The sequence below is a fragment of the Streptomyces sp. NPDC057271 genome (assembly GCF_042668715.1).
Taxonomy (GTDB): Bacteria; Actinomycetota; Actinomycetes; order Streptomycetales; family Streptomycetaceae; genus Streptomyces.
The window spans coordinates 1-55526 of record NZ_JBHUYJ010000003.1 but is presented as its reverse complement, the minus strand read 5'-3'; the positions used below and the strand labels follow the sequence as shown (position 1 = coordinate 55526).

General features: G+C 72.3%; 48 protein-coding genes, 1 tRNA gene and 2 pseudogenes (1 of these 51 running past the window's edge). 35 read left to right on the top strand and 16 right to left on the bottom strand.

The features are described from left to right. Positions 1 to 2533, top strand: the 3' portion of a protein-coding gene (locus tag ACFUJR_RS02085) for a sacsin N-terminal ATP-binding-like domain-containing protein (RefSeq protein ID WP_383174759.1). The gene continues 623 nt to the left of window position 1, outside the view; 2533 of the gene's 3156 nt are visible here — the last part of the coding sequence; its start codon lies beyond the left edge, outside the window; the stop codon is at positions 2531 to 2533. Positions 2534 to 2584: 51 nt separating this feature from the next. On the opposite strand, the gene ACFUJR_RS02080 is transcribed toward ACFUJR_RS02085, so the two are convergent. Next, positions 2585 to 4993: an HAD-IC family P-type ATPase gene (locus ACFUJR_RS02080; RefSeq protein ID WP_383174762.1), complete on the bottom strand. Its 2409-nt coding sequence runs from the start codon at positions 4991 to 4993 to the stop codon at positions 2585 to 2587. 133 nt (positions 4994 to 5126) lie between these two features. After that, positions 5127 to 5405: a DUF2530 domain-containing protein gene (locus tag ACFUJR_RS02075; protein ID WP_383174764.1), complete on the bottom strand. Its 279-nt coding sequence runs from the start codon at positions 5403 to 5405 to the stop codon at positions 5127 to 5129. Positions 5406 to 5606: 201 nt separating this feature from the next. On the opposite strand from ACFUJR_RS02075, the gene ACFUJR_RS02070 reads away from it, so the two are divergent. Next, complete coding sequence (locus tag ACFUJR_RS02070; protein WP_383174781.1) at positions 5607 to 7028, top strand: NCS2 family permease; 1422 nt, start codon at positions 5607 to 5609, stop codon at positions 7026 to 7028. On the opposite strand, the gene ACFUJR_RS02065 is transcribed toward ACFUJR_RS02070, so the two are convergent. Beyond that, positions 7021 to 7230: a ribbon-helix-helix protein, CopG family gene (locus ACFUJR_RS02065; protein WP_383174767.1), complete on the bottom strand. Its 210-nt coding sequence runs from the start codon at positions 7228 to 7230 to the stop codon at positions 7021 to 7023. The genes ACFUJR_RS02070 and ACFUJR_RS02065 overlap by 8 nt on opposite strands. 132 nt (positions 7231 to 7362) lie before the next feature. On the opposite strand from ACFUJR_RS02065, the gene ACFUJR_RS02060 reads away from it, so the two are divergent. From ACFUJR_RS02060 to thpR, 3 genes are all read left to right on the top strand, one after another. After that, positions 7363 to 7806 carry a MarR family transcriptional regulator gene (locus ACFUJR_RS02060; protein WP_352190862.1) on the top strand — a complete coding sequence of 148 codons (444 nt, stop codon included), beginning with the start codon at positions 7363 to 7365 and terminating at the stop codon, positions 7804 to 7806. Positions 7807 to 7859: 53 nt separating this feature from the next. After that, positions 7860 to 9197 (top strand): MFS transporter, encoded by a 1338-nt coding sequence (locus ACFUJR_RS02055; RefSeq protein ID WP_383174771.1) that lies wholly within the window; start codon positions 7860 to 7862, stop codon positions 9195 to 9197. 73 nt (positions 9198 to 9270) lie between these two features. After that, positions 9271 to 9843, top strand: coding sequence for an RNA 2',3'-cyclic phosphodiesterase (thpR, locus tag ACFUJR_RS02050; protein ID WP_383174774.1), 573 nt, complete (start codon positions 9271 to 9273; stop codon positions 9841 to 9843). 99 nt (positions 9844 to 9942) lie between these two features. Here thpR and ACFUJR_RS02045 read toward each other — a convergent pair whose 3' ends face one another. From ACFUJR_RS02045 to ACFUJR_RS02035, 3 genes and pseudogenes are all read right to left on the bottom strand, one after another. After that, complete coding sequence (locus ACFUJR_RS02045) at positions 9943 to 10539, bottom strand: HD domain-containing protein (protein WP_383174777.1); 597 nt, start codon at positions 10537 to 10539, stop codon at positions 9943 to 9945. Positions 10540 to 10803: 264 nt separating this feature from the next. Next, positions 10804 to 11793 (bottom strand): aldo/keto reductase, encoded by a 990-nt coding sequence (locus tag ACFUJR_RS02040; protein WP_383179499.1) that lies wholly within the window; start codon positions 11791 to 11793, stop codon positions 10804 to 10806. Between the two features lie 74 nt (positions 11794 to 11867). After that, positions 11868 to 12140: pseudogene (locus tag ACFUJR_RS02035) on the bottom strand (MarR family winged helix-turn-helix transcriptional regulator); the annotation flags it as partial. Between ACFUJR_RS02035 and ACFUJR_RS02030 the strand changes: the two are divergent. Further along, positions 12141 to 12560: a carboxymuconolactone decarboxylase family protein gene (locus tag ACFUJR_RS02030; protein WP_383179496.1), complete on the top strand. Its 420-nt coding sequence runs from the start codon at positions 12141 to 12143 to the stop codon at positions 12558 to 12560. A gap of 59 nt (positions 12561 to 12619) precedes the next feature. On the opposite strand, the gene ACFUJR_RS02025 is transcribed toward ACFUJR_RS02030, so the two are convergent. Next, positions 12620 to 13315, bottom strand: a complete 696-nt coding sequence (locus ACFUJR_RS02025) for a GDSL-type esterase/lipase family protein (RefSeq protein WP_383179493.1) — start codon at positions 13313 to 13315, stop codon at positions 12620 to 12622. A gap of 204 nt (positions 13316 to 13519) precedes the next feature. On the opposite strand from ACFUJR_RS02025, the gene ACFUJR_RS02020 reads away from it, so the two are divergent. Continuing rightward, positions 13520 to 14512 carry a WD40 repeat domain-containing protein gene (locus tag ACFUJR_RS02020; protein ID WP_383179490.1) on the top strand — a complete coding sequence of 331 codons (993 nt, stop codon included), beginning with the start codon at positions 13520 to 13522 and terminating at the stop codon, positions 14510 to 14512. Here the strand turns inward: ACFUJR_RS02020 and ACFUJR_RS02015 are convergent. Continuing rightward, positions 14478 to 15233 carry a TetR/AcrR family transcriptional regulator gene (locus ACFUJR_RS02015; RefSeq protein WP_383179487.1) on the bottom strand — a complete coding sequence of 252 codons (756 nt, stop codon included), beginning with the start codon at positions 15231 to 15233 and terminating at the stop codon, positions 14478 to 14480. The two genes, ACFUJR_RS02020 and ACFUJR_RS02015, sit on opposite strands and share 35 nt — an antisense overlap. A 77-nt stretch (positions 15234 to 15310) precedes the next feature. Here ACFUJR_RS02015 and ACFUJR_RS02010 point away from each other — a divergent pair, with 77 nt between their 5' ends. The 5 genes and pseudogenes from ACFUJR_RS02010 (at position 15311) to ACFUJR_RS01990 (ending at position 19821) form a co-directional block, all read left to right on the top strand. Further along, the gene (locus ACFUJR_RS02010) at positions 15311 to 16405 is read left to right on the top strand and encodes an ATP-binding cassette domain-containing protein (protein WP_383179483.1); all 1095 of its coding nucleotides are present in this window, start codon (positions 15311 to 15313) and stop codon (positions 16403 to 16405) included. Next, positions 16402 to 17280: an ABC transporter permease gene (locus ACFUJR_RS02005; RefSeq protein WP_383179480.1), complete on the top strand. Its 879-nt coding sequence runs from the start codon at positions 16402 to 16404 to the stop codon at positions 17278 to 17280. Before ACFUJR_RS02010 ends, ACFUJR_RS02005 begins: the two co-directional genes overlap by 4 nt. Positions 17281 to 17350: 70 nt before the next feature. Further along, a complete protein-coding gene (locus ACFUJR_RS02000) occupies positions 17351 to 17551 on the top strand; it encodes a hypothetical protein (protein WP_383179477.1) in 201 nt (66 codons plus the stop codon). A 50-nt stretch (positions 17552 to 17601) separates the two neighbouring features. Continuing rightward, on the top strand, positions 17602 to 18180 hold the full coding sequence (locus ACFUJR_RS01995; protein WP_383179474.1) for an IS607 family transposase: 579 nt from the start codon (positions 17602 to 17604) through the stop codon (positions 18178 to 18180). Beyond that, a pseudogene (locus ACFUJR_RS01990) lies at positions 18173 to 19821 on the top strand (IS200/IS605 family accessory protein TnpB-related protein). Before ACFUJR_RS01995 ends, ACFUJR_RS01990 begins: the two are co-directional and overlap by 8 nt. Before the next feature lie 267 nt (positions 19822 to 20088). Here the strand turns inward: ACFUJR_RS01990 and serC are convergent. Beyond that, positions 20089 to 21207 (bottom strand): phosphoserine transaminase, encoded by a 1119-nt coding sequence (gene serC / locus ACFUJR_RS01985; RefSeq protein WP_383171117.1) that lies wholly within the window; start codon positions 21205 to 21207, stop codon positions 20089 to 20091. Between the two features lie 49 nt (positions 21208 to 21256). On the opposite strand from serC, the gene ACFUJR_RS01980 reads away from it, so the two are divergent. The 3 genes from ACFUJR_RS01980 to ACFUJR_RS01970 are packed head-to-tail and all read left to right on the top strand — an operon-like array spanning position 21257 to position 25319. Further along, positions 21257 to 24019: an FAD-binding and (Fe-S)-binding domain-containing protein gene (locus ACFUJR_RS01980; RefSeq protein ID WP_383171114.1), complete on the top strand. Its 2763-nt coding sequence runs from the start codon at positions 21257 to 21259 to the stop codon at positions 24017 to 24019. 9 nt (positions 24020 to 24028) lie between these two features. Next, positions 24029 to 24793, top strand: a complete 765-nt coding sequence (locus tag ACFUJR_RS01975; protein ID WP_383171111.1) for a TetR family transcriptional regulator — start codon at positions 24029 to 24031, stop codon at positions 24791 to 24793. Further along, on the top strand, positions 24732 to 25319 hold the full coding sequence (locus ACFUJR_RS01970) for a DUF2867 domain-containing protein (RefSeq protein WP_383171108.1): 588 nt from the start codon (positions 24732 to 24734) through the stop codon (positions 25317 to 25319). Before ACFUJR_RS01975 ends, ACFUJR_RS01970 begins: the two co-directional genes overlap by 62 nt. 137 nt (positions 25320 to 25456) lie before the next feature. Here ACFUJR_RS01970 and ACFUJR_RS01965 read toward each other — a convergent pair whose 3' ends face one another. Then, on the bottom strand, positions 25457 to 26314 hold the full coding sequence (locus ACFUJR_RS01965; RefSeq protein ID WP_383171106.1) for a LysR family transcriptional regulator: 858 nt from the start codon (positions 26312 to 26314) through the stop codon (positions 25457 to 25459). Positions 26315 to 26575: 261 nt separating this feature from the next. Between ACFUJR_RS01965 and ACFUJR_RS01960 the strand changes: the two genes are divergently transcribed. Together ACFUJR_RS01960 and ACFUJR_RS01955 are read left to right on the top strand one after the other, a co-directional pair. Then, positions 26576 to 27562 carry a DMT family transporter gene (locus tag ACFUJR_RS01960; RefSeq protein ID WP_383171126.1) on the top strand — a complete coding sequence of 329 codons (987 nt, stop codon included), beginning with the start codon at positions 26576 to 26578 and terminating at the stop codon, positions 27560 to 27562. A gap of 172 nt (positions 27563 to 27734) precedes the next feature. Next, positions 27735 to 28658, top strand: a complete 924-nt coding sequence (locus ACFUJR_RS01955) for an NAD(P)-dependent oxidoreductase (protein ID WP_383171103.1) — start codon at positions 27735 to 27737, stop codon at positions 28656 to 28658. Here ACFUJR_RS01955 and ACFUJR_RS01950 read toward each other — a convergent pair. Further along, on the bottom strand, positions 28655 to 29086 hold the full coding sequence (locus tag ACFUJR_RS01950) for a VOC family protein (protein ID WP_383171100.1): 432 nt from the start codon (positions 29084 to 29086) through the stop codon (positions 28655 to 28657). The genes ACFUJR_RS01955 and ACFUJR_RS01950 overlap by 4 nt on opposite strands. Before the next feature lie 103 nt (positions 29087 to 29189). Between ACFUJR_RS01950 and ACFUJR_RS01945 the strand changes: the two genes are divergently transcribed. The 6 genes from ACFUJR_RS01945 to ACFUJR_RS01920 all read left to right on the top strand — a co-directional run bounded on the left by ACFUJR_RS01945 (position 29190) and on the right by ACFUJR_RS01920 (position 37186). Beyond that, positions 29190 to 29798 carry a TetR/AcrR family transcriptional regulator gene (locus ACFUJR_RS01945; protein ID WP_383171097.1) on the top strand — a complete coding sequence of 203 codons (609 nt, stop codon included), beginning with the start codon at positions 29190 to 29192 and terminating at the stop codon, positions 29796 to 29798. 125 nt (positions 29799 to 29923) lie between these two features. Continuing rightward, the gene (locus ACFUJR_RS01940) at positions 29924 to 30712 is read left to right on the top strand and encodes a TIGR03084 family metal-binding protein (RefSeq protein WP_383171094.1); all 789 of its coding nucleotides are present in this window, start codon (positions 29924 to 29926) and stop codon (positions 30710 to 30712) included. After that, positions 30712 to 32409, top strand: coding sequence for an acyclic terpene utilization AtuA family protein (locus ACFUJR_RS01935; RefSeq protein WP_383171091.1), 1698 nt, complete (start codon positions 30712 to 30714; stop codon positions 32407 to 32409). The genes ACFUJR_RS01940 and ACFUJR_RS01935 overlap by 1 nt, the downstream gene beginning before the upstream one ends. A gap of 87 nt (positions 32410 to 32496) precedes the next feature. Beyond that, positions 32497 to 34095 (top strand): acyl-CoA carboxylase subunit beta, encoded by a 1599-nt coding sequence (locus tag ACFUJR_RS01930; protein WP_383171088.1) that lies wholly within the window; start codon positions 32497 to 32499, stop codon positions 34093 to 34095. Positions 34096 to 34103: 8 nt separating this feature from the next. Further along, the gene (locus ACFUJR_RS01925) at positions 34104 to 36026 is read left to right on the top strand and encodes a biotin carboxylase N-terminal domain-containing protein (RefSeq protein WP_383171085.1); all 1923 of its coding nucleotides are present in this window, start codon (positions 34104 to 34106) and stop codon (positions 36024 to 36026) included. Next, positions 36023 to 37186, top strand: a complete 1164-nt coding sequence (locus tag ACFUJR_RS01920) for an acyl-CoA dehydrogenase family protein (RefSeq protein ID WP_383171082.1) — start codon at positions 36023 to 36025, stop codon at positions 37184 to 37186. Before ACFUJR_RS01925 ends, ACFUJR_RS01920 begins: the two co-directional genes overlap by 4 nt. 107 nt (positions 37187 to 37293) lie before the next feature. On the opposite strand, the gene ACFUJR_RS01915 is transcribed toward ACFUJR_RS01920, so the two are convergent. Next, entirely contained in the window at positions 37294 to 39006 is a 1713-nt protein-coding gene (locus ACFUJR_RS01915; RefSeq protein ID WP_383171079.1) for an FG-GAP repeat domain-containing protein, read from the bottom strand. Between the two features lie 254 nt (positions 39007 to 39260). Beyond that, positions 39261 to 40451 carry a helix-turn-helix domain-containing protein gene (locus ACFUJR_RS01910; protein WP_383171076.1) on the bottom strand — a complete coding sequence of 397 codons (1191 nt, stop codon included), beginning with the start codon at positions 40449 to 40451 and terminating at the stop codon, positions 39261 to 39263. Positions 40452 to 40612: 161 nt separating this feature from the next. On the opposite strand from ACFUJR_RS01910, the gene ACFUJR_RS01905 reads away from it, so the two are divergent. The 7 genes from ACFUJR_RS01905 (at position 40613) to ACFUJR_RS01875 (ending at position 45710) form a co-directional block, all read left to right on the top strand. Further along, a complete protein-coding gene (locus ACFUJR_RS01905; RefSeq protein WP_383171074.1) occupies positions 40613 to 40849 on the top strand; it encodes a hypothetical protein in 237 nt (78 codons plus the stop codon). A 319-nt stretch (positions 40850 to 41168) separates the two neighbouring features. Further along, a tRNA-OTHER gene (locus ACFUJR_RS01900) sits at positions 41169 to 41266 on the top strand. A gap of 65 nt (positions 41267 to 41331) precedes the next feature. After that, on the top strand, positions 41332 to 41475 hold the full coding sequence (locus tag ACFUJR_RS01895) for a hypothetical protein (RefSeq protein ID WP_383171071.1): 144 nt from the start codon (positions 41332 to 41334) through the stop codon (positions 41473 to 41475). 8 nt (positions 41476 to 41483) lie between these two features. Continuing rightward, a complete protein-coding gene (locus ACFUJR_RS01890; RefSeq protein WP_383171068.1) occupies positions 41484 to 42650 on the top strand; it encodes a methyltransferase domain-containing protein in 1167 nt (388 codons plus the stop codon). 189 nt (positions 42651 to 42839) lie between these two features. Next, a complete protein-coding gene (locus tag ACFUJR_RS01885; protein ID WP_383171065.1) occupies positions 42840 to 44417 on the top strand; it encodes a 4-coumarate--CoA ligase family protein in 1578 nt (525 codons plus the stop codon). Between the two features lie 19 nt (positions 44418 to 44436). Further along, positions 44437 to 45144 carry an enoyl-CoA hydratase family protein gene (locus ACFUJR_RS01880; protein WP_383171063.1) on the top strand — a complete coding sequence of 236 codons (708 nt, stop codon included), beginning with the start codon at positions 44437 to 44439 and terminating at the stop codon, positions 45142 to 45144. Further along, entirely contained in the window at positions 45132 to 45710 is a 579-nt protein-coding gene (locus ACFUJR_RS01875; protein ID WP_383171060.1) for a TetR/AcrR family transcriptional regulator, read from the top strand. Before ACFUJR_RS01880 ends, ACFUJR_RS01875 begins: the two co-directional genes overlap by 13 nt. A gap of 228 nt (positions 45711 to 45938) precedes the next feature. Here the strand turns inward: ACFUJR_RS01875 and ACFUJR_RS01870 are convergent, their stop codons facing one another. Beyond that, complete coding sequence (locus ACFUJR_RS01870; RefSeq protein ID WP_383171057.1) at positions 45939 to 47690, bottom strand: FAD-dependent monooxygenase; 1752 nt, start codon at positions 47688 to 47690, stop codon at positions 45939 to 45941. 398 nt (positions 47691 to 48088) lie between these two features. Here ACFUJR_RS01870 and ACFUJR_RS01865 point away from each other — a divergent pair, with 398 nt between their 5' ends. Next, positions 48089 to 49141 carry an isopenicillin N synthase family dioxygenase gene (locus ACFUJR_RS01865; protein ID WP_383171055.1) on the top strand — a complete coding sequence of 351 codons (1053 nt, stop codon included), beginning with the start codon at positions 48089 to 48091 and terminating at the stop codon, positions 49139 to 49141. A 458-nt stretch (positions 49142 to 49599) separates the two neighbouring features. Here the strand turns inward: ACFUJR_RS01865 and ACFUJR_RS01860 are convergent, their stop codons facing one another. Then, positions 49600 to 50709 (bottom strand): citrate synthase 2, encoded by a 1110-nt coding sequence (locus tag ACFUJR_RS01860; RefSeq protein WP_383171123.1) that lies wholly within the window; start codon positions 50707 to 50709, stop codon positions 49600 to 49602. Between the two features lie 284 nt (positions 50710 to 50993). Between ACFUJR_RS01860 and pdxH the strand changes: the two genes are divergently transcribed. Then, positions 50994 to 51716, top strand: a complete 723-nt coding sequence (gene pdxH / locus ACFUJR_RS01855; protein WP_383171120.1) for a pyridoxamine 5'-phosphate oxidase — start codon at positions 50994 to 50996, stop codon at positions 51714 to 51716. On the opposite strand, the gene ACFUJR_RS01850 is transcribed toward pdxH, so the two are convergent. Next, positions 51708 to 52589, bottom strand: a complete 882-nt coding sequence (locus tag ACFUJR_RS01850) for a winged helix-turn-helix transcriptional regulator (RefSeq protein WP_383171053.1) — start codon at positions 52587 to 52589, stop codon at positions 51708 to 51710. The genes pdxH and ACFUJR_RS01850 overlap by 9 nt on opposite strands. Before the next feature lie 249 nt (positions 52590 to 52838). Here ACFUJR_RS01850 and ACFUJR_RS01845 point away from each other — a divergent pair, with 249 nt between their 5' ends. Genes ACFUJR_RS01845 through ACFUJR_RS01835 form a run of 3 tightly spaced genes read left to right on the top strand, consistent with a single transcriptional unit; the run spans position 52839 to position 55436 of the window. After that, positions 52839 to 53642, top strand: a complete 804-nt coding sequence (locus ACFUJR_RS01845; protein ID WP_383171050.1) for an ABC transporter permease — start codon at positions 52839 to 52841, stop codon at positions 53640 to 53642. 1 nt (position 53643) lies between these two features. Further along, positions 53644 to 54618, top strand: coding sequence for an ABC transporter ATP-binding protein (locus tag ACFUJR_RS01840; protein WP_383171047.1), 975 nt, complete (start codon positions 53644 to 53646; stop codon positions 54616 to 54618). After that, entirely contained in the window at positions 54615 to 55436 is an 822-nt protein-coding gene (locus tag ACFUJR_RS01835) for an ABC transporter permease (protein WP_383171044.1), read from the top strand. Before ACFUJR_RS01840 ends, ACFUJR_RS01835 begins: the two co-directional genes overlap by 4 nt. The last annotated feature ends 90 nt before the right edge of the window (positions 55437 to 55526 follow it).

Below are 55526 nucleotides of genomic sequence, written 5' to 3'. Positions count from 1 at the left end.
CCCCCTCCGGGACTCCGCCGCCGTCGACCTCGCCGAGCGGCTCCTCGACTCCGTCGACGACGCCCTGCTGCTCACACTGCCCGGCCTCGCCGAGATCGTCGTCGAGACCGCGGACGGCGTACGTGTCCTCACCCGCGCCGAGCACGAGTCGTACGTCCACATCGAGGACTCCGCCACCCGCGAGACCCGCCGCTGGCGGACCGTCAGCCACGGCGGCCCCCTCGACCCCGCCCTCCTCAAGGACCGGCCGGTCGAGGAGAGGCTGCGCCCGTACTGGACGGTGACCTGGGCCGTACCCGTGGACGCCCAGGGCGCCCCGCTGTACCCCCGTACCGCCCCCGTCGTCCACGCCCCCACCCCCACCGACGAACCGCTCGGCCTGCCCGCCCTGCTGATCGCCTCCCTCCCGCTGGACACCGCCCGCCGCCACCCGGCCCCCGGGCCGCTCACCGACTTCCTCGTCGAGCGCGCGGCCGACGCGTACGCCGAACTCATCGCCGACTGGGAGCCGGTGACATCCGCGACGATCGACCTGGTGCCGGGACCGCTCGGCAAGGGCGCCCTGGACGGGGCGGTCCGCGCGGCGATCCTCCAGCGGCTGCCGCGCGTGGCGTTCCTGGCGCCCGAGTTGCCGTCGGAGGAGGTGCCCGCGCTGCGCCCGGTGGAGGCCGAGGTGGTGGAAGGCGCGGGCCGCGACACCATCGCCGTCCTGGCGGAGGTCTTCCCGGCCCTGCTGCCCGCCGGGCTCGAACGGCGCGCGGAGCTGCGCACGCTCGGCGTCGGGCGGGTCCCGCTGACCGAGGCGATCGACCGGCTCGCCGGGGTGGACCGCCCGCCGTCGTGGTGGTGGCGGCTGTACGACTCCCTCGCGGGCGTGGACCCGGACCGGCTGACCGGTCTCCCGGTGCCGCTGGCCACCCCGGCCGACGCGCCCGAGGACGCCAGGATCCGCACCACCATCGGCCCCCGGCACGTGCTCCTTCCCCAGGACGGCACCCCCGCCGACCTGACCCGGCTCGGCCTCAAGGTCGCCCACCCGGACGCCGCCCACCCGATCCTGGAGAAGCTGGGCGCCCTCTCGGCCACGCCCCGCGTGATCCTGACGACACCCCAGGTCAGGGCGGCGGTCGCCGCCTCCCTCGACGCGGGCGAGATCTGGGACGAGGACGCGGACACCCTGGACGCCGACGAGCTGGCCGAGACGGTCCTCGCGCTCGTCCGGGACGCGGAGCTGGAGCCGGGCGACGAGCCGTGGCTCGGCGCGCTGGCCCTCCCGGACGAGGACGGGGAGCTCGCGCCCGCCGGTGAACTGGTCCTGCCCGGCAGCGCCTTCGCCGCCGTGATGCGTGAGGACGAACTCGCCCTCTGCGACGCCGAACTGGCCGACCGCTGGGGCGAACAGCCGCTCGCCGCCTGCGGCGTGCTCGCGGGCTTCGCCCTGGTCCGGGCCACCGACCTCGTCCTCGACCCCGACGAACTGGAACCCCGCGAGGGGGACTTCGCCGAGACCGACGACGCCGGGTTGCTCGACGCGGTCGACGTCTGGTGCGAGGACGTCCTCGACCGGCTGCCCGAGGCTCCGGTGCCGCCGGTGGCGACCGAGATCGTCGCCGTACGGGACCTGGACCTGGTCGACGACGACGCCTGGCCGCAGGCGCTCGCCCTGCTCGCGCGCCCGCCGCTGCGGGACGCGCTCACCCAGCCCGTACGGGTCCTGATGCCGGACGGTACGACCGAGACCGTACGGTCGTACACGGCCTGGTGGCTGCGTGACCACCCCGTCCTCGACGGCCGCCGCCCCGCCGGACTGCGCGCCGCCGGTACGGATCCGCTGCTGACCGGCCTGTACGACTCCGCCGACGCGACCGGCTTCGAGGACGAGCAGGTCCTCCGGGCGCTGGGCGTGCGGACCTCGGTCTCCGCGCTCCTCGACGAGCCGGGCGGCGCGGCCGAACTGCTCGGCCGGCTCGCCGACCCGGACCGTGTGGTCTCCGGTGCCCAACTGCACGCCCTGTACACGGCGCTGGCCGACCTGGACCCCGAGCAGGTCACCCTCCCGGACGACCTGCGCGCGGTCGTGGACGGCGAACTGGTGGTGGTCGACGCCTCCGAGGCCCTGGTCGCGGACGCCCCCGACCTCCTTCCGCTCGCGGGCGGGCTTCCGCTGCTGCCGGTGGCCCCGGCGCGGGCGGCGGACCTGGCGGAGCTGTTCCAGGTGCGGCGGCTGAGCGAGTCCGTCGCGGCCGAGGTGACCACGGTGGGCGAGGAGCACGACGTCCCGCCCTCGGTCCACGCGCTCCTCGGGCCGGCGACCCCGGAGACGTACGTCGAGCACGAGGAGCTCCGCGCCGCCGGTGTCGAGCTGGACTGGCGCCAGACCCCGGACGGCGCGATCCACGCCGCGACCCTGGAGGGCGTCGCGGCCGGCCTCGCCTGGGCTGCAGGCCAGTGGCCGCGCCGCTTCGAGGTCGCGGCGCTCCTGGAGGACCCGTCGCGTACGGCGGAACTGGCCCGCGACAGGTGGTTCGACTGACCGGCCCTGTGGGCGCCCGCCTCCACTGAGCCGACGGCGGTGGGTGGCCCGTCAGGCCGGGAAGCGCCGGTCCATCTGGCGCCAGGCCAGCTCCAGCAGGCCCGCCCCTGCCGCCGCGATCGCCACCGCCGTCCAGGGCATCGTCACGCCGACCAGCTTCAGGGCGAAGAAGTCCTGGAGCCAGGGCACGACCAGGACCAGGAGGAAGGCGCCGCCCATGGCCGCGACCAGGGCGATGCGCCACCAGGTGTAGGGGCGGGCGACGATCGCCAGGACCCACATGGAGACCAGGAAGAGGGTCAGGGTCGCGGCGCTCGTCTCGGCGTCGAGGGAGCCCGGGCCGGTGTAGTACGAGCGGGCCACGAGGTACGTCGCGAAGGTGGCCGCGGCCGCGACGATCCCGCCCGGGATCGCGTACCGCATCACGCGTCTCACGAAGTTCGGCCTCGCGCGCTCCTTGTTGGGGGCGAGCGCGAGGAAGAACGCGGGGACTCCGATGGTGAGGGTGGACAGCAGGGTCAGGTGCCGGGGCAGGAAGGGGTACTCGACCTGGGAGCAGACCACCAGGATGGCCAGGAGGACGGAGTAGACCGTCTTCGTCAGGAAGAGCGTCGCGACCCGGGTGATGTTGCCGATGACCCGGCGGCCCTCGGCCACCACCGACGGGAGGGTCGCGAAGGAGTTGTTCAGGAGGACGATCTGGGCGACCGCGCGGGTCGCCTCCGAGCCCGACCCCATGGAGACGCCGATGTCGGCGTCCTTGAGGGCGAGGACGTCGTTCACGCCGTCGCCCGTCATGGCGACCGTGTGCCCGTGGGACTGGAGCGCGCCGACCATGTCCCGCTTCTGCTGCGGGGTGACCCGGCCGAAGACCGCGTTGCGGTCGAGTTCGTCGGCCATCGCGGACGGCTCGGCCGGCAGCAGCCGGGCGTCGACGGTGTTCTCGGCCCCCGGCAGGCCGAGCTTGCCGGCCACCGCGCCGACCGACACCGCGTTGTCACCGGAGATGACCTTGGCGGCGACGTTCTGGTCGGCGAAGTAGGCGAGGGTGTCGGCGGCGTCGGGCCGCAGCCGCTGTTCGAGGACGACGAGGGCGGTGGGGCGCGCGTCGTGGGCGACGTCGGGGGCGTCGAGCTCACGCGTGGTGCGGGCGAGGAGCAGGACGCGGAGCCCCTGCTCGTTGAGGTGGTCGATCTCGGCGAGGGTGGGGTCGTCGGACTTCAGGAGCACGTCGGGCGCGCCGAGCAGCCAGGAGGAGACGTCCCCGTCGCCCTCGCTGAAGGCCGCGCCGCTGTACTTGCGGGCGGAGGAGAAGGGCAGCGACTCGGTGCAGCGCCACTCCTCGGAGTCGGGGTAGGCGTCGATGATGGCCTGGAGCGAGGCGTTGGGGCGGGGGTCGGACTCGCCGAGGGCGCCGAGGACCTTCCGTACGTACGTCTCGTCGGTGCCGTCCAGGGGCCGCAGTTCGGTGACGTCCATGCCGCCCTCGGTCAGCGTGCCCGTCTTGTCGAGGCAGACGACGTCGACACGGGCCAGGCCCTCGATGGCCGGCAGCTCCTGCACGAGGCACTGTTTGCGGCCGAGGCGGATCACCCCGATCGCGAAGGCGACGGAGGTGAGCAGGACCAGGCCCTCGGGGATCATCGGGACGATGCCGCCGACGGTCCGGGCGACGGAGTCCTTGAAGTCGGTCTCCTTGACGACGAGCTGGCTGATGATGAGGCCGATCGCGGTCGGGACCATCATCCACGTCACGTACTTGAGGATCGTGGAGATGCCGGAGCGCAGCTCGGAGTGGACGAGGGTGAAGCGGGATGCCTCCTCGGCGAGCTGGGCGGCGTACGCCTCGCGCCCGACTTTGGTGGCGGTGAACGCGCCGCCGCCCGCGACCACGAACGAGCCCGACATCATCCGGTCGCCGGGCTTCTTCACGACCGGGTCGGCCTCGCCGGTGAGCAGCGACTCGTCGACCTCCAGGCTCTCGGCCTCCGCCACCTCGCCGTCGACCACGACCTTGTCGCCGGGGCCGAGTTCGATCAGGTCCCCGAGGACGATCTCGGAGGTGGAGACCTCGGCGGCGGCCCCGTCGCGGCGGACGGTGGGTTTCGCCTCGCCGATGACGGCGAGTCCGTCGAGGGTCTTCTTGGCGCGGAGCTCCTGGATGATGCCGATGCCGGTGTTGGCGATGATCACGAAGCCGAAGAGGCTGTCCTGGATCGGCGCGACGAAGAGCATGATCACCCAGAGCACGCCGATGATCGCGTTGAAGCGGGTGAAGACGTTGCCGCGGACGATGTCGACGGTGGAGCGGGAGCTGCGGACGGGTACGTCGTTGACCTCGCCGCGGGCGACGCGTTCGGCGACCTCGGCGGAGGTCAGGCCGGCGACGCTGTGGACGACGGGGGGCTCGTCCGCCGCGTTCCCGCTGCCGCCCGTGTCGATCTTCGCCCGCTGAGTCATGTTCTCGACGGTACGGCCGGAACCGGTCGTTCACCCGCCGGGAAGCACGAACATCAGACCGCGGGAGGACCGGAATCGTCCCGTGGTACTACGGGCTGTCCGGCGAGCCCCGTCCGGCGGTGCTACGGCGGTGCTACGAGGTGGGGGCGGCGCCCTCGGCGGCCTTCCTCGCCGCGTCCCTCCTGATGGCCGCGTCGCGCTTCCGTACGTACCAGATGCCGATCAGCCCGAGGCCGGCCCCGGCCAGGCACGTCCACACCCACCAGGTCAGGTCACGGTCGTCGAACCAGCCGTAGAAGGGGACCTGGACGAGGAAGAGGACGAACCAGAGGATCGTGCCGCCGGTGATGGTGGCGACGACGGGCCCCTCCAGGGGCTCGGGTGCCTCGTGCTTGGGGGTCCACTTCGCCATGCGGTCAGTCTAGGCGGCGGCACCGGCGGTCTACGCGCGGAGATGGACGCCCCTTCGTTCATGTGTTCATACTGAAACGGTTTGCCTGAGGCGGGATTCCTTCGTATGAACCGCCGAATAAACCACCCGCAAGGACTCCCCATGAGCACCACGGCCACCTCCCCCGCAGCCGAAGGCGGCGCGGGCGGTACCCCCACGGCCATGCCCCCCGCCCCGGAGAACGGCGCTCCCGCCTCCGGCGTCGACCGCTTCTTCAGGATCTCCGAGCGCGGCTCCACGGTCGCCCGTGAGGTCCGCGGCGGTTTCGCCACCTTCTTCGCGATGGCCTACATCATCGTGCTGAACCCGATCATCCTCGGCAGCGCCAAGGACATGTACGGGAACCAGCTCGACGGCGGCCAGCTGGTCACCGCGACCGTGCTCACCGCGGCCTTCTCGACGCTCCTCATGGGCGTCATCGGCAACGTCCCGATCGCCCTCGCGGCCGGCCTCGGCGTCAACACGGTCGTCGCCCTCCAGCTCGCGCCGCGGATGTCCTGGCCGGACGCGATGGGCATGGTCGTCCTCGCGGGCCTCGTCGTGATGCTGCTCGTCGCCACCGGTCTGCGCGAGCGCGTGATGAACGCGGTCCCGGTCGGTCTGCGCAAGGGCATCGCGATCGGCATCGGTCTCTTCATCATGCTCATCGGCCTCGTCGATTCGGGTTTCGTCTCCCGTATCCCCGACGCCGCGCACACCACCGTCCCGCTCCAGCTCGGCGGTGACGGTCACCTCACCGGCTGGCCGGTCCTGGTCTTCGTCCTCGGCACGCTGCTCACCCTCGCGCTCATCATCCGCAAGGTGCCGGGCGCCATCCTCATCTCCATCGTCGTCATGACGATCGTGGCGATGGTGATCAACGCGGTCGCCACCGTCCCGTCCTGGGGTCTGACCACCCCGACCTGGCCCGGCAACCCGGTGGCCTCGCCCGACTTCGGGCTGGTCGGCGAGGTGAGCCTCCTCGGCGGGTTCGAGAAGGTCGGGATGCTGACCGGCGTCCTCTTCGTCTTCACCGTGCTGCTGTCCTGCTTCTTCGACGCGATGGGCACCATCCTCGGCGTCGGCGACGAGGCCAAGCTGATGGACAAGGACGGCAACCTCCCCGGCATCAACAAGGTCCTGCTGGTGGACGGCCTGGCCGTCGCCTCCGGCGGCGCCACGTCGTCCTCCGCCACCACCTGCTTCGTGGAGTCCACGGCGGGCGTCGGCGAGGGAGCCCGTACCGGTCTCGCCTCGGTGGTCACCGGTGCTCTCTTCTCGGTGGCGCTGTTCCTCACGCCGCTCGCCACGATGGTCCCGTCCCAGGCGGCGACGCCCGCGCTGCTCGCGGTCGGCTTTCTGATCCTGGCCGGTTCGGTCAAGGAGATCGACTGGAGCGACTTCACCATCGCGGTGCCGGCGTTCCTGGCGATGGTGATGATGCCGTTCACGTACTCGATCACCAACGGCATCGGCATCGGCTTCATCGCCTTCAGCGTGCTGCGGCTCGCGGCCGGCCGGGGCCGCGAGGTCCCGGTGGCCATGTACGCCGTGTCGGCGGTCTTCGTCTTCTACTACGCGATGCCGGCCCTCGGCCTCACGTGAGCGGACCGACCTGATCGGGCTTCGTCAGCCCGTAGAACTTCTCTGTCTCGTCGACGGCCGAGCTGAACCGTTCGTCGAAGTCATCGCGGATGAGCGTCCGGACCACGTAGTCCTGGACGCTCATTCCGCGTTTGGCGGCATGTCCCTTGAGACGGTCGAACAGCTCACCGTCGATGCGCAGGCTGAGCACGGTCGATCCCATGCCAGTCAGGGTCGCGGCACAGATGGGCCCGGTGCGTCACTTTCCGGATCCTTCTCACTCGTTCGGGTGACTGATTCGGGTGCGGGCATTCCGGTTGGTATTTAGTTCTGCTAATGAGTTATGCTAACGAACATGCCTGACCTGTCCCACGGCACCGCCGACGACGTCGCCGCCGTGAACGCGCTCCGCTCCGCCGTCATGCGCCTCGGCCGACGACTCAAGCACCAGCGCGTCGACGAGTCGCTGAGCCCGACCGAGATGTCGGTCCTCGGCACTCTGGCGCTCTGCGGCTCCGCCACCCCCGGTGAGCTGGCCCGCAAGGAACACGTCCAGCCGCCGTCGATGACCCGCATCGTGGCGCTGCTCGAAGCCAAGGGGCTGGTCCGGCTGGAGCCTCACCCCGACGACCGCAGGCAGAAGGTCGTCAGCCAGACCGAGCGGGCCGAGACCATGCTCGAGGAGTCCCGCCGCAAGCGGAACGCCTGGCTGGCCGCCCTCGCCGAGGGTCTGGACGAGGACGAATGGGCCAAGCTGCGCGCGGCGGCCCCCGTCCTGGAGAAGCTCGCACACCTCTGACCCCAGGGGGACGGCCTCCGACCCCCAGCCCGACGCCGAGGAGGCGACGCACTTTGAGTACGGGACCCGGAGCAGACTCCGCACCCGTCCACAAACCCGACACCCGCACCCGCGGGCGGGGAGAAACCTTCTCCTCACTCCGCATCCGCAACTACCGGCTGTTCTTCACCGGTGCCATCGTCTCCAACACCGGCACCTGGATGGCCCGCATCACCCAGGACTGGCTGGTCCTGAGCCTCACCGGCTCCGCCGCCGCGGTCGGCATCACGACAGCGCTCCAGTTCCTCCCGATGCTGCTCTTCGGTCTGTACGGCGGCGTCATCGCCGACCGCTACCCGAAGCGGCGCATCCTCCTGATCAGCCAGGCCGCCCTCGGCCTCTGCGGACTCGCCCTCGCCGTCCTGACGCTCTCCGGCCACGTCCAGGTCTGGCACGTCTACCTGGTCGCCTTCCTGCTCGGCATGGTCACCGTCGTCGACAACCCGACCCGGCAGTCCTTCGTCTCCGAGATGGTCGGCCCGACGCAGCTGCGCAACGCCGTCTCGCTGAACTCCGCGAACTTCCAGACCGCCCGGCTCGTCGGCCCCGCCGTCGCCGGCCTGCTGATCGCCACGATCGGCAGCGGCTGGTCGTTCCTGCTCAACGGCCTGTTCTTCCTCGCCCCGCTCACCGGACTGCTGCTGATGCGCCCGAGCGAGTTCCACCCCGTGGAGCGCGCGCCGCGCGGCAAGGGCCAGCTCCGCGAGGGACTGCGGTACGTCGCAGGGCGCCCGGAGCTGATCTGGCCGATCGTCCTCGTGGGCTTCGTCGGCACCTTCGGCTTCAACTTCCCGATCTGGCTCACGGCGTTCTCCGAGGAGATCTTCCACGTCGGCGCGGGGACGTACGGCTTCCTGAACACCCTCATGGCGGCCGGCTCGCTCGCGGGCGCGCTCTTCGCCGCCCGGCGCGGCTCCACGCGGCTGCGGAAACTGGTGGGCGCGGCCGTCGTCTTCGGCGTCCTGGAGGTCGCGGCGGCGTTCTCGCCGTCGTTCTGGCTCTTCGCGCTGCTGCTCGTCCCGATCGGCATGTTCGGTCTGACGGTCAACATCACCGCGAACTCGGCGGTCCAGCTCGCGACCGACCCGGCGATGCGAGGCCGGGTCATGAGCCTCTACATGATGGTCTTCGCGGGCGGTACGCCGATCGGCGCGCCGCTGCTGGGCTGGATCACGGACACGTACGGACCGCGCGTGGGCTTCGCGACGGGCGGCCTGGTCTCGCTCGTGGCGGCCGGCGCGATCGGCCTGGTCCTGGCCAGGGTCGGCGGCCTGAGGATGTCCCTGGGCTGGCACCACGGGCACCCGCGGGTGCGGTTCGTGGAACGCGAGGCCCTCGCGACAGCGGCGTGACCGCCCCGCGGGGGCCGGGGACCGGCAGGGGCGCCGGTCCCCGGAGCGCGCCCGCCGCTGCGAGACTCTTCGCATGAGGCTTTTCGCTGCCGTGCTGCCTCCCCTGGAGCAGCTGACGGAACTCGCAGGCGTCGTCGACCGCCTGGCGCACCTGCCGGGCGCCGAGCGGCTCCGGTGGACCTCGCGGCCCGGCTGGCACTTCACGCTCGCCTTCATGGGCGAGGTCGACGACGACCTGCTCCCCGACCTCCACGCGCGGCTCGGCCGCGCCGCCCACCGCACTCCGCCGTTCGGCCTGCGGCTGCACGGCGGCGGTCACTTCGGCCGGGCGGTGCTGTGGACGGGGGCGGCCGGGGACCTCGACGAGATGCGCCTGCTCGCCGAGCGCGCCGACGCCGCCGCCCGCCGCGCGGGCGTCCCGATGGACGAGCACCGCCGCTACCAGGCCCACCTCACGGTCGCCCGCTCCCGCGCCGCCGACCTCGACCTGCGCCCCTTCGTCGACGCGCTCGCCCCCTTCGAGGGCACCCGCTGGCAGGTCCCGGAGCTGGCGCTCGTCCGCAGCAACCTGCCGGCCGGCGGGGCGCCGGGGGAGCAGCCCCGGTACGAGACGGTCGCCGCATGGCCGCTGGGCGGCGCGGGTTAACCTCTTCGAGTGGACCCGAAGACCCGTAACCGGATCATGGCCGGTGTGCTCGTACTGATGTTCGCGATCGTCGCGCTGTCGTCGGTGCTCGGCCGGTAGCTATGCGTCGAGCGGGTTCGTGAGAACCCGTCCGGCGATGCCGGCGTCGATCGCCGCCGCCGCGGAACTCGTCGGCTTGCGCTCCGCCTGGTCGCGGAAGCAGCCGAGGAACTCCTCCGCGATCCCGAGGCGTGGATGGCGCGCCAGCACCTCCGCCTTGAACGCGGCGGAGAAGTCGTCCGTGTACCGCCCGGAGATGTCCAGGCTGGTCGAACGCTCCAGCAGATGGCCCTCCGGGTCCGAGTGGACGTCGACGTCGCTCGCCATGTGCACGATGATCACGTCCGCCAGCCGCTGCCGCCTGGCCGCCGGCCACCCCGCGCCTGCGGCGAACACCCACGCCACATGGCCGCCGGCGCGCTCGAAGCCCACCGTGTGGCTGTCGAACTCCGGCGTCAGCCCGATGTCGTGGAGCAGCGCGGAGACGTACAGCAGCTCGGGATCGAAGTCGATGCCCTGCGCCGTGCCGTACGCGGCGGCCCACACATGGGCCCGTATCGAGTGGTTCAGCAGCGCCGGCGAGCAGTAGGCGGTGGCCACCTCCAGGGCGGTGGCGCAGGCCGGGGTGTCGGGCGTCTTGATCATGTCGAGTGTCATGTCCGCGAGTATCACCCGCGGGCGCGCCCTCGGCCGAGGGCACGTGCCCTGGGGGTACGCCCGGGGGCACGTGCCCCCGGGCAAGGGCGCGCCCCGCCGTGCGGGTCTCCGCCGTGCGGGTCTCCGCCCTGGCAGGGGCCCCGGCCCCGCAGGCCCCCGCCCCGCAGGCCCCCGACTCGCAGGTGGAGCGCGCCCAGGCCGGGTGGCCCGGCCGGGTGCGCTCCGGCCGCCTGTGCCCGGCCGGGGTGCGCTCCGGTCGGCTGTTCACCAGGCGAAGGCCTCCGGCGACGGCCCCGGCCCGGGGAAGACCTCGTCGAGTCCGGCCAGCAGCTCCTCCGAGAGCTCCAGCTCGACCGCGCGCAGGGCGCTCTCCAGCTGCTCCGCCGTGCGCGGGCCGACGATCGGTCCGGTGACGCCGGGGCGGGTGAGCAGCCAGGCCAGGGCGGCCTCGCCGGGTTCGACGCCGTGCTTGTCGAGCAGATCCTCGTACGCCTGGATCCGGGCGCGTACGGCCGTGTCGGCGAGGCTGTCGGCGGCCCGTCCGCTCGCGCGCCGTCCGCCCTCGACCTGCTTCTTGATGACGCCGCCCAGCAGTCCGCCGTGCAGCGGGGACCAGGGGATGACCCCGAGACCGTACTCCTGCGCCGCCGGGATGACCTCCATCTCGGCGCGGCGCTCGAAGAGGTTGTAGAGGCACTGCTCGCTGACGAGGCCGACGGCGCCGCGCCGGGCCGCGGTCTCGTTGGCCTGGGCGATCTTGTAGCCGGGGAAGTTGGAGGAGCCGGCGTAGAGGATCTTGCCCTGCTGGATCAGGACGTCGATCGCCTGCCAGATCTCGTCGAAGGGGGTCAGGCGGTCGATGTGGTGGAACTGGTAGATGTCGATGTGGTCGGTGCCGAGCCGGGTGAGGGAGGCGTCGACGGCGCGGCGGATGTTCAGGGCGGAGAGCTTGTCCTCGTTGGGCCAGGTGTCGCCCTCGCGGGACATGGAGCCGTAGACCTTGGTGGCGAGGACGGTCTTCTCCCGGCGGCCGCCGCCCCGGGCGAACCAGCTGCCGATGATCTCCTCGGTGCGGCCCTTGTTCTCGCCCCAGCCGTAGACGTTGGCGGTGTCGACGTAGTTGATGCCCGCGTCCAGCGCGGCGTCCATGATCGCGTGGCTTTCGGCCTCGTCGGTCTGCGGGCCGAAGTTCATCGTGCCGAGGACGAGTCGGCTGACCTTGAGTCCCGTGCGTCCGAGCTGCGTGTACTTCATGGTCCCCAAGCCAACGCCTTGGAGCGCGCTCCAGGCAAGGGGGTTCCTGGGCGCGCTCGTTGGGGCCGGCAGGGTCAGCCGCCGAGCCAGCTGCCTGCGTCGAGGCGGAAGGTGGTCTCCGCGGGGACGACGCGGCGCAGTGCGCTCTCCATGTCCCGTACGCGTTCGGCGCCGAGGGCCGCGGACCATTCCGCACGCAGCCGGTCGAAGACCTCGGCCGAGCGGGCGAGGGCGTCGAGGCCGTGGGGCGTGAGGCGGACGAGCTTGCGGCGGGCGTCGGCGGGGTCGTCGGCGCGTTCGGCGTAGCCGAGGTCGAGGAGCCGGTCGACGGTCTTGCCCGCGGCCCGATGGAGAGCGTCGCCGCCGCCTGGGGCCATGTCCCGCAGGCCGTGGCCCGCATGGCCGAGTCCCCGCACGCGCTGGACGGCTTCCTCCGGCTGAGCGCGATGTTCGAGACCACGACGCTCGACCCGCACTCCCGCGAGACCGTCGTACTGACCGTCGCCACCCGCAACCAGTGCCGTCTGTGCATCGGGATCCACGAGGCGAAGCTGGCCACACTGGGCCCGGCTGAGCATCCCGAACGCCTCGAAGCCGTACGGGAGTTCACTCACCGGCTGCTCGCCGCTTCGGGAGCCGTGAGCGACGAGGAGCTGGAGCGTTTCCTCGGGTTCGGGTACACCCGCCAGAACGCCCTTGAGGTCGTCCTCGGCATCGGGGCGTACACCCTGTCGACCCTGGCGAACCGGCTGACCCGCTCGGAGTGAGGGGCGTCCTCGACGGCCGCGGGGTCCTTCGGGACGCCGGCAGGGCGTGCGGCGGTCTGTCAGTGACCGCCGGACGGGCCCGCGTACGCGGTGCCGAGACCCCACGCCTGGTGCATCGCCGAGGCGAACGCGGCCGCCAGCTTGTGCTCGCCGGAAGGCCCCGGGTGCGTGCCGTCGTACGTGTCCGTGGACAGGTCGTACGGCTCCGGCGCCGTCGCGAGCAGCAGGGGCGACGCGGCCGTGTCCAGGTCGGCGACGGCCTTGGCGAGCAGCTCGTTGAAGCGCTCGCACTCGGCGGCGAAGGGCGGGTCGTACGTGGCCCGGACGTTCGGGATGACCGGCATGACGACGGCCCTGACGCGCGGGTTCGCCGCGCGGGCGGCGGCGACGAAGGCGCGTGTGTTCTCCACGGTCTGCGCGCTGTCGGTGTAGAAGCCGAGGTCTATCAGGCCGAGGGAGACCAGCAGGACGTCGGCCCCGGTCGCGGTCACCGTCTCGCCGATCAGCGGCGCCATGTGCAGCCACCCCTCGCCCCAGCCGGCCAGATGACGCCGGGCGGACTCGGGGAAGGCGGGGTCGGCGTAGGCGTGCGAGACGGGCGCCTCGGCGACGGAGTCGTACAGCTCGGTGCGCGGACCGACGATCTCGTACCCGCCGGGCAGCGCGGCTTCGAGGTGCTGCCACATCCGGTAGCGCCAGGTGTGGTCGCCGGCCTGTCCGATGGTGCAGCTGTCGCCGACGAACATGAAACGCATGGTCACATCATCCCGGAGGCCGCCCGCCCCCTGCGACGTGATCCCGGCCACCCGGCCGCGCCGATCGGGGCGAACTCGGCTGCCCGCCGCCGCCCCCGTGCCCGCCGCCCCCGTGCCCGTCACCGCCGGGACCGCCACCGCCGGGGCCGTCGGAGGCCGCTGCCCCGACGGTCGCCGGACCCGTGGCATGGCACGCTGGAGGGCATGCGATCACTCCTGGGTGTTGTCGGCGCCGCCGCGCTGGTCCTGACCGTGGCGGCCGCCCCCGCCGCGGCCGCCGAGGCGGATCAGGACTTCACGATCAAGGACCCCCGGATCACCGAGTCCAGCGGTCTGGCCGCGAGCCGTGCCCACCCCGGGGTCTACTGGACGCACAACGACCAGGACGCACCGCTGATCTACGGCATCGACTCCCGTACCGGCGAGACCGTCGCGACGCTCACGATGAAGGGCGTCGGCACGCCCCGCGACATGGAGGCGATCTCCGTCGGCCCGGACGGCGACATCTACGTCGGCGACATCGGCGACAACAGGGACGGCACCTGGGACCACGTCTGGATCTACCGCTTCCCCGAGCCGAAGCAGCTCAGGAACCAGACCGTGACGGCGAAGCAGTACGACGTGAAGTACGCCGACGGGCCGCGCAACGCCGAGGCCCTGATGGTGCATCCGAAGACCGGCCGGGTCTACATCGCCAGCAAGAACGAGAACACCGGCGGGCTCTACGCGGGCCCGGAGCGGCTCTCGACAGCGGGCACGAACGTCTTCCGGCGGGTCGACGACGTGCCGTGGGTGACCGACGGCGCCTTCTCCCCGGACGGCGAACGGCTTCTGCTGCGCGGCTACTTCAGCGCGAAGGAGTACGTGTGGAAGGACGGCCGCCTCGGTGACGAGGGCACCGGCGCCGGCGCGCCCTTCCAGGGGCAGGCGGAGTCGGTGACGTACACGAGGGACGGCTCGGCGCTGATGTTCGGCTCGGAGGGCGCGAACAGCAGGGTCGTCCGTGTGGACCGGGACGACCCGGCCCCACGTCCCTCGGCGGAGTCCCCCGGCGGCTCGCCGAAGGACCCGGGCCCGGGCGGCGCGGACTCGTCGGCCACGGCCGAGGAGCGCGGCAACTTCACCGTCGGCGTGATCGTGCTGGGCGCCGCGACCGCCCTGGTCATCGGGGCGAAGCGCCTCCTGCGGCGCGGCTGACGAGCGCCTCGAAACCGTCGAGGAGTCGTTCGAGCCCGAAGGTGAAGTGGTCGAACTCCCTGGAGAAGGTGTCGTCGGCGAGGGCCGCCATGCGGGGGTAGTCGCCCGTGGCCATCGCCCGTTCCAGGTACGGGCTCTGGGCCGCCCAGAAGTCCTCGTCACTCACGCCGGTGTCCTTCACCGCCTCGACGGTGTCGATCTCCATGCGGGCGACGCCGGCCACATAGCTCTGCACGGTGATGATCACCCCGATCGTCTCGGGGTCGCTCAGGCCCATCCCGTGCGGGCCCTTCAGTCCGGTCAGGCAGAGTTCGAGGCCGCGCAGCGCGCTGGGGCCCACGACCGAGCGGGCCTGGTTGACCCGGAGCAGCCAGGGATGGGCCCGGAAGAGGCCGAGTTGGGCGCGGGCCAGCTTCTCGACCGTGTCCCGCCAGTGGGTGGGCGGTTCCGGGTCGCCCTGGAGGGACTCGCCCTGGACGCGGTCGAGCATCAGGTCGAGCAGCTCGGTCTTGCCGGGGACGTACCGGTACAGCGACATCGTCCCGACCCCGAGATCGGCCGCGACGCGCCGCATCGACACCGCGTCCAGGCCCTCCGCGTCGGCGACCCCGACCGCGGCCGTGACGATCCGGTCGAGGGTGAGGCCCGGTTTGGGGCCGCGGCTGGGGCGTCCGCCCGTGCCCCACAGGAGTTCCAGGCTGCTCGTCGTCGCGTCCTTCATGGCCTCACCTTAAAACTGAGTACACCGTACTCTGAATCGGGTACGGTGTACCCAGTTTCACCGAGCGGAGGATTCCCATGCACGAACACGCGGTCCTCGTCGAGGGCCTGCGCAAGCGGTACGGCGGCAGGCGCGGGAGCACGTACGCCCTCGACGGCCTCGACCTCACCGTCCGCCCCGGCACCGTCCACGGACTCCTCGGGCCCAACGGCGCCGGCAAGACCACCGCCGTGCGCGTCCTCGCCACCCTCCTGAGGCACGACGGGGGCCGGGCCGAGGTCGCCGGGCTCGACGTGGGCCGCGACCCGCGCGCCGTCCGCGCCCGGATCGGCCTGGCGGGCCAGTACGCCGCCGTCGACGAGGGCCTCACCGGCCGGCAGAACCTGGAGCTCTTCGGCCGTCTGTTCCACCTCGGCGCCCGCCGCGCCCGCGACCGGGCCGCCGAACTGCTCGACCGCTTCGACCTCGCCGAAGCCGCCGACAGGGGCGCGGGGAAGTACAGCGGGGGCATGCGACGCCGCCTCGACCTGGCCGCCTCGATGATCCTCGCCCCGCGCGTCCTCTTCCTCGACGAACCGACCACCGGACTCGACCCGCGCGGCCGCGGTGAGGTCTGGAACGCCGTCCGCACCCTGGTCGAGGGTGGTACGACGGTCCTGCTCACCACCCAGTACCTCGACGAGGCCGACCGGCTCGCGTCCAGGATCACGGTCATGGACCGGGGCCGGGCCATCGCCGACGACACCCCCGACGGGCTCAAGAACCGTGTGGGCGGCGACCGGGTCGAGGTCGTCACGGCGGAACCCGCCGACCTCGCCGCCGCCCGCGCCATCGTCGCCCGCCTCGCCGACGGCGAACCGGTCGTGGACGCCCACGAGCGGCGCGTCCACGCCCCCGTCTCCGACCGGGTCACGGCCCTGACCGAGGTGGCCAGGACGCTTCAGGACGAACGCATCGCGGTGGACGACATCGGACTGCGCCGCCCCAGCCTCGACGACGTCTTCCTCAGCCTGACCGGCCACGGCACGGACGAGGACCGCGACGGCACGGACGAGGACCGCGACCGCATGGGCGAGGGCCGCGACCGCATGGGCGAGGGCCGCGACCGCATGGGCGAGGAGCGTCACGGCACGGTCGTCGACCGAGTCCGCACGGACGGAGAGACCGCATGACCCGCACCGACCTGCCCCCCGCGACCCCCACGGCTCTGCTCCCCACCACCACGAGCCCGCTCGACCCGCCCCCCGGTGCCGGCCGTGGGCGCGCCTACTGGGCCGTCGTGGACTGCTGGAACGTGGTCCGCCGCACCCTGCTGAACTACCGCCGTCAACCCCTCGCGATCCTCTGGGTCCTCGGCTTCCCCATCGTCTCCGTCCTGCTCTACGGATTCGTCTTCGGCAGCGCCATGCGCGTCCCGGGCGGCGGTGACTACCGCGAGTTCCTGATGCCCGGCATGTTCGCCACGACCATGGCCTTCGGCTTCATGAACACCGCCACCACCGTCGTCACGGACGTGAACAAGGGCGTCGTCGACCGCTTCCGGTCCATGCCGATGGCGCCGTCCGCCGTCACCACCGGCCGGGGCGTCGCCGACCTCCTCGTCGCCTGCGCCGAGCTCGCGATCCTCGCCATGACCGCCCTCGCCATCGGCTGGACGTCCGACGGCGGCCTCGCCGCGACGGTGCTCGCCTTCGGCCTGCTGCTGCTCCTGCGCTTCGCTCTGATCTGGGTCGGGGTGTGGGCGGGGCTCGTCCTGCCGAACGCCGAGGCCGCGGGCGCCCTGTACGCCGTGATCTTCCCGCTGACGATGGTCTCCAGCGTGTACGTCGCCCCCTCCCTGATGCCCTCGTGGCTGGCGCCCGCCGCCGCGTGGAACCCGATCTCCTCGACCGTCACCGCGACCCGCGAGCTGTTCGGCAATCCCGGGGCGGGCGGCGGCAGCTGGGTGGAGCAGAACGCCGTCCTCATGGCCTTCGTCTGGCCTCTCGCGATCACGGCGGTCTTCCTCCCCCTCGCGGTACGGAGGTTCCGGTCCCTCAGCCGGTGACTCCCTCGTGTCGACCGTGGGCGCCGCCGGGTCGAGACTGGAAGGGGACCGGAAAACGCGTGGAGGAACCATGACCGGATTCACTCGCGAGAACACGCCTGTAGCCCTGGAGGGCGATGGCGTGGAGGTCCGCCTGACGGAGGTCGGCGGTGGCATGACCCTCGGCTTCATCCACCTCCCCGAGGGCACGGACATGGCTCCGGCGTTCAAGGGCCTGAAGGACGACATGTGCCAGTGCCCCCACTGGGGGCTCGTAACTGTTCGGAGTTAGGTCAACTCTAGTGTGCATTGGTGCCTTTGAGTGGGTGTTACGCTCACTGTATGAACCTCAAGGAGTGGGCGAAAGCGAACGGCGTGCATCCGCATACCGCTTACCGCTGGTTCCGTGAGGGCACGTTGCCGGTCCCCGCTGAGCGTGTGGGGCCGCGCACGATCCTGGTGAACATCGAGGCGAACACCTCACCCTCGGTGACGGGTGGTGTGGGTTTGTATGCCCGCGTCTCCTCTCACGATCAGAAGCCCGACCTGGAACGGCAGACGGCACGTCTGTCGGCGTGGGCGGCGAAGGCCGGTCACCGGGTGGTGCGGATCGAGTCCGAGATCGCTTCGGGTATGAACGGCGCCCGTACGAAGGCCCGTCGTCTGCTGGCCGACCCGGCGGTGACCACCGTGGTGGTGGAGCACAAAGACCGGCTCGGCCGGATGAACGTCGAGCTGGTCGAGGCGGCACTGTCTGCGACCGGGCGCCGCCTGGTCGTCCTGGACGACGGCGAGGTCGAGGACGACCTGGTCCGCGACATGGTCGAGGTGCTGACCTCGTTCTGTGCCCGCCTGTATGGGCGCCGGTCCGCGAAGAACCGTGCGCAGAAGGCTCTTGAGGCGGCTGCTGCCGGTGGCTGAGCCGAAGAAGAAGCAGCTCCGCACGATCGACGCGCCGTTCGTCGCGCTCGGTCCGTCCGGGGTTGCGATACGCGACCGGCTCAAGAACCTCACACCCGCCGACGAGAAGGTGCTGCGCCTGATCGGCGAGCACTTGGGACGGCTGGCGTCGCGTGATCTGGCGGAGCGTTGCCGTGACGGCAACGGCCACACCACGGATACGTGGGCGGCCCGTAAGCAGGGCCTGACCGCCGGGTCTTCGTCGCGGTGGGCGGGGTCGATCACGAAGGCCAGCCACGATCAGTGGGCGCTGTCCCGGCGCTGCCAGGCCGCGCGCATCCAGAACCTGGAAGCCGGTGTGCGGACGCTGATGCACCGTCTGTCCCTGTCGCTCGGGGAGAAGGGCACCAAGCGGGCTGCGGGCGGCTACCGCACCCGGGGCGAGTGGTTCCAGAAAACCCGGCGCCTGGCGGTCCTGGAGCACCGCCTCGGTGTCGCCCGCGCTGAGCGCGAGGCAGGTGTTGTGCACGTCGTACGCGGCGGCCGGAAGTTGCTCAACACCCGGCACAACCTGGATGCCGCCAAGCTCACCGAGGCCGAGTGGCGCCAGCAGTGGGAAGCCGAGCGCTGGTTCCTGGCCGCTGACGGCGAGTCCGGGAAACGCTTCGGCAACGAGACGATCCGCATCACCCCCGACGGCGAGGTCAGCATCAAGCTGCCCACGCCGCTCGCGCACTTGGCGAACGCCAAGCACGGCCGGTACATCCTCACCTCCCGTGTGGCCTTCGCGCACCGGGGCGCCGAGTGGGCTGATCGTGTGGAGGCAAACCGGGCCGTCGCCTACCGCATCCACTACGACGTGCAGCGCGGACGCTGGTACTTGACCGCAGCCTGGCAAAGCCGGTCGTCCAGACGGTCCCGCTGGAGGCGGCCCGCGCCGCCGGCATGGTCGGCGTGGACACGAACGCCGACCACTTCGCCGCCTACCGGCTCGACCCGCACGGCAACCCGGTCGACGACCCGCGCAGGTTCTTCTACGACCTGTCCGGCACCGCCGACCACCGCGACGCCCAGATCCGCCATGCCATCACCCGAGTCCTGCACTGGACGAAGCAGTGCGGGGCGGCGGCCATCGCGATCGAGGATCTCGACTTCACGGCCGAGAAGACCCGCGAGAAGCACGGCCGTAAGAAGCGGTTCCGGCAGCTCATCTCCGGCATCCCTACCGGCAGGCTCACAGCACGGCTCGTGTCGATGGCCGCCGAGCAGGGGCTGTCCATCGTGGCCGTGGACCCGGCCTACACCTCTATGTGGGGCGACCAGCACTGGCGCAAGCCGCTGACCACCCCACGCCGCAAGATGTCCCGTCACGATGCCGCAGGTATCGCGATCGGGCGACGCGCCCTCGGGCACCCGATCCGGCGACGGACGGCACCGCCCCGCGACGACCAGAGTGATCGTCGTGGGCATCGGACCGTCCAGGCCGGACCGGAGGCACGGGGGCGTGAGGGAACCCGCCCACCCGTCACGGAACGTGCACACGATGCACGCCGCCGAACGGGGACACAACAGGGAACGCGGGAGACCAGTGCATCCAAAACCGTCCGGGATGCGCGCAGTGTCGGGCAGTGGGTCCAAGACTCACTCCTGCTCACTGATTAGGAACGGTACCTGCTCAAGGGCCGGATAACCGCTTCGGGAGAGAAGATCTACGAGGCCGGTCAGGCGTACTACTGGGGACCCGGCCACGCCCCCGAGGCCCTGGAGGACGTCGACGTCGTGGAGTTCTCGCCGACCGTCGAGTTCAACGAGGTCGTCGACCACATCAAGGCGCAGATGGGCTGAACCCCCCGGACCGGGGCCGGGCGGGTACGGCGGAGGGCCCGGCGCCAACCGGGGTCGGCGCCGGGCCCTCCGTACACCCAGGGGTCAGAGCTTCTCGATCACGTAGTCGATGCAGGCCGTCAGTGCCCGCACGTCCGCCGGGTCGACCGCCGGGAACATCGCGATCCGCAGCTGGTTGCGGCCCAGCTTGCGGTACGGCTCGGTGTCCACGATGCCGTTGGCGCGCAGCACCTTCGCCACCGCCGCCGCGTCGACGTCCTCGGCGAAGTCGATGGTGCCGATGACCTGGGAGCGCTTGGCCGCGTCCGTGACGAACGGCGTCGCGTACTTGGACTCCTCGGCCCAGCCGTACAGCGCCTGCGAGGACTCCTTCGTCCGGGCCACGGCCCAGTCCAGACCGCCCTGGCCGTTGATCCACTTCAGCTGCTCGTTGAGCAGGAAGAGGGTCGAGAGCGCCGGGGTGTTGTACGTCTGGTTCTTCAGCGAGTTGTCGATCGCCGTCGGGAGCGAGAAGAACTCCGGGATGTGCCGGCCGGACGCGTGGATCCGCTGGGCGCGCTCCAGGGCGGCCGGCGAGAAGGCCGCGAGCCACAGCCCGCCGTCGGCGGCGAAGGACTTCTGCGGGGCGAAGTAGTAGACGTCCGACTCGGTGATGTCGACCGGGAGGCCGCCCGCGCCGGAGGTCGCGTCGACCAGGACCAGCGCGCCCTCGTCGGCGCCCGCGACCCGCTTGACCGGGGCCGCGACACCCGTGGAGGTCTCGTTGTGCGTGTACGCGTACACGTCGACGCCCGCCTCGGCCTGCGGCTCCGGGTGGGTGCCCGGGTCGGAGGAGATCACGGTCGGCTCGGCCAGCCAGGGGGCCAGCTTCGCGGCCTTCGCGAACTTGGAGGAGAACTCGCCGAAGGTGAGGTGCTGCGACTTCGACTCGATCAGCCCGTGGGTCGCGATGTCCCAGAAGGCGGTCGAACCGCCGTTGCCCAGGATCACCTCGTAACCCTCGGGCAGCGAGAAGAGGTCACGCACTCCGGCCCGTACCTCGCCGACCAGGTTCTTGACCGGAGCCTGGCGGTGGGACGTGCCGAGGAGGGAGGTGCCGGTGGCGGCCAGGGCGTCCAGCGCCTCCGTACGCACCTTGGAGGGGCCCGCGCCGAAACGGCCGTCGGCGGGCTTGATGTCAGCGGGAATCTGGATCTCAGCCACGAGGCGAGGCTATCGGGTCGGACCGCACACGGCCGACGATGTCCGCCGGATGAGACGACAGGTGAGACATCCTGAACTCGTGCGAAAACACCATGAGCGGTCCGAGCTGGAGGCGGCGCTGCGCGCGGCCGTGGCAGGAGAGGTCGACTTCGGCACCACGGCGAGGGCGCTGATGACGATGGACGCGTCCAACTACCGCCGGGTGCCGGTGGGTGTGGTCGCGCCCCGGGATGCCGACGACGTGGCGGCGGTGCTGTCCGTCTGCCGTGCGCGCGGGGTGCCGGTCGTCGCCCGGGGCGGCGGCACGTCGATCGCCGGGCAGGCGACCGGGACGGGCGTCGTGCTCGACTTCACCCGTCATATGCGCTCGGTCGTCTCCGTCGACCACGAGGCGCGGACGGCCGTCGTCCAGCCGGGGGTGGTCCTGGACCGGCTGCGGGACGCGGTTCGCCCGTACGGGCTGACCTTCGGCCCCGATCCCTCCACGCACAGCCGCTGCACCCTCGGCGGGATGATCGGCAACAACGCATGCGGCGCGCACTCGGTGGCCTGGGGCACGACCGCCGACAACGTGCTCGCGCTCGACGTCCGTACCTACGGGGGCGAGGCGCGGCTCCTCGGGCGTGGGTGGCAGGGGGCCCCGGCGGGACTGCGCGAGCTGATCGACCGGAACCTGGCGCTGGTGCGGACCGGGTATCCGGAAGGGCTGCCGCGCCGGATCTCCGGCTACGCGCTCGACGCGCTGCTGCCGGAGCGGGGCGGCGACGTGGCCCGGCTGCTCTGCGGGAGCGAGGGAACGCTCGGGGTGGTGACGGAGGCGACCGTACGGCTCGTGCCGCTGCCCGCATCGCCGGTCCTGGTGGTCCTCGGGTACGCGGACGAGAGCGCGGCGGCCGACACGGCGGCCGGGCTCCTGGCATGGAGGTCCCCCCGCGCGAGCGAAGCCGAGAGCGGGGGAGGGCCGCTGACCCTGGAGGGGATGGCGGCGGATCTGGTGCGGGGCGCCTCCGGGCTGCCGCGCGGCGGGGCCTGGCTGTTCGTGGAGACGGACGGGGAGGCGGCGGCGCGCGAGCTGGTGCGGGCGGCGGACGCGCTGGACGCCTCGGTGCTGGTCGACGCCGCGGACCAGCGCGCGCTGTGGCGGATCAGGGAGGACGCGGCGGGCACGGCGACCCGGATGCCCGGGGGTGCGGAGGCGTGGCCGGGCTGGGAGGACTGCGCGGTGCCGCCGGCCCGACTGGGGGCGTACCTGCGGGAGTTCCGTGCCCTGCTGGCCGAGCACGGTCTGCGGGGGACGCCGTACGGGCACTTCGGCGACGGCTGCATCCACGTCCGTATCGACTTCGACCTGTACTCGGGGGCAGGAGTGGACCGCTTCCGGGCGTTCTCGGAGGCGGTGGCGGACCTGGTGGTGGCGCACGGCGGCTCGCTGTCGGGGGAGCACGGGGACGGTCAGGCGCGGGCCGAGCTGCTGCCGAGGATGTACGGCTCCGAGCTGGTCTCGCTGTTCGGCGAGGTCAAGGACGTGTGGGACCCGGACGGCGGGCTGAACCCGGGAATGCTGGTGCGGCCGCTGCCGCTGGACGAGGGCCTGCGCTTCAAGGCGCTGCCGGTGACGGGCCGGGAGGTGGCGCGCTGCGTGGGGGTGGCGAAGTGCCGGGTGGAGGGGCCGACGTCGGGGCCGGACGTGATGTGCCCTTCGTACCGGGCGACGGGGGAGGAGCGGCATTCGACGCGGGGCCGGGCCCGGCTGCTGCACGAGATGGCGCTCGGCGAGGTCATCACGGACGGCTGGCGCTCGGAGGAGGTCAAGGAGGCGCTCGACCTCTGCCTGTCGTGCAAGGGGTGCCGGAGCGACTGTCCGGTGGGCGTGGACATGGCCTCGTACAAGGCGCACTTCCTGGACCGGCACTACGCGGACCGGCGGCGGCCCTGGTCGCACGTCACGATGGGGCGGCTGCCGGAGTGGCTGCGGATGTTCGGCCCGGCCCTGAACCTGGCGCGGATGTTCCCCTCGCGGTTCGCGGGCGTCGCTCCGGAGCGGGAGCTGCCGAAGGTCGCGTCGCGGACGTTCGTCTCCTGGTTCGGTACGCGCCTGGAGACGGCATCGGACGTGTGGCTGTGGCCGGACACGTTCACCAACCATCTGGCACCGCGGGTGGGCAGGTCGGCGGTACGGGTCCTGGAGGCTGCCGGGGTGCGGGTCGGGTTGCCGCCGGGGCGGGTGTGCTGCGGGCTGACGTATGTGTCGACGGGGCAGCTGGACCGGGCGCGGGCGACGATGACCAGGACGCTCGACGTGATGGAGCCCAGGCTGGGCCACCCCGTGGTCGTCCTCGAACCGTCCTGCGCGGCGACCCTGCGGACGGACCTTCCGGAACTCCTCCCGGACGACCCGCGGGCAGCGGAACTGGCCTCCTCCGTACGGACCTTCGCGCAGGCCCTGGAGGAGTTCGCCCCCACGTGGGAGCCGCCCCGCCTCGACCACCCGGTCGCCGGGCAGACCCACTGCCACCAGCACGCGGTCCTGGGCGACGGACCGGACCGCCGGCTGCGCGAACGGATGGGTCTGGTGGGTGAGCTGAGCGGCGGCTGCTGCGGTCTCGCGGGCAACTTCGGCTTCGAGCCGGGGCATTACGAGGTCTCGGTGGCGTGCGCCGAGGACCAGCTCCTCCCGGCGATCCGCGCGGCGGAGGACAACGCGCTGATCCTGGCCGACGGCTTCTCCTGCCGCACCCAGCTCGACTCCCTGGCGGGCCGCAGCGCCCGGCACATGGCGGAAGTCCTGGCGGAGGCGGTGCGGGAGCAGTAACATACATACATGAATGTACGTGAGCAGTCCGGCTCCCCGGTCCCACGGCGTTCGACGCAGGCCGAGCGGAGGGAGCGCACGCGCAACGCGCTGCTGGAGTCGGCCGCTCGGGGGTTGTCCCGGCACGGGTACAGCAATCTCGTCCTGGAGCAGGTGGCCAGGGACGCCGGCTACACGCGTGGCGCGCTCTACCACCAGTTCAAGGACAAGCAGGACCTCGCCCTCGCCGTGTCCGAGTGGGTCTTCGAGGCCTGGGACCGGGAGGTCGGGCACCAGGTCGAGGGGGAGCGGGAACCGCTCGCGGCGCTGCTGACGCTCGCGCGCGCCCACACGGTCTTCTGCCGGCGCGACATCGCGCGCGTGGCGGTGGCGCTGCGCCTGGAGTTCTCCGGGCAGGACCATCCGATCGGGCGTCAGGTGGAGACGGGATACCGGCGGCTCCTCGACCTCTGCACCGACTGCATCGCGGCCGGGCGCGCGACGGGATCGATCCCCGACGGCCCGCCGGCCGGGGATGTCGCGCTGGCCTACGTCGGTGCGCTCGAAGGCACCTCGATCGCCCTCGCCGGCCGCGTGCCCGACGACACGTCACTCGTCGTCGCCGCGGTCGCGGGCGCTCTCGGTCTCCACCCCCGCACGACGGCCGGCGCCCCGGGGCTCGCCCCCCGCCCGCCGCACTCCTCTGAACGGAACGAACCGCAGGAGGCACAGGATGGAACTTCCCAAGTCGGCGCACACGTCCCGCCCGTGGCGGATCCACGAGATCACGCCTGACTTCCGCCTCTACGACGTCTGGGCCCTGCCCACGCCCGGCGGCCCGGACGAGTTCCCGCGCCTGGTGAGGAACTTCGCCGGCGGGGACACGGGTGACAACTCGTCCTGGATCGCGCGCCTGCTCTTCGCGATCCGCTGGAGACTCGGCAGGCTGCTCGGCTGGGACGACAGGGACGAAGGGGTCGGTTCCCGGGTGCCGACCCTGCGCGACAGGCTGCCGCAGGACCTGCGCGACGGCCCGGCGGGACCGGAGTTCGCGGTGCTGCCCTTCACGCCCCTCTACCTGAGGGACGACGAGTGGGCGGCGGAGATGGCCAACCGGACCGTCCACGGAGTCCTGCACCTGAGCTGGGTCCCCGACGGCGCGGGTGGCCACCGCGGTCAGATGGCCGTCCTGGTGAAGCCCAACGGCCTCTTCGGCAAGGCCTACATGGCCGCGATCGCCCCCTTCCGGCACCTGATCGTGTACCCGCCGCTGATGCGCGACATCGGCCGCGAGTGGCGCGAGTCGGCGCCACGGGGGTGAGCGCGGCTCGTGACCGGGGCTGCCGTGAGGCGGCCGGTCACCACCGGCCCGGGGGCGGTGCGACCGGGGCTCCGTGAGGCGGCCGGGGGTCGGTGCGCCGCGTCCGTCCTGGTGAACGCGCGGCGGTAGGTCCGGCGTCAGGCGCCCTGGGCGATCTCCCTCGCCAGGGTGACCAGGAGGGGGGTCGACGGGTGGGGGGAGGCGTCGCGCCAGGCCAGGAGGACGTGGACCGGTGGGGCGTCCGGGAGAGGGCGGTAGGTGACGCCCGGGTGGGGGTGCATCGCCGCCGTCGACGCCGAGGAGACGCCGACGCCGCGGCCCGCCGCGATCGCCGTGAGCCAGTCGTCGGTGTTGCCGACCGTCAGGGTGGCGGCCGGGCGGTGCGAGGCGGGCCAGAGGGCAGGGGTCGTCGTGCCGGAGACCGTGTTGAGGACGACCGTCTCGTCCGCCAGGTCCGCGAGCGTCAGGGTCGTACGGGACGCCAGTGCGCTGTCCGTCGCCACGGCGGCCACCCGGTGCTCGGTCGCCAGCTCCTCCGTCGCCAGGCCCGGCGCGTCCACCGGCCCCCGGAGCAGCGCCGCGTCCACCTCGCCCCGGACCAGGCCCGCCGTGCGGTCGTCGATGCGGAGCAGCTCCAGCGGGGTCTCGGGGTGCTCGCGCTGCCAGCGCCGTAGCAGCGGGGTGGTGTACGGGCCGAAGGCCGACCACGCGTGGCCGAGCCGCAGCGGCCGGTGGCGCAGCCGCTCCGGGTCGAGGGCCGTGTCGAACGCCGCGACGGCCGCCGCCGCGCGGTCATGGAAGGCGCGCCCTTCGGCAGTGAGCGCCAGGTGGTGCGTGGAGCGGTCGACGAGGCGGACGCCGAGGTGTCTCTCCAGGGCGGCGAGCGTACGGGAGACCGCGGGCTGGGTGAGGTGGAGCCGGGTGGCCGCCCTGGTCACGTTGCCCTCCTCCGCGATGGCGAGGAAGCAGCGGAGGTGACGCAGCTCGATGCTCATGCATCCGGAGCATAACCGCAGCCCAATCGGCATTTCACGTGCCGCGCGGGCGCTCGTAGCGTGAAAGGCGGGACCCGCTTGACGAGTCTATTATTCTGGACTTGAAGGTCCAATCTGATGAACTAGGCAGGGAGTGAGCCGGTGGACGGTCCGGTCAAGGGCATCGCCGCGGGCACGGCACCGGCGTCGGCGTCGGGTGCCGTGGCGGCGTCGGCTCAGGCGTCGGCTCAGGCGTCGGCTCCGGGTCCCGCGCAGGGTGCCGTGCCGGGTCGTCCCGCGCAGGGGCCCGCGCCGGGTGTCACGGTCGCCGCCTCGTCCGCCGTCACGCCGTCCGCCGTCACGCCGTCCGCCGTCACACCGTCCGCGGCCCCGTCCGCCTCCACCCGTGCCGCCCGTCTCGGGCCCGTCGCGCTCGTCGTCGCCGGCGGGCTCTCCGTGCAGTTCGGGTCGGCCGTCGCCGTCCTGCTCATGCCCCGCGCCGGCGCGCTCGGCGTCGTCACGCTGCGGCTCGTCCTCGCCGCCGCCGTCCTGCTGATCGTCTGCCGCCCCAAGGTCCGCGGCTACCGCCGCGCCGACTGGGGCACCGTCGTCGCCTTCGGTACCGCGATGGCGGGCATGAACATCCTCTTCTACCAGGCCGCGGACCGGATCCCGCTCGGCGCCGCCGTGACCCTGGAGGTCCTCGGCCCACTCGTCCTCTCCGTGATCGCCTCGCGCCGGCTGATGAACCTGCTGTGGGCCGGGCTCGCCCTCGGAGGGGTCGTCCTGCTCAGCGGCGGCGGCTTCGACCGCCTGGACCCGGTCGGCGCGGCCTTCGCGCTCGCGGCGGGCGCGATGTGGGCGACGTACATCGTCTTCAGCGCCCGGACCGGCCGGCGCTTCCCGCAGGCGGACGGGCTGGCGCTCGCGATGGCGTTCGGCGCGCTGCTCAGCCTGCCGTTCGGCATCGTCGAGGCGGGCGACAGGCTCCTCGTCCCGTCGACGATCGGCCTCGGCCTCGCCGTCGCGCTGATGTCCTCCGTCCTCCCGTACACCCTCGAACTCATCGCCCTGCGCCGCCTCCCCGCCCCTACCTTCGCGATCCTGATGAGCCTGGAACCGGCCATCGCGGCGGGCGCCGGCTTCCTCGTCCTGAGCCAGGCACTCTCCCTGACGGACGCGCTGGCGATCGCCCTGGTCATCGCGGCGAGCATGGGCGCGGTCCGCACCCAGATGAAGCGCGCCGCCGCCCTGCCGCCACAGTCCTAGCCGTGGCCTGGCCGTGGCCTCGCCCGGCTCTGCGGGCCGGCGTTCCGTGCCCCGTTCCCCCCGGCCCCACTTACCCATGGGTGCGTATCCGACTGAATAGTCCGTACTGGTCAACCCTTCTGGCGGCGGCGAGGATCGAGCCGAACGCCGAACGCGAGAGGGAGTCCCAGGAATGACAAGCGACGACAGCGTCCAGGTGAGTGTTCTCGGGCTGGGGGCGATGGGGAGCGCCCTCGCCGCCGCCCTGGTGAAGGCCGGATACGCGACCACCGTCTGGAACCGCTCACCGGGGAAGGCGGACGGCCTCCTCGCGCAGGGCGCGGAGGCCGCCGGCACGGCCGGCGAGGCGGTCAGGGCCGGGCGGGTGGTGATCGCCTGCCTGCTGGACCACGCGTCGGTCCACGAGGTGCTCGATCCGCTCGCCCATGAGCTGGCCGGCCGAACCCTGGTCAACGTCACCACGACGACACCTGAGCAGTCACGGGAGCTGGCCGCCTGGGCCGCCGATGCCGGGATCGCGTATCTGGACGGCGGCATCATGGCCGTGCCGCACATGATCGGCCACTCCGGCTCGTCGATCCTCTACAGCGGATCGGCCGAGGTCTTCCAGCAGTACAGGCCGCTGCTCGACCTGTGGGGGACCAGCACCTACTTCGGCGAGGACGCCGGGCTGGCGTCCCTGTACGACCTCGCCCTGCTGGCGGGCATGTACGTCATGTTCGCCGGATTCGTGCACGGCGCCGCGATGGTCGCGCCGGCCGGAGTGACGGCGGGCGAGTTCGCCGCCATGGCCGCACCGTGGCTGACCGCCATGACCGGCGGCTTCCAGGGGTTCGCCGAGGTCATCGACGGCGGGGACTACACCGTCGCGGGACAGCAGAGCCTGGAGTTCTCCGACCTCGGCGACATCCTGACCGCCAGCTCCGACCAGGGCATCAGCACCGAGGTGATCGGCATGGTCCAGAACCTCATCCAGCGCCAGATCGACGCGGGCCACGGAGCGGAAGGCTTCGCCCGCATCATCGAGAGCATCAGGCAGCCGGCCCGAGGGCTCGCGCGGACGGGCGGTGGCGCCGACCTCGCCGAGGCGTACTAGTCCGCGGAGGGCGTGTACTGCCCGGCGTACTCCTCCGTCGGTGGGGTCGTCGTGATCACGTCGATGAGCACGCCGTCCGGGGCTCCGACGATGAAGTGGCGCTGGCCGAAGTCCTCCGTGCGGAGGGGGAGCAGTTCGGGCAGGCCCGCCTCGCCGATCAGCCGGCGGTGTTCCGCGTCCACGTCCTGTACCTCGAAGTTGAGCAGCAGCCCGCCCCGGGTGGGGGTGCGGTGGCCCTCGGGGAGGGTCGGATGGCTGCTGTCGAGCAGCGCGAGTTCGTAGTGCGGTGCGTCGGGGCGGCGCAGGCTCACGTACCAGTCGGCCTCGAAGGTCGGCGTGAACCCGAGGTGGCGGGTGTAGAAGTCGCGTGCCGCGGCGACGTCGCGCGTGCAGATCACGGGATAGAAGCTGTCGAGCCCGGTTCTCATGACATGACTCCTCGGTGCGTTCGTCCATTTCACATACCCGGAGTATGTGAATCGTACGGCTAGCATACCCGGGGTATGTGAAAGAGGAAGGGCGGTACGGGCGATGGCGGACGGGCGGGCGTTGGGCAACCGGGCCGAGCAGCGGGAGGCGACCCGACGGGCGCTGTTGGCCGAAGGGCGGCGGCGGTTCGCCGAGGACGGCTACCACGGCGTGGTCCTGGCCGAAGTGGCCCAGGCCGTCGGGGTCACCAAGGGTGCCGCCTACCACCACTTCGAGAGCAAGGCCGGGCTCTTCCGGGCCGTCGTCGCCGAGGTCCAGCGGGACCTGGGCGAGCGGGTCGCGGCGGCCGCGGAGGAGCGGGCCGACCCCTGGGAACAGCTGCGCGCCGGCTGCCGGGCCTTCCTGGCCGCCGGTTCCGACCCCGCCGTACGGCGCATCGTGCTCGTCGACGCGCCGACCGTCCTGGGGTGGGAGGAGTGGCGCGCCCTGGACGAGGAGTCCTCCGCCCGTCACCTGACCGAGGCCCTCGCCGCCCTGATCGACGCCGGGGTCATCACCGAGCAGCCGGTCGAGCCCCTGGCGCGCCTGCTCTCGGGTGCGATGAACGAGGCCGCCCTCTGGCTGGCCCGAAGCGGCACACCCGAGTCGCTCGACCTCACGATGACCGCCCTGGACGGCCTTCTGGCAGGTATCCGCCGCTGGGAAGGCTGACAGCGGAGGGGGTGAGCCCTCTCGCCCCGGCGATCGACCGAGAAAGTAAAGCAAGCACGCTTGATTGTTTCTTCCGTCGCTGCCATGCTCCTCGGCACACGCCCGTGTCCCGAGGGGAGCGAACCGTGTCCGACCCCGTCGTCGTACTCGACGATCTGCGCAGTGAGAGCGAGGAGGTCGACCGGCTCGTACGGGAGCTGAGCGACGACGGATGGGCCGCGCCCACCCCCGCCGTCGGCTGGACCGTCGCCCATCAGATCGCGCACCTCGCCTGGACCGACCGGGCCGCCCTGCTCGCCGTCACCGACCCCGAGGGGTTCGGCGCCGAGGCCGAGAACGCGCTCGCCGCGCCCGAGACGTTCGTCGACGACGGAGCGGAGGCGGGAGCCGCGCTGCCGCCCGCCGAACTCCTCGGGCGGTGGCGCGTCGGGCGCGAACGGCTGCAGATGGCCCTGCGCACCGCCCCGCCCGGTGCCCGGTTCCCCTGGTACGGGCCGCCCATGAGCGCCCCCTCGATGGGCACCGCCCGGCTCATGGAGACCTGGGCGCACGGCCAGGACATCGCCGACGCCCTCGGTGTCGTCCGCGAGCCGACCGCCCGGCTGCGCCACGTCGCGTGGATCGGCATCCGGGCCCGCGACTACGCCTATCTCGTACGGGGGATCGACCCGCCCGCCGAGCCGTTCCGGGTCGAACTGACCGCCCCCGACGGCCAGGAGTGGGCGTACGGACCCGAGGACGCCGCGCAGCGGATCACCGGTCCCGCCCTGGACTTCTGCCTCCTCGTCACCCAGCGCGTCCATCTCGACGACACCGGGCTCGGCGCCCAGGGCGCCGACGCCGCGCACTGGCTCACCATCGCCCAGGCCTTCGCGGGCCCGGCCGGCACCGGCCGCGCGCCGCGGGGGGCGTAGTGGACCTCCTCCGCATCGGCAACGCCTCCGGCTTCTACGGCGACCGCTTCGACGCGGTCCGCGAGATGCTCACCGGCGGCGAACCGGGCTCCCTCGACGTCCTCACCGGCGACTACCTCGCCGAACTGACCATGCTCATCCTCGGCCGGGACCTCCTGAAGGACCCGAAGACCGGCTACGCCAAGACCTTTCTGCGCCAGATGGAGGAGGGCCTCGGCCTCGCCCACGAGCGCGGCGTCCGGATCGTCGCCAACGCGGGCGGCCTCAACCCCGCCGGCCTCGCCGAGGCCCTCGACGCGCTCGCCGCCCGGCTCGGCCTGCCCACCCGTGTCGCCTACGTCGAGGGCGACCGGCTGCCGCCCCGGGACGGGGTCCTGACCGCCAACGCCTACCTCGGCGGAGCCGGGATCGCCGCCTGCCTGACCGCCGGCGCCGACGTCGTCGTCACCGGGCGCGTCACCGACGCCGCCCTCGTCACCGGCCCCGCGCAGTGGCGGTTCGGCTGGGACGCGCAGGAGTACGACAAGCTGGCCGGCGCGGTCGTCGCCGGACACGTCCTGGAGTGCGGCACCCAGGCCACCGGCGGCAACTACGCCTTCTTCACCGCCCACGACCGGCCCGCGATGCGTCGCCCCGGCTTCCCGATCGCCGAACTCCACGCCGACGGCAGCGCCGTCATCACCAAGCACCCCGGCACCGGCGGCGTCGTCGACCTCGGTACGGTCACCGCACAGCTCCTGTACGAGACGTCCGGTGCCCGCTACGCCGGACCCGACGTGACCGCCCGGCTCGACACCGTACGGCTCACCGAGGACGGGCCGGACCGGGTGCGGATCGACGGCGTACGGGGCGAGGCCCCGCCGCCCACCCTCAAGGCCGGGCTCACGCGGATCGGCGGCCACCGCAACGAGGTCGTCTTCGTCCTCACGGGACTCGACATCGACGCCAAGGCCCGGCTCGTCAGGGAGCAGGTCGAGGACGCCTTCGAACACTCCACGTCCCGCCCCGCCGAGGTCCGTTGGGAGCTGGCCCGGACGGACCGGGCGGACGCCGACACCGAGGAGACCGCGAGCGCGCTCCTCCGGCTCGTCGTCCGCGACCCCGCGCCCGAGCCCGTCGGCCGGGCCCTCAGCGGCGCCGCGATCGAGCTCGCCCTCGCGAGCTACCCCGGCTTCCACGTCACCGCCCCACCCGGCCGGGGCGCGCCCTACGGCGTCTTCGAGGCCGTGTACGTCCCCGCCGCCGACGTCCCGCACACGGCCGTCCTGCCCGACGGCAGCCGCGTCCGCCTCCCCGTACCCGCCGGGACGCGGGAGTTGGAGCCGGTCGACGAGCCGCCGCTGCCGGAGCCGCCCGTGGAGGGGCCGACACGGCGGGCGCCCCTCGGTCGCGTCGCCGGAGCCCGCAGCGGCGACAAGGGCGGCGACGCGAACATCGGCGTCTGGGTCCGCACGGACGCCGCGTGGCGCTGGCTCGTCCACACGCTCACCGCCGAGCGGCTGAGGGAACTCCTGCCGGAGACCGCCGGACTGGACGTCGTACGGCACGTCCTGCCGAACCTGCGCGCCGTGAACTTCGTCGTCACCGGGATCCTCGGCGAGGGCGTCGCCTCCCAGGCCCGATTCGACCCGCAGGCGAAGGCCCTCGGCGAGTGGCTGCGCGCCCGCGAACTCGACGTACCGGAGGAACTCCTTTGACCGCGCCGGAGGAACTGCTGCGACCGCCCGGAGGAACTCCTTTGACCGCCCCGGAGGAACTCCTGTGACCGTCCCGGAGGAACTGCTGTGACCGTCCTCGCCTCCGCCCTCGACACGGGCGGACCCGACTACGCGGCCCACCGTGCCGCCATGCTCGACAAGCTGGCCGCACTCGACACCGAGCACGCCAAGGCGCTCGCCGGCGGCGGCGAGAAGTACACCGCACGGCACCGGGCGCGCGGCAAGCTGCTCGCCCGCGAGCGGATCGAGCTGCTCGTCGACCCCGACAGCCCGTTCCTGGAGCTGTCCCCGCTCGCCGCCTGGGGCAGCGACTATCCGGTCGGCGCGTCGATCGTCACCGGCATCGGTGTCGTCGAGGGCGTCGAGTGCCTGATCACCGCCAACGACCCGACCGTGCGCGGCGGCGCCTCGAACCCGTGGACGCTGAAGAAGGCCCTGCGCGCCAACGAGATCGCGTACGCCAACCGGCTCCCGGTCATCTCACTCGTCGAGTCCGGCGGCGCCGATCTGCCGTCCCAGAAGGAGATCTTCATCCCAGGGGGCGCGCTCTTCCGCGACCTGACCCGGCTCTCCGCCGCCGGCATCCCGACGATCGCCGTGGTCTTCGGCAACTCCACGGCAGGCGGGGCGTACGTCCCCGGGATGTCCGACCACACCGTGATGATCAAGGAGCGGTCGAAGGTCTTCCTCGGCGGTCCGCCGCTGGTGAAGATGGCCACGGGCGAGGAGAGCGACGACGAGTCGCTCGGGGGCGCCGAGATGCACGCCCGCACCTCGGGACTCGCCGACCACTACGCCGTCGACGAGGTCGACGCCCTGCGCCAGGCCCGGCGGATCGTCGCGCGCCTCAACCACCGCAAGGCGCACGCCGATCCGGCCCTCGCGGAGCCCCCGAAGTACGACGAGGACGAACTGCTCGGGATCGTGCCGGGGGACCTGAAGACCCCGTTCGACCCGCGCGAGGTGATCGCGCGGATCGTCGACGGCTCCGACTTCGACGAGTTCAAGCCGCTGTACGGGCCGAGCCTGGTGACGGGCTGGGCGCAGCTGCACGGCTATCCGGTGGGCATCCTGGCGAACGCACAGGGCGTGCTGTTCAGCGCGGAGTCCCAGAAGGCGGCGCAGTTCATCCAGCTGGCCAACCAGCGCGACATCCCGCTGGTCTTCCTGCACAACACCACCGGCTACATGGTCGGCAGGGAGTACGAGCAGGGCGGCATCATCAAGCACGGCGCGATGATGATCAACGCGGTGTCGAACTCGAAGGTCCCGCACCTGTCCGTCCTGATGGGGGCGTCCTACGGCGCCGGGCACTACGGCATGTGCGGCCGGGCCTACGACCCGCGTTTCCTCTTCGCCTGGCCGAGCGCCAAGTCGGCCGTCATGGGCCCGCAGCAGCTGGCGGGCGTGCTCTCCATCGTCGCGCGGGCGAGCGCCGCCGCGAAGGGACAGCCGTACGACGACGAGGCGGACGCGGGGCTGCGCGCGATGGTCGAGGCGCAGATCGAGTCGGAGTCGCTGCCGATGTTCCTGTCGGGGCGGCTGTACGACGACGGCGTCATCGACCCCCGCGACACCCGCACGGTCCTCGGGCTGTGCCTGTCCGCGATCCACACGGCACCGGTCGAGGGCGCGCGCGGCGGCTTCGGCGTCTTCCGAATGTGAGGCGAGTGATGATCTCCAGGCTGCTGGTCGCCAACCGGGGCGAGATCGCCTGCCGGGTGTTCCGCACCTGCCGGGAGCTGGGCGTCGGGACGGTCGCCGTGTACTCGGACGCGGACGCCTCCGCCCTGCACGTACGGGAGGCCGACGCGGCCGTACGGCTGCCGGGGGCGACGCCCGCCGAGACCTATCTGCGCGGGGACCTGGTGGTGAAGGCGGCGCTCGCGGCGGGCGCGGACGCGGTGCACCCCGGGTACGGCTTCCTGTCGGAGAACGCGGAGTTCGCGCGCGCGGTCCTCGACGCAGGCCTGGTGTGGATCGGCCCTCCGCCGGAGGCGATCGAGGCGATGGCCTCGAAGACCCGGGCGAAGGAACTCCTCGGTGTCGAGCCCCTGGTGGACGTCACCGAGGAGGACCTGCCGGTCCTGGTGAAGGCGGCGGCGGGCGGCGGCGGGCGCGGCATGCGGGTCGTCCGCGAACTGGCCGCCCTGGAGGGGGAGATGGCGGCCGCCTCGGCGGAGGCGGCGAGCGCCTTCGGGGACGGCGAGGTGTTCGTCGAGCCGTACGTGGAGAACGGCCGCCATGTGGAGGTGCAGATCCTCGCCGACACGCACGGCACGGTGTGGGCGCTCGGCACCCGCGACTGCTCGCTCCAGCGCCGCCACCAGAAGGTGATCGAGGAGGCCCCGGCGCCGGGTCTGCCGCCGTCGCTGCTCGCGGAGCTGTACGACCGTTCGGTGTCGGCGGCGAAGGCGGTCGGCTACGTCGGCGCGGGCACGGTCGAGTTCCTGGTCGCGGACGTCCCCCGGACTCTCGGCTCCGCTCGAGCAGGGGGGACCCCCAAGGCGCACTTCCTGGAGATGAACACCCGCCTCCAGGTGGAGCACCCGGTGACGGAGGAGGTCCACGGCGTGGACCTGGTGGGCCTCCAGATCGCCGTCGCGGAGGGCCGGCCACTGGCCCCGGAGCCGCCCGTCGCGTCGGGCCACGCGATCGAGGCCCGCCTCTACGCGGAGGACCCGGCGTCGGGCTGGACGCCCCAGGTGGGCGTGGTGCACGCCCTGGAGTTCCGCGCGGGCCCCCGTGTCGACACCGGTTACGTCTCCGGGGACAGCGTCGGCGTGCACTACGACGCCATGCTCGCCAAGGTCGTCGTCCACGCGGCGACCCGCGCCGAGGCCGTCCGCAAGCTCGCCCACGCGCTGGAGCGGGCCCGGATCCACGGGCCCGTGACCAACCGCGACCTGCTGGTCGCGAGCCTGCGGCATCCGGAGTTCGGCGACCCCGCCCGTCTCGGCACCGGGTTCTACGAGCGGAACCTCGACGCGCTCACCCAGGCCCCGCCCGGCGAGGCGTACGCGGCCGTCGCCGCCGCGCTCGCGCAGGCCGCCGCCGACCGGGGCCGGTTCGGCGGCGGTTGGCGGAACGTGCGCTCGCAGGACCAGACCGCCGTGTACGGCGAGCACGAGGTCCGCTACCGGCCCACCCGGGAGGGGTACACCGTCACCGCCCCCGACGGCGTCCGGGCCGTGCGCGTGACCGCCGATCGTGTACGGCTCGAAGTCGACGGTGTCGTACGTGACTTCGAGGTCTCCCGGCACGGCGACACCGTGTACGTCGGCCCGCACCGGCTCACCGCCGTGCCCCGCTACCCCGACCCCACCGAGCAGCGTGAGCCCGGCTCCCTGCTCGCCCCCATGCCCGGCACCGTCGTCCGCGTCGCCGACGGCCTCGCGCCCGGCGCACGCGTCACCGCCGGGCAGCCGCTCCTCTGGCTGGAGGCCATGAAGATGGAGCACCGCGTCGTCGCTCCGGCCTCCGGCACGCTCACCGCGCTCCACGCCGCCCCCGGCCGCCAGGTCGAGGTCGGTGCCCTGCTCGCCGTCGTACAGCAGTCCGTACAGACCGAAGCACAGGAGGACCAGACCGTATGAGCACCATGATCGAAAGCCAAGAGCTCACCGCGCTCCGGGCCGCCGTCTCGGCGCTCGGACACCGCCACGGTCCCGGCTTCGACCGGGCCGCGCTCTGGGCGGAGGCGGGCAAGCTCGGCTACCTGGGGGTGAACCTGCCCGAGGAGTACGGCGGCGGGGGCGGCGGCATGACCGAGCTGTCGATCGTCCTGGAGGAGGCGGGGGCCGCCGGCGCCCCGCTCCTGATGATGGTCGTCTCGCCCGCCATCTGCGGCACGGTCATCGCCCGCTTCGGCACGGAGGAGCAGAAGCGGGCCTGGCTGCCGGGCCTGGCCGACGGCTCGCGCACCATGGCCTTCGGCATCACCGAGCCCGACGCCGGCTCCAACTCCCACCGGATCACGACCACGGCCACGAAGACCGAGGACGGCTGGGTCCTCAACGGCCGCAAGGTGTTCGTGTCGGGCGTCGACATCGCCGACGCGACCCTGATCGTCGGCAGGACCTCGGACGCCCGGACGGGCAACCTCAAGCCCTGCCTCTTCGTCGTGGACCGGGACGCCCCCGGCTTCCATCGGCGGCAGATCGAGATGGAACTCGACGCGAACGAGAAGCAGTTCGAGCTGACCCTCGACGACGTCCACCTTCCCGCCGAAGCCCTGGTGGGTGGGGGCACCTCCCACACCGAAGGCTGTGGGGGAGAGGACGCCGGCCTGCTCCAGCTCTTCGCCGGGCTCAACCCGGAGCGCATCATGACAGCGGCGTTCGCGATCGGCATGGGCCGCTACGCCCTCGCCCAGGCCGTGAAGTACGCCAAGGAGCGCACGGTCTGGAAGGCCCCCATCGGCGCCCACCAGGCCATCGCCCACCCTCTCGCCCAGGCCCACATCGAGCTGGAGCTGGCCCGGCTGATGATGCAGAAGGCCGCCGCCCTGTACGACGCGGGCGACGACATCGGAGCGGGCGAGGCCGCCAACATGGCCAAGTACGCCGCCGGAGAGGCCTGCGTGAAGGCCGTCGACCAGTCCGTCCACACCCTCGGCGGCAACGGCCTCACCCGCGAGTTCGGCCTCGCCCGCCTGATCGCCGCCTCCCGCGTCGCCCGGATCGCCCCCGTCAGCCGGGAGATGATCCTCAACTACGTGTCCCACCAGTCCCTGGGGCTTCCCAAGTCCTACTGATCCGCCGCGTGCCCGCGCCGGCCGGCACGATGGTGCCGTGCCGGCCCGGGCGGAGTGCCTCTGCCCGGGCCGGAGCGGCCAGGCAGAGGCCCCTGAGCGAACCGGCGTCAGCTGACGTGGTCGTACTTCCAGCCCGTGGCGATCTTGACGCGGGCGGTGAACGTGGCGGTGCCGCCGAGGCCGGTGGCCGCGTAGCGGTACACGTCGCCGCCGGGGGTGACGCCGACCAGGTCGGCCCGGCCGTCGCCGTTCATGTCACCGGGCGCGGCGAGGTGCTCGTACGTGCTCCACCCCGCGCCGATCAGGACGCGCGCGGCGAAGGGCGTCTTGGCCGAGCCGGTGCCGGCGTGCACGTACAGGCGGTTGTCGTACCGGGTGATCAGGTCGGGGCGGCCGTCACCGGTGACGTCCCCGGGGGCGACCAGCAGCTCCGCGTGCCAGCCCGTGCCGACCTTCACGGCCGTGTCGGAGACGCGGGGCGGCACCCGGTACTTCAGGCCCGCGTGGAGGAACAGGTTGCCCCACGCGTCGAGGCCGATGATGTCGCCCTTGCCGTCGTTGGTGACGTCGCCCGGCGACACCGTCTCGGCGTACTTGCCGTAGAAGTCCGGGCTGTCGGAGACGTCGCCGCGGTCGCTCGACAGGCCGGGGTTGTAGGCGGTCAGCACGACGGCCTGGTCGGCCTCGTCGAGCCCGTAGCCGTTGGTCAGCCGCCATACGTCGTGGACGTGCTCGCCGGTCCCGCCGTACTGTCGGCGCGCGGCGAACTTGCCGTCGGCCTGCGTCCCGTAGGTGAAGGCGGTGCCCGCCTTGTCGACGGCGAGCAGGTTGTGCTTGCCGTACGCCGGTACGCCACCCTGGCCGAGGTGGTACGAGAGGTTCTGGCCGCCACCGCCGATGTACGTCCGCGTGGCGAACTTCCCGCCGCCGGTGGAGAGATACCGGTAGAAGGCGCCACCGTAGGTGCGGGCCAGCAGGTCGGCCTTGCGGTCGCCGTCGAGGTCGTCCACGCCGATGATCTGGTTGTACGTGTTCCAGCCGCCGCCGATCCTGACGCGGGCCTTGAACGGGGCGGTGGCGGAGCCGGTGCCCTTGTAAAAGTAGAGATCACCCGCCAGTGTCCTGGCGACGAGGTCGGCGATCGAGTCGCCGTCGAGGTCGTTGGCGCCGACGAGCTGGTCGTAGATCTGCCAGCCGCCGCCGACCTTGACGCGCGTCTTGAACGGCCCCGTGTAGTCGAAGGCGGTGCCCTTCGCCGCGTACAGGTAGAGCGTGCCGTCCGGGGTACGGGCCAGCAGGTCCTGGAATCCGTCCTTGGTCAGGTCCCCGGGGGCGAGGACCTTGTTGTAGATGTGCCAGCCGCCTCCCTGCCAGACGAGCGCCTTGTCGGTGGAGGTGGGGCTCACGGTGGAGTGCATTTGGAGCGCGCCGTCGGAGTGGAGCGTCAGCAGTTCCGGGGCGTCGGTGCCCCACAGGTCGTCCGCCGACAGGATCTCCTTGGGGACGGCACCCTGGAGGTCGTTGGCGCCGATCGAGAACGGTGCGCTGGTGCCCGTTGACGACAGGACCACCGTCAGCTTGCCGGTGGCGGCCGAGCGGTGGAGCCGGTCGCTCCGGCCGTCGCCGTCCCGGTCGAACCGGGGCTTCGCGCCGGTGGCGGTGGAGGCCTGGGCCGCGGGGGAGTCCGCGAGGGGGGCCGCGACGGCGGCGGAGACCGGACCGGCGAAGACCGGACCGGCGGGGATCAGGCCCATGCCGAGCGCGAGAGCGGTGCAGGCCGCCAGCCGATGCGCGCGGCGACGGTGGTGCGTGTGGTGCAAAGTCCCTCCTGGGACGGTGTCGTGGAAGCGGGGCACAAGGCGCAAGGGGCGGCGCGGAACCGCCGAAGGAGGTGTCACGCAGACGCCCCGGAGCATGGGGAGCCTAAGGCCCCGGGTGATCGGAAAAGAAGATCCTCCGCGTACAACCTTTCACCGGCCCGGCTGCCCGGCTGCCGGGTCGTCCGATCGTCCGGCCGGACACGCGTACCTCGCCCAGCTGACGGCAGACGGGGCCGGGCCGTCGTCCCCCCTCGTCAGAGCGGCATTCCCGACATCTGTGATAGGCGGAGTAGTTCGGGATTGCTCCGCCGATGCAGAGATGCCAGTACGCGAAAGACCTCTCGCGCCATCGGGTGAATTCGCGCCATCTGGGGAGCGACCTCCCACGCCTCCGACAGGTTACGGAGGGCCGCCTCGCGGTTGCCTAGGTCGAGGTGAGCGCGGGCGAGGTTCAACTTGGACGGAGCAACTCGCGTCGCCGGTAGTCCGACGAGAGCAGCATCAAGGGTCTCTGCTACTGCAAGGGCTTCGCGTGGCCGGCCAAGGTCGAGCCGCGTCGCAAGGACGTGTGTCGCGGTGTTCTGAGGCCCGAAGATCATCGAGTGCCGGTTCGCGTCTCCGCCGCTGAACCACTCGTCGGCTGCCCGCTGCGCAGAGTCGATGTGTCGTTCGGCCTCTCGTGCACCCTCCTCGTTGTCGTCGAGTCGGCCGGCGAGGGTCATTCCCCGCAGGTTCAGCACTCCTACGGCGAAAGCGCGATCCTGCCCGGAGAGCGCCGTTTCGGCCCGCGCGATGGCCCGGTCGACGATCACGAGCCCGCCCTCGGCGTCGCCGCCGTTCAGGTAGGCGCCTGCTCGGTCTCGTGCGGCGATGGCTTCCCCAAGGGGGTTGGGCTGCTGCTCGACGGCCCACCTCTGGCGGGTGACGGCCAGTTCCGCCATGTCCATCCACCTGTGCCGGGCGGCGAGCCAGTACACGGAGCTGTACGCCTCAGACAGGGTCATCCAAGCATCGGCCGTATTCGAGGCATGGGCGTGGGTTGTGGCGTCCCGCAGCAGCCCCGGTAGCAGAGAGAGCACCTGTCGCACGTGGGCGGCGTCACGATGGTCACGGACAACGTCTACAGCGGCGCGGATGGCCGCCTCATCGACTTGCCTGCGCCTCGGGAGGTCATAGTCCCGTACAGCGGCGCGTAGGTCCGCGAGCCGAGCCTCGTCGTCCTTCGCGACCCGCGCTTTCCCGAGAACCTCGCCCATGGGCAGGCCCAGCGCCTTACCGATCGTGGCAGCGACCGCAGGGGTGAGGGTTCGGTCGCCTACCTCGATCTTCGACAGCAGGGACACGGACACGTTGGCCACTCGTGCGAGCTGCGCCTGAGAAAGGCCGCGCTCTTTGCGGATCAGGGCGAGATTCGTGCCCGGTGCAAGTTCGCCGGTCGTACTCATGCGAACCCTTCTACCCCATCGGGACTAGTTCACGTCCCATGCTCACGGGCGACGTGCACACCCGCACGCGCTTTGTGCAAGGCATGTGCAAGTTCGTGTTCACGAAGAGTTGTTGACTGGTCACACCGACACGAAGACAGCCTGTCAGGAAGCGAGCAACTATGAGCACGCCGACGACCGCGCCGCCGATTCGCCCCGTATCCGAGTCCGAAGCAGGTGAGGTGTTCCTTGCGCTCCGTGACGCGATGGAGGACGCCGGGTTTCCCACGCGTGGCCTGCACCGCGACGTACAGCCGACCCACAGGGGGGACGTGCCCGTGTACGTCCTCGGCTCGCTGACCATGAGCGGCGCGAAGCGGCTGACGGCGGTCCTGCGGGCTGCCCGGCGGTCCCAGTGAGGTACGCGAAGGGCGACGTCGTAACGGATGGAGCGCGGGCCCTGACGGGCCAGGTGCGCGACGTCCACCAAAACGTGCTGACGCTGGCCCGGCCGGGGGGCTACGAGTGGGAGGCACTGGCCGAGGAGTGTTGGACGGCAAGCCCGGCGGAGCGCGAGGCATTGAGGCCACGGGGAGCCCTGAGGGTGATCAGCACCGCGCCGCCGCGATTCGTGCCTCGTCCCTCGCGCTCTTCCTCACGGTAGTAGCCATCGGAGCCCTCGGCACCGCCCTATGGCTCCGCACCCCCTGGACCGGCCTCGCTCGCCGACGGAAGTACCCCCTCGTAGCTCAGTCAGGAAGAGCCCGGCAACGACAGCAGCCGTCGTTCTCCAGCTGCCGTTGCCGGTGACCCCGGTTCGAGTCCGGGCGAGGGAACTCGGCTACCCCGTTTCGGGGATGGCCGTACGGAGCACGACACCGACCAACCAAAGGAGTAGCACATGCCGAAGCACGGCGGCGGTAGCGGAAGCGGTACGGGCGGCAGCCAGCAGGACGACGGCAGCAGCGGCCGCGGGCACGGTGGCGGCGGCTCGGAGACGAGCGGCGGGAACTCCTCCGACGGCTCCGGCCCGGCGAAGAAGTAGCGGCCCCCGTGATCGCGCGCACAGAGGAGGTGGGCCCTTCGGGGCTCGCCTCCGCGCTCGTTGCCTCGGGCGCTCTGGAATCCGACTGGCTGCCCACGTTCAAGGCCGTACCCCGAGAGCTGTTCGTACCTGACCGGATCTGGCCGGGCATTCCGGACGGCACCCGGCAGACCCCGCTCGTGGACCGCGCCGCAGACTTCCGTGCCTGGTTCAAGGCCGTGTACTCCGACATCCCGCTCACCACACAGTGGGACGACGGCAAGCACACGGGCGACGGCCTCGGCACGCGCCCGTCGAGCTCCAACTCGAAACCGTCCATGGTCTTCGGGATGCTCGGCGACCTGGACGTCCGGGACGGTCACCGCGTCCTGGAGATCGGCACAGGCACCGGATGGAACGCTGCGCTGCTCGCGTACAGGCTCGGCAGCGAGAACGTCGTGAGCATCGAGTTCGACCCCGAGGTGTCCAAAGGAGCAGCCGAACACCTGCGGACCGCCGGCCTTGCACCGTTGGTCATCGTGGGCGACGGCCGACGCGGGTACACAGGTAGCGCTCCGTACGACAGGGTCATCGCCACATGCTCTGTGGGGGATCTGCCCTACCCGTGGATCGAACAGACTGTGACGGGCGGGGTGATCGTCGCCCCATGGGGGACGGAGTACGGCGGTGAAGCCATCGTGCGCCTGGTAGCGGGCGAGGACGGCACGGCAAGTGGGCACTTCACGCGCTCCAGTGCCTTCATGCGGCTCCGGCAGCAGCGCCCCGACCTCCCCGGCCACGACGCGTACCTCAAGGGCCGAGAATGGCCCGCAGGCGGCGTGAAGAGCACGACGACTCTGTCGCCCGCCGAGGTGGGTGGGTGGCTCGAACAGTTCGTGATCGGCCTGCGAGTGCCGGGCGCCTTCTGGACGGTCGAGCGCTACGACGACGGCGGCTACACGCTCTGGACGTATGCCACCGACGGAGAGTCGTGGGCTTCGGCCGACTTCGAGTCGGACGCCGACGAGTTCGAGGTCGTGCAATCCGGCCCTCGCCGACTGTGGGACGAGACCGAGGCCGCGCACACCTGGTGGGTGGAGCAGGGGCGACCCGCCTTCGAGCGGTTCGGCCTGACTGTGGGCCCTGGGTCGCAGACTGCCTGGCTTGACCGCGCGAGCAACCGCGTCGCCGGCTGAACTCCGCATTCTGACACGACCAAACCGCACCCTCCCGAGCCTGACGTGGGCCGGGAGGGGGAGCGTTCCCCCTCCCAAGAATCATGCAGGCGTGCTTGATTGTTTCCCCGGAGTGCTGACAAGGTCTCCCCAAGCCGTACCGGCACACGCGATCCTGGCGACCACCTTCCACCTCTCCAGGGGGCCCGCATGGTGTTCCACAGCGAGTACGAGGCCGTCTCCACCGTTTCCCTCCCCATCCACGAGGCCGTCCTCGGCCGGTCCGCCGAGTTCGGGGACGCGCCGGCCCTGATCGACGGGGTGGGCGGGACGACCCTCACCCACGTCCAGGTCGACGCCCTCCACCGGCGCGTCGCCGCCGGTCTCGCCGAGGCCGGGGTCCGCAAGGGGGACGTCGTCGCCCTGCACAGCCCCAACACCGTCCTGTTCCCCGTCGCCTTCTACGCGGCCACCCGCGCCGGGGCGTCCGTCACCACCGTCCACCCGCTCGCCACGCCGGAGGAGTTCGCCAAGCAGCTCCAGGACTCCTCCGCGCGCTGGATCGTCACCGTCTCCCCGCTGCTCGCCCCGGCCCGCCGGGCCGCCGAACTCGCCGGCGGAATCGAGGAGATATTCGTCTGCGACCAGGCGCCCGAGGGTGAGGGGATCCGCTCCCTCCAGTCGATGGCGGCCACCACCGCCCCCGAACCGGACATCGCCTTCGACCCCGACGAGGACGTCGCCGCCCTGCCCTACTCCTCCGGCACCACCGGAGTCCCCAAGGGCGTGATGCTCACCCACACCTCGATCGCCACCAACCTCGCCCAGCTCGACCCCCTCGTCCCCATGGGCCCCGGCGACCGCATCCTCGCGGTCCTCCCGTTCTTCCACATCTACGGCCTCACGGCCCTGATGAACGCGCCCCTGCGGCAGGGCGCGACCGTCGTCGTCCTGCCCCGCTTCGACCTCGACCAGTTCCTCTCGGCGATCGAGAAGCACCGCATCAACGGCCTGTACGTCGCCCCGCCGATCGTCCTCGCGCTCGCCAAGCACCCGGCCGTCGCCGACCACGACCTCTCCTCCCTGGAGTACATCGTCAGCGCCGCCGCACCGCTCGACGCCTCCCTCGCCGAGGCCTGCTCGGCCCGGCTCGGGCTGCCGCCCGTCCGCCAGGCGTACGGGATGACCGAGCTGTCGCCCGGCACGCACGTCGTGCCCCTCGACGCGGTCAGCCCTCCGCCCGGCGCCGTCGGCAGGCTGCTGCCCTCCACCGAGATGCGGATCCTGTCCCTCGACGACCCGTCGAAGGACGCCGAGCCGGGGGCCGAGGGCGAGGTCGCCATCCGGGGCCCGCAGGTCATGAAGGGGTACCTCGGACGACCCGACGCCACCGCCGCGATGATCGACGCCGACGGCTGGGTCCACACCGGGGACATCGGCCGCGTCGACGAGGACGGCTGGCTGTTCGTCGTCGACCGGGTCAAGGAACTCATCAAGTACAAGGGCTTCCAGGTCGCTCCGGCCGAACTCGAGGCCCTGCTGCTCACCCACGAGGGCATCGCCGACGCGGCCGTGATCGGCGTCACCGACGAGGACGGCACGGAGATCCCCAAGGCGTACGTCGTCCGGCAGCCGACCGCGCCGGAGCTGAGCGCCGAGGACGTCATGGCGTACGTGGCCGGAAAGGTCTCCCCGTACAAGAAGATCAGGCGCGTGGAGTTCATCGACGGAGTGCCGCGCGCCGCGTCGGGGAAGATCCTGCGTCGTGAGCTGAGGGACCGCGAGTGACCGAGCTGAGGGACGACGCATGAAGCTGGACCGTGGCATCGCCACACTGACGCTGGACTCGCCGGAGAACCGCAACGCGCTCTCGGCGGCCCTGGTCGCCGAGCTGGCGGAGGCGCTCGGCGAGTGCGGGCGGGACCCGGCCGTACGGGCGGTGGTCCTCACCCACACCGGCTCGACGTTCAGCGCGGGCGCGGACCTGAAGGCCCCGCCGAGCCCGTACGCCTTCGTGGACCTGCTCCGGCGGATGGTGGAGCTGCCCAAGCCGGTGGTGGGCGTGGTGCGCGGCCACGTCCGGGCGGGCGGCCTCGGCCTCCTCGGGGCGTGCGACATCGTGGTGGCCTCGGACGCGTCGGACTTCGCGCTCACGGAGGTACGGATCGGGGTCGCGCCCGCCGTCATCTCGCTGACGCTGCTGCCGAAGCTGGAGCCGCGCGCGGCGGCGCGGTACTACGTCACCGGGGAGCGCTTCGGGACGGCGGAGGCCCGGGCGATGGGCCTGGTGACGGCCGGCGAGGACGCCCTGGACGCGATCCTCGACGGGCTGCGCAAGGGCTCCCCGCAGGGGCTGGCCGAGTCGAAGCGCCTGGTCACGGCTAAAGTCCTGGAAACCTTCGAACGCGAAGCGGAGGACCTGGTCCAGAGGTCGGCCACGCTCTTCGCCTCCGCCGAGGCACGCGAAGGGATGACGGCCTTCCTCGAACGACGGGACCCCGAATGGCGGTTGTGACCGGCCCGAAGCAGGACAGGAGCCGCGCCACCCGGCAGCGGCTCCTGGAGGCGGCGGTGTCCTGCCTGGCCGAACACGGCTGGGCGGGCTCCACCGTCGCGGTGGTCGCCGAGCGGGCGGGAGTCTCGCGGGGAGCGGCCCAGCACCACTTCCCGACCCGGGAGGACCTCTTCACAGCGGCCGTCGAGTACGTGGCCGAGGAGCGGTCGGAGGCGCTGCGCACCCTCCCGGCCCGCGACCGCCGCGAGGCCGTGTCGGCTCTGGTCGACCTCTTCACCGGGCCGCTCTTCCGCGCCGCCCTCCACCTCTGGGTGGCGGCGGCCCACGAACCGCAGCTCCACGCGCGCGTGACGGAGCTGGAGGCGCGCGTCGGCCGCGAGTCCCACCGCATGGCGGTGACTCTCCTTGCCGCGGACGAGTCGGTTCCCGGCGTACGGGAGACGGTCCAGGGCTTCCTCGACATGGCCCGCGGCCTCGGTCTCGCGACCCTCCTGACGGACGACCGGGCCCGCCGGGACCGGGTGGTGGCCCAGTGGTCGAAGCTCCTGGACGAGGCCCTGGGCTGAGCCCGGCCCGGCAGCCGCGGCGGGCTCAGCCGAGTACGGGGCTCAGGCCCGGCCCGGCAGCTGCGGCGGGTTCAGCCGAGTACGGGCACTCGGGGCGGTACCGGCAGCTGCGGCGGGTTCAGCCGAGTACGGGCACTCGGGGCGGTACCGGCAGCCGCGGCGGGTTCAGCCGAGTACGGGCACTCGGGGCGGTACCGGCAGCCGCGGCGGGCTCGCGGAGTACGGCACTCAGGCCGGTACCGACAGGGCCGCGAGGTAGCCGGTCAGTGCCGCCGCCGTACCGGCGAGCGGGAAACGGGCGCCGAGCTGCCCGTCCGGACGCACGAGGAAACCGGTCGGGCCGTCGGGCCGGTAGAGCCGGGCGAACTCCCCCGCCGCGTCCCGGTATCCCGAGTCGGCCCCGTCGGCGTCGGCGTCGCGGGCGAGCACGGCGACGGTCGCGAGCCCGCCCTCCGGCGCCAGTCCGCCCCCGCCGGGCGCGAGGCCGTCGGCCGGGGCCAGGCCGTCCTCCGAGGCCAGGCCGCCTTCCGACGCGAGGCCGCTCTCCGAAGGCTCCCGCCCGCCGACGGCCGCGGCGACCACGGCGCCCGCCTCGGCGGCCCTGGCCAGATCGGCGGCCTGGTCCGCGTAGAGCAGCAGGACGTGCCCGGTGCGGCCGCGCAGGACGTCGAGGAGCCGCAGCGGGTAGGTGGCGAGGGGGAGCGTCAGGCCGCCGCAGTCCGGTGCCCGGTCGCCGGGCTGCGGCGCGTCGTCCGGCCCGTAGGGGCTGCCGGCGAGCGGACCGTCCCGGTAGGAGACGAGCAGTTGGGCCTCCCGGAGCATCAGGGTGACCGGATCCTCGGGGTCGCTCTCGATGCCCCGGTTCGCGTGCCGGACGGTCCGGCCCACGACCTCCTCGCCGACCGGACGGCGCTCGGCGTCGTAGCTGGCGAGCAGCGCGAGCCCCGCCTCACCGCGTACGACGAGCGCCATCTTCCAGGCCAGGTTGCAGGCGTCCTGGATGCCGGTGTTCATGCCCTGGGCGCCGGTGGGCGGATGGATGTGGGCGGCGTCGCCCGCGACGAAGACCCGGCCCTCGCCGTACCGGTCGACGATCCGGTGGCTGATGCGGAAGACGGAGGACCAGCGCAGCGTGGAGAGGCGGGTCGGGGTGGGGGCCAGCCGGTCGACGACGGCCTGGATGTGGGACAGCTCGGGGACCCGGCCGCCCTCCAGACCGTGCGCGACGCCGTCGCCCCGCGCCTTTCCAGCGCCGTCGGCGGACAGCTCGGGCGGCACCGTCATCGACATCCGGTAGCGGCGCGTCCCCGGCAGCGGGATGCAGACCAGCACGTCGTCCGTCGAGCCGTCCTCGGCCCGGTGCAGGGACCGCAGGCCGTACCCGTACGGAAGGTCCCAGTCGGTCTCGACGTCGCCGAGCATGTACTCCTCCGGGAAGGCCCCGCCCTCGTAGCTGAGGCCGAGCCCCTTGCGTACGGTGCTGTGCGCGCCGTCGCAGCCGATCAGGAAGCGGGCGCGCAGCTCGTCGTCGGCGCCCGAGGCGGTACGCAGCCGGGCGGTCACCCCGTCCGCGTCCTGGGCGAACGACAGCAGCTCGGTGCCGCGCTCGACGGCCGTGCCCAGATCCGCGACGTACTCCTCCAGGAGCCGCTCCGTCTCGTACTGCGGCAGCGCGGCGAACCGGTACGGGACGTCCGGCGGCAGGGCGAGCTCGAACCGGGCCTGCTCCCGGCCGTTGACGTAGAGGAGCTGGCCGCGCAGCGGGACGGCGCGTTCCAGGACGGCGCTGGCCAGTCCCATCCGGTCCCAGATCTCCAGTGTGCGCGGCTGGACACCGACCGCCTTCGCGTACGGGAGGCGGGCCGGCAGCCGGTCGACGAGCCGGCACTCCACGCCGCGCCGGCGCAGCTCCGCGGCGGCGCTCAGCCCCACGGGGCCGGCGCCGACGATCAGCACGTCGGTCGTACGGGTCTCTGTCACGGGTGCCTCCCACCGCGTCCGGCCCCCGGACCGGTCCCGTCCACCATGGTCGCCCGCCGACCCGCGGACGGCGAGCCGGGCGGAGTCGGTGGGTCACCGGCGCGCGCGGCCGGACGGCGAGCCGGGCGGGGCCGGTGGGTCACCGGCGCGCGCGGCGGACACCGTGACCGAACCCACAGACGGTCGTGACCCACGCCACATACCTCCCGGCCGCCCCGCAGTACGCTGGTTCCATGCTTTCGCTCGTACGCCGCCGCCACGTGGACTTCGTCCGCGTCACGAGCATGGGCTGTCGGCGCTCCGCCTGACCTCGAAGCCCCCTTTTTCTCAGGCACCCGCGCCCCCGCCCCATCCCCGGCGGTGAGCCCGGGCCCCCGTACACCCCGCGGACGCACACCATGACGCACTCGTCGCACACCCAGCCGTACAGCTCCCAGCTCCCGATCGTCGACCTCTCCGCCGCCGACCGCGGCCCGCAGGACCGGCGCCTCCTCCACGCCCAGCTGCACTCCGCCGCCCACGACGTCGGCTTCTTCCAGCTCGTCGGGCACGGCGTCACCGTGGCGGAGACGGCGGCCCTCACCTCCGCGATGAAGGCGTTCTTCGCCCTCCCGGAGGCCGACCGGCTCGCTCTCGACACCACCAACTCGCCGCACTTCCGGGGCTACACCCGCATCGGCGACGAGCGCACCGGCGGCTCCCGCGACTGGCGCGACCAGCTCGACATCGGCGCCGAGCGCCCCGCGCGCGTCCCGGCCCCCGGCGAGGCCCCGTACTGGTGGCTCCAGGGCCCGAACCAGTGGCCCGCCGCCCTCCCCGAGCTGCGCCTCGCCGCGCTCAACTGGGTCGAGCGGCTCAGCGCGGTCGCCCAGCGGCTGCTGCACGAGCTGCTGGCCTCGATCGGCGCGCCGACGGGCTTCTACGACGACATCTTCGGGGCGCGGGCCCACCCGCACCTCAAGCTGGTGCGCTACCCGGGAAGCGCCGGGGACGGCGCCGACCAGGGCGTGGGCGCCCACAAGGACTACGGCTTCCTCACCCTGCTCCTGCAGGACCACGTCGGGGGTCTCCAGGTCGAGCGGGAGGACGGCCTCTTCCACGACGTTCCACCGCTGCCCGGCGCGTTCGTCGTCAACCTGGGCGAGCTGCTCGAAGTGGCGACCGACGGCTATCTGCGCGCCACCAACCACCGGGTGGTCTCCCCGCGCGGCGCGACGGAGCGTTTCTCCGTCCCGTTCTTCTACAACCCGAGGCTCGACGCCCGGATCGCGCCGCTGCCCTTCCCGTACGCCTCGGCGGCGCCCGGGATCACGACCGACCCGGCGAACCCGCTGTTCGCCGAGTACGGCCGCAACGAGCTGAAGGGCAAACTCCGCGCCCACCCGCTGGCGGCGGCCCGCCACCACGCGGATCTCCTACTCGCCGAGGACCGCCGCCTCACAACAGCCTGACCGGGGCCGGGGCCGGGGTCGGGGTCGGCGTCGGGGTCCAGGGCCTGACCGGGGCCGGGGTTCTGGCGGGGGCCGGGGCCGGGGCCGGGGTCGGCGTCGGGGTCCAGGGCCTGACCGGGGCCGGGGTTCTGGCGGGGGCCGGGGCCTGACGGGCGGCCGGGTCCTGACGGCGCCGGGTTGTCGGGGGCCGGTTCCTGACGACGCCGGGACCTGACCGGGGCCGGGGCCCTGGCGGGCCGAGGCCTGACGGGCGGCCGGGTCCTGACGGCGCCGGGTTGTCGGCGGCCGGGGCCTGACCGCTCCGGGTTCCGGCCGCGAGTGAGCGGCCCGGCCCGGCCCGTCGCGTGGCCGAGCCCCGGCCCGTCGCATGGCCGAGCCCGGGCCCGCGGGGCGGGTCCGGGCTCGGGCGGGGCGGGCTGTGCGGGCCGGCCCCGTAGCGTGCCGGTGCCTCCGCGGGCTCAGCCCGCGTACGCCGCCATGTCGGCGTAGCCCGCGATCTCCTGCGGGTTGCGCTGGCCCGGGCCGATGTACCGGGCCGAGGGCCGGACCAGGCGCCCGGTGCGCTTCTGCTCCAGGATGTGCGCCGACCAGCCCGCCGTACGCGCGCAGGTGAACATCGACGTGAACATGTGCGCCGGGACCTCGGCGAAGTCCAGCATGATCGCCGCCCAGAACTCCACGTTCGTCGCCAGGACACGGTCCGGGCGGCGGTTGTGCAGCTCCTCCAGAGCCGCCTTCTCCAGCGCCTCCGCGACCTCGAACCGCGGCGCGGCCAGCTCCTTGGCCGTCCGGCGCAGGACGCGGGCGCGCGGGTCCTCGGCGCGGTAGACGCGGTGGCCGAAGCCCATCAGGCGCTCGCCCTTGTCCAGGGCCTTCTTCACGTACGCGGTGGCGTCACCCGTCCGCTCGATCTCCTCGATCATGCCGAGGACACGGGACGGGGCGCCGCCGTGCAGCGGGCCGGACATCGCGCCCACGGCGCCGGACAGCGCCGCGGCCACGTCCGCGCCGGTCGATGCGATGACACGCGCGGTGAACGTGGAGGCGTTCATGCCGTGCTCGGCGGCCGAGGTCCAGTACGCGTCGACGGCCTTGACGTGCCGCGGGTCCGGCTCGCCACGCCACCGGATCATGAACCGCTCGACGACCGACTGCGCCTTGTCGATCTCGCTCTGCGGCACCATCGGCAGGCCCTGGCCGCGCGCCGACTGGGCGACGTACGACAGTGCCATGACGGCGGCGCGGGCGAGGTCCTCGCGGGCCTGCTCGGCGTCGATGTCGAGCAGCGGCTTGAGACCCCAGACCGGGGCGAGCATGGCGAGCGCGGACTGCACGTCGACACGGATGTCACCGGAGTGCACGGGGATCGGGAACGGCTCGGCCGGCGGCAGACCGGGGTCGAACGCCCCGTCCACCAGCAGGCCCCAGACATTGCCGAACGAGACGTGACCGACCAGATCCTCGATGTCGACGCCGCGGTACCGCAGGGCGCCGCCCTCCTTGTCCGGTTCGGCGATCTCCGTCTCGAACGCGACGACTCCCTCGAGCCCGGGTACGAAGTCGGACATCATGCGGCTCCTCAATCGATGATCAATCATCCGGCGGGTTGGCGGACCTCCGGTCGGAAGGGCCGGGAGGTCTGAGGGGGACCTGTCGGCCGGTGAAGGCCTGTTGGTCGGGTATGAACAGTCGTCCAGCCCAAGAGTCTGTACGGTTCCGATGATGCGGGGAAGCGTGACATCCGGCACAGTGTGCCGATTCGGCGAGGAAGGATTAGCGGCACGTGATGCCGGGCAGGCTCCGCCTCTGCGGCAGGATGATTCCTGTGACCGACGCCTTCGATCCCGCCGACATGCGCGAGCAGTACCGCACCACGGAGCTGACTGTGGCCGACCTCGCCCCCGAACCGATCGAACAGTTCACGCGCTGGTTCAAGACCGCCGCCACGAATCCGGCGATCCACGAGCCGAACGCCATGATCGTCTCGACGGCGACGCCGGACGGCCGCCCCTCCTCCCGCACGGTGCTCCTGAAGCACTACGACGAGGCCGGCTTCGTCTTCTACACGAACTACGGCTCCCGCAAGGGCGGCGAGCTCGCGGCCAATCCGCACGTCTCGCTGCTCTTCCCCTGGCACCCGCTGGCCCGCCAGGTCATCGTCACGGGCCGCGCGGTCCGTACGGGCAGGGACGAGACCGTCGCGTACTTCCGGACCCGCCCGCACGGCTCCCAGCTGGGCGCCTGGGCCAGCCACCAGTCCTCGGTGATCGAGTCGCGCGAGGAGCTGCTCGCCCGGTACGAGGAGCTGGCGGCGCGCTATCCGGTGGACCAGCAGGTACCGGTGCCGCCGGAGTGGGGCGGCATCCGGGTCGTGCCGGAGGCGGTGGAGTTCTGGCAGGGGCACGAGAACCGGCTGCACGACCGGCTGCGGTACGTCCGCGTGGGCGCCGCGGTGGGCGCCGCGGTGCGCGACGCCGTAGGTGAGGGCGAGGGCGAGGGCGAGGGCGAGGGCGTCGGCGAGGGTGAGGGCGTGGCGGGGGAGGCCCACTGGCGCGTGGAGCGCCTCTCACCCTGAGAGCTTCGTCGCCTCCGCGAGCGCTTCCTCGACGGCGTGCGGGATGTCCGTGACCGGAAAGCGCGCGTGCCGTACGGTCCGCTCCCGGTCCACGACCAGGACCGCGCGCCTGAGCCGCAGCGCCTGCCCGGCGGTGCGGAAGGTCGGCAGCCGGAGCGCCGCCGAGAGCCGGGCGTCCATGTCGGAGAGCAGCGGGAAGGGGATGTTCTCGGCGGCGGCGAAGGCCCGCTGCTCGTCGGGGCGCTGGGTCGAGACGCCGTGGACGGCGATCCCGGCCGCCGTGAAGTCTCCGTACGCGTCCCTGAACAGCCGGTTCTCCAGGGTGCAGCCGATCGCTCCGGGGATGTCGCCCCAGCCTTCGGGCAGCGGGCTCGGCCGCCCGGTGGCGGGGTAGCAGAAGAGCACGGTGGCGGTGGCGTCCGGGTCCACCGGGTCCCGCTCGGCGCCGGTGTGCGCGGGCAGGGTCAGAGGCGGCAGCCGGGTGCCGGGCAGCTCGTGGACACGGACGGCCTCGGCGCTGTCCTCGTCGGCCGAGGCGGTGAGGGTGCCGTCGCCGAGCAGCCAGCGGTCGGACCAGTCCTGCATCGCGACCAGGACGGGCAGCAGGGCGCGCCCGGCCGGGCTGAGCCGGTACTCGTACCGCACGGGCCCTTCCTGGTACGGCACCTTGTCGAGCACGCCGCTGTCGACGAGGTGCCCCAGGCGCTCGGCGAGGACCTTGCGGGAGATGCCGAGCTCGCCCTGGAGCTCGTCGAAGCGGTGCCGGCCGCGCGCCGTCTCACGTACGAGCAGCAGGCTCCACCAGTCGCCGACGACGGCGGCGGCGTGTGCGATCGCGCAGGCGGCGTCGCGCTCGGGCACGGCTCGGACCATGCGCTCCTCCTCGGTCGGGCAACCGCTCCATCTTGCGCCATCGAGTGAGTTCCCGATAGAAACTCAGTGTAAGTTCCGAAAGGGAACTCGTCCGTCGATCCGCAGGGATCGATTCACAGAGATCCGCGGTCCGCAGAGACCCGCAGATTCGCAGAGACCCGCAGATCGCAGAGATCCACAGAGATCCGCGGATGCGCAGAGACCCGCGGATGCGGATCCGCGGATCCGCAAGGGGAGGGGACCGTTCGTATGGCCATAGCCCGGGCAACCGCCTGGCGCACCTGGCAGATGACCCGCCGCGCCTACCCATGGACCTACGCTGTCGGCACGGTCCTGCCCGCCGCGCTCGCCATCTCGCTGGCGTACCTCGGCTACCACGTCGTCGGCGGCGGGGCCGTCGCCGACGACTTCGCCGAGGGCAGCGGCACCACCGCCTACCTCGCCTACATCGTCGTCGGCGCCACCGCCTTCCAGTTCTCCGTCCGCCTCATCCTCTGGTCCGCGAAGGCGCTGATCACCGAGCAGCGGGAGGGCACGCTCGGCGCCCTCCTCGTCGCCCCGGCGGGCCGATTCCCGTATCTCGCCGGCTTCACCGCCTTCGCCGTGCTCAGCAGCCTGGTCGAGTTCCTCGCCCTCGGCGTCTTCGTGGCCCTGCTCGGCCTCTCCGTCCCCGTGGCCTCCGCCGCCGGCCTGCTCCTCGGCGTCGTCGCGCTCGCCGGTGCGGTCTTCGCGCTGTCCGTCGGGCTCGGCGGCCTGATGATCGCCGCCGGCGAGGCGCACATCTCGCAGAACACCGTCTTCATCGTCCTCGGCCTGGTCGGCGGCTTCACCTTCCCCCGCGCCTACCTGCCCGAGCCCGTCCAGTGGTTCGCCGAACTGCTCCCGACGACCGCGGCGACGGACGTCCTGCACGCGGCGACCACCGGCGGTCAGTCGCTGCCCGACCTCCTGCCGAGGCTGGCGGCGGGCGTCGCGGTGAGCGCCGTGTACCTGCTGCTCGGTCTGATGTATCTGCCGCGGGCCGAGGCCCGGGCCGTAGAGAGGAGTTACTGACATGACGGGCATTCAGGTGCGCGCGCTGCACAAGGACTTCCCCGTACGCGACAAGGGGTTTTTCGGTCCCCGCTCGCTCAAGCGGGCGGTCGACGGCCTCGACCTCGACATCCCGCCCGGCCGGATCACCGGCCTCCTCGGCCTCAACGGCGCCGGCAAGACCACGACCATCAAGATCCTCGCCACCCTGCTGCGCCCCACCTCCGGGCAGGTCACGGTCGACGGCCTCGACACCGTCGCCGACGCCCGCGCCGTCCGCCGCCGCATCAATCTCATCGCGGGCGGCGAGCGCATGGTCTACACCCGGATGACCGGCCGGGAGAACCTCTGGTACTTCGGTCAGCTCTACGACGTCCCGAAGCGCGAACTGCGCGCCCGGATCGACGAGTTGCTGAGCCTTGTCGGCCTGTCGGACGCGGCGGACACCATGGTCGAGCGGTACTCGCGCGGCATGACCCAGCGACTCGCCATCGCCCGCGGGCTGATCAACCGGCCCGCCTACCTCCTGCTCGACGAGCCCACCCTCGGCCTCGACGCCCCGATCGCCCGCGACCTGCGCCGCGTCGTGGCCCGCCTCGCCGAGGAGGGTACGGGCGTCCTCCTCACCTCCCACTACCTCGCCGAGGTCGAGGAGCTCTGCGGCCATGTGTACGTGATCTCCGCGGGCCGCCACCTCGCGGAGGGCAGCCCGGCGGAGCTCAAGGCGGCCACCGGCAGCCACCGTACGATCCGCCTCACGGTGGCCAACCCGAGCCGGGCGACCGCCGCGGTCGCGGAACGCTTCGGCGCGGCACGCGAACCCCTGCCCGACGGGGCCGAGCTGATCACCCTGCGCCACCCGGGCGACATGGCAGGCCCCCTCGCGGCGGCCGTCGTCGAGGCGGGCGGCTCGATCGGGGGCCTGGAGATCGCGGAGGCGAGCCTGGAGGACGCGATCCTCGCCCTCGCGGAGACCGGCGAGGAGGCCCTCGTATGAACCACGCGCTGAGGGTCTTCGCGGCGGAGGCGCTGAAGCAGCACCGCCGCCTCTTCGGCCAGCCGCTCGTCGCCTTCTCGATGCTCGTCTGGCCCGTCCTCCAACTGGCCACCACCTACTACACGCTGCGCCCGGTCGCCACGGCCTCGCCGGCCGCCGCGAACTGGCCGCTCGCCGCCGACCCGGACCGCCTCCTCGCCTTCCTGGCCACCGGCACCCTCGCGTACGCCTTCTTCTTCTCCCTCGTCCAGAGCGCCTGGCACTTCTCCTTCGAGCGCTCCACCGGCACCCTGGAACTCCTCTTCCTCTCCCCGGCCGGCCGCCTCACCCTCATGATCGCCAACGGGGCGGGCGCCCTCCTCCAGAACGCCTGGCTGCTCACCTGCTTCACCGTCGCCGCCCTGACCGGCTTCGGCGCGCTGTCGGTCTCGGCCTGGTGGATGTACGGGGTGGTCTTCCTCGCCCTGCTGGTCCCGGCGGTCGCGTGGGGTGCGTTCCTCAACAGCCTGCTGGTCTTCTCGCGCGACTCGGCGTTCCTGTACACGATCCTCGACGAGCCGCTCTGGTTCGTCTCGGCCGTCCGCCTGCCGCACTTCGCCCTGCCCGCGGCGATCCAGGCCGTCGGCGCGGCCTTCCCGCTCACCGGCAGCCTGATCGCGGTCCGCGGAGCCCTCCTGGAACACCGCACGCTGACGGACCTCGCCCCGACACTCCTCGGGCTCACCGCCCTGAGCACCCTGCTCCTGGCGGCTGCCGCGCTCATCCTCCGCGCGGGCGAGGCCCGTTCACAGCGCACGGGACGGCTGTCGATGGCCTAGACCCGTCCTCCGCACATGCTTCGTTTGGTGGGACGAGCGGTTGATGTGATGACCGATTGGTCGTGGGTTCGTTGGTCTGGGTATGTCGTC

What these genes read in the sequence shown, in the direction of transcription:
- ACFUJR_RS02080 (WP_383174762.1), bottom strand. Translation starts at nt 4,993, where the DNA reads ATGACTCAGCGGGCGAAGATCGACACGGGCGGCAGCGGGAACGCGGCG.
- ACFUJR_RS02075 (WP_383174764.1), bottom strand. Translation starts at nt 5,405, where the DNA reads ATGGCGAAGTGGACCCCCAAGCACGAGGCACCCGAGCCCCTGGAGGGG.
- ACFUJR_RS02070 (WP_383174781.1), top strand. Translation starts at nt 5,607, where the DNA reads ATGCCCCCCGCCCCGGAGAACGGCGCTCCCGCCTCCGGCGTCGACCGC.
- ACFUJR_RS02065 (WP_383174767.1), bottom strand. Translation starts at nt 7,230, where the DNA reads ATGGGATCGACCGTGCTCAGCCTGCGCATCGACGGTGAGCTGTTCGAC.
- ACFUJR_RS02060 (WP_352190862.1), top strand. Translation starts at nt 7,363, where the DNA reads ATGCCTGACCTGTCCCACGGCACCGCCGACGACGTCGCCGCCGTGAAC.
- thpR (WP_383174774.1), top strand. Translation starts at nt 9,271, where the DNA reads ATGAGGCTTTTCGCTGCCGTGCTGCCTCCCCTGGAGCAGCTGACGGAA.
- ACFUJR_RS02045 (WP_383174777.1), bottom strand. Translation starts at nt 10,539, where the DNA reads ATGACACTCGACATGATCAAGACGCCCGACACCCCGGCCTGCGCCACC.
- ACFUJR_RS02040 (WP_383179499.1), bottom strand. Translation starts at nt 11,793, where the DNA reads ATGAAGTACACGCAGCTCGGACGCACGGGACTCAAGGTCAGCCGACTC.
- ACFUJR_RS02030 (WP_383179496.1), top strand. Translation starts at nt 12,141, where the DNA reads ATGGAGAGCGTCGCCGCCGCCTGGGGCCATGTCCCGCAGGCCGTGGCC.
- ACFUJR_RS02025 (WP_383179493.1), bottom strand. Translation starts at nt 13,315, where the DNA reads ATGCGTTTCATGTTCGTCGGCGACAGCTGCACCATCGGACAGGCCGGC.
- ACFUJR_RS02020 (WP_383179490.1), top strand. Translation starts at nt 13,520, where the DNA reads ATGCGATCACTCCTGGGTGTTGTCGGCGCCGCCGCGCTGGTCCTGACC.
- ACFUJR_RS02015 (WP_383179487.1), bottom strand. Translation starts at nt 15,233, where the DNA reads ATGAAGGACGCGACGACGAGCAGCCTGGAACTCCTGTGGGGCACGGGC.
- ACFUJR_RS02010 (WP_383179483.1), top strand. Translation starts at nt 15,311, where the DNA reads ATGCACGAACACGCGGTCCTCGTCGAGGGCCTGCGCAAGCGGTACGGC.
- ACFUJR_RS02005 (WP_383179480.1), top strand. Translation starts at nt 16,402, where the DNA reads ATGACCCGCACCGACCTGCCCCCCGCGACCCCCACGGCTCTGCTCCCC.
- ACFUJR_RS02000 (WP_383179477.1), top strand. Translation starts at nt 17,351, where the DNA reads ATGACCGGATTCACTCGCGAGAACACGCCTGTAGCCCTGGAGGGCGAT.
- ACFUJR_RS01995 (WP_383179474.1), top strand. Translation starts at nt 17,602, where the DNA reads ATGAACCTCAAGGAGTGGGCGAAAGCGAACGGCGTGCATCCGCATACC.
- ACFUJR_RS01980 (WP_383171114.1), top strand. Translation starts at nt 21,257, where the DNA reads ATGAGACGACAGGTGAGACATCCTGAACTCGTGCGAAAACACCATGAG.
- ACFUJR_RS01975 (WP_383171111.1), top strand. Translation starts at nt 24,029, where the DNA reads ATGAATGTACGTGAGCAGTCCGGCTCCCCGGTCCCACGGCGTTCGACG.
- ACFUJR_RS01970 (WP_383171108.1), top strand. Translation starts at nt 24,732, where the DNA reads ATGGAACTTCCCAAGTCGGCGCACACGTCCCGCCCGTGGCGGATCCAC.
- ACFUJR_RS01965 (WP_383171106.1), bottom strand. Translation starts at nt 26,314, where the DNA reads ATGAGCATCGAGCTGCGTCACCTCCGCTGCTTCCTCGCCATCGCGGAG.
- ACFUJR_RS01955 (WP_383171103.1), top strand. Translation starts at nt 27,735, where the DNA reads ATGACAAGCGACGACAGCGTCCAGGTGAGTGTTCTCGGGCTGGGGGCG.
- ACFUJR_RS01950 (WP_383171100.1), bottom strand. Translation starts at nt 29,086, where the DNA reads ATGAGAACCGGGCTCGACAGCTTCTATCCCGTGATCTGCACGCGCGAC.
- ACFUJR_RS01945 (WP_383171097.1), top strand. Translation starts at nt 29,190, where the DNA reads ATGGCGGACGGGCGGGCGTTGGGCAACCGGGCCGAGCAGCGGGAGGCG.
- ACFUJR_RS01925 (WP_383171085.1), top strand. Translation starts at nt 34,104, where the DNA reads ATGATCTCCAGGCTGCTGGTCGCCAACCGGGGCGAGATCGCCTGCCGG.
- ACFUJR_RS01920 (WP_383171082.1), top strand. Translation starts at nt 36,023, where the DNA reads ATGAGCACCATGATCGAAAGCCAAGAGCTCACCGCGCTCCGGGCCGCC.
- ACFUJR_RS01910 (WP_383171076.1), bottom strand. Translation starts at nt 40,451, where the DNA reads ATGAGTACGACCGGCGAACTTGCACCGGGCACGAATCTCGCCCTGATC.
- ACFUJR_RS01905 (WP_383171074.1), top strand. Translation starts at nt 40,613, where the DNA reads ATGAGCACGCCGACGACCGCGCCGCCGATTCGCCCCGTATCCGAGTCC.
- ACFUJR_RS01895 (WP_383171071.1), top strand. Translation starts at nt 41,332, where the DNA reads ATGCCGAAGCACGGCGGCGGTAGCGGAAGCGGTACGGGCGGCAGCCAG.
- ACFUJR_RS01885 (WP_383171065.1), top strand. Translation starts at nt 42,840, where the DNA reads ATGGTGTTCCACAGCGAGTACGAGGCCGTCTCCACCGTTTCCCTCCCC.
- ACFUJR_RS01880 (WP_383171063.1), top strand. Translation starts at nt 44,437, where the DNA reads ATGAAGCTGGACCGTGGCATCGCCACACTGACGCTGGACTCGCCGGAG.
- ACFUJR_RS01875 (WP_383171060.1), top strand. Translation starts at nt 45,132, where the DNA reads ATGGCGGTTGTGACCGGCCCGAAGCAGGACAGGAGCCGCGCCACCCGG.
- ACFUJR_RS01865 (WP_383171055.1), top strand. Translation starts at nt 48,089, where the DNA reads ATGACGCACTCGTCGCACACCCAGCCGTACAGCTCCCAGCTCCCGATC.
- ACFUJR_RS01860 (WP_383171123.1), bottom strand. Translation starts at nt 50,709, where the DNA reads ATGTCCGACTTCGTACCCGGGCTCGAGGGAGTCGTCGCGTTCGAGACG.
- pdxH (WP_383171120.1), top strand. Translation starts at nt 50,994, where the DNA reads ATGCGCGAGCAGTACCGCACCACGGAGCTGACTGTGGCCGACCTCGCC.
- ACFUJR_RS01850 (WP_383171053.1), bottom strand. Translation starts at nt 52,589, where the DNA reads ATGGTCCGAGCCGTGCCCGAGCGCGACGCCGCCTGCGCGATCGCACAC.
- ACFUJR_RS01845 (WP_383171050.1), top strand. Translation starts at nt 52,839, where the DNA reads ATGGCCATAGCCCGGGCAACCGCCTGGCGCACCTGGCAGATGACCCGC.
- ACFUJR_RS01840 (WP_383171047.1), top strand. Translation starts at nt 53,644, where the DNA reads ATGACGGGCATTCAGGTGCGCGCGCTGCACAAGGACTTCCCCGTACGC.
- ACFUJR_RS01835 (WP_383171044.1), top strand. Translation starts at nt 54,615, where the DNA reads ATGAACCACGCGCTGAGGGTCTTCGCGGCGGAGGCGCTGAAGCAGCAC.